This is a genomic window from Sphaerisporangium corydalis (genome assembly GCF_025506355.1).
Classification (GTDB): Bacteria; Actinomycetota; Actinomycetes; order Streptosporangiales; family Streptosporangiaceae; genus Sphaerisporangium; species Sphaerisporangium corydalis.
Genome location: NZ_JANZYP010000036.1, coordinates 1 through 57,671 on the forward strand (window position 1 = coordinate 1; position 57,671 = coordinate 57,671).

General features: G+C 73.7%; 43 protein-coding genes (1 of these 43 running past the window's edge). 35 read left to right on the plus strand and 8 right to left on the minus strand.

Annotation, left to right across the window (positions count from 1 at the left end; all coding sequences use genetic code 11):
- Nucleotides 1-9: 9 nt before the first annotated feature.
- A complete protein-coding gene (locus NYZ98_RS23355) occupies nucleotides 10-1,416 on the minus strand; it encodes a tannase/feruloyl esterase family alpha/beta hydrolase (protein ID WP_262845029.1) in 1,407 nt (468 codons plus the stop codon).
- 414 nt (nucleotides 1,417-1,830) lie between these two features.
- On the opposite strand from NYZ98_RS23355, the gene NYZ98_RS23360 reads away from it, so the two are divergent.
- The 8 genes from NYZ98_RS23360 to NYZ98_RS23395 all read left to right on the plus strand — a co-directional run bounded on the left by NYZ98_RS23360 (nucleotide 1,831) and on the right by NYZ98_RS23395 (nucleotide 10,851).
- The gene (locus NYZ98_RS23360; protein WP_262845031.1) at nucleotides 1,831-2,589 is read left to right on the plus strand and encodes an ABC transporter ATP-binding protein; all 759 of its coding nucleotides are present in this window, start codon (nucleotides 1,831-1,833) and stop codon (nucleotides 2,587-2,589) included.
- Nucleotides 2,576-3,292, plus strand: a complete 717-nt coding sequence (locus NYZ98_RS23365; protein ID WP_262845032.1) for an ABC transporter ATP-binding protein — start codon at nucleotides 2,576-2,578, stop codon at nucleotides 3,290-3,292. The genes NYZ98_RS23360 and NYZ98_RS23365 overlap by 14 nt, the downstream gene beginning before the upstream one ends.
- A gap of 69 nt (nucleotides 3,293-3,361) precedes the next feature.
- A complete protein-coding gene (locus NYZ98_RS23370) occupies nucleotides 3,362-4,606 on the plus strand; it encodes an ABC transporter substrate-binding protein (protein ID WP_262845034.1) in 1,245 nt (414 codons plus the stop codon).
- Between the two features lie 242 nt (nucleotides 4,607-4,848).
- Complete coding sequence (locus NYZ98_RS23375; protein ID WP_262845035.1) at nucleotides 4,849-5,712, plus strand: branched-chain amino acid ABC transporter permease; 864 nt, start codon at nucleotides 4,849-4,851, stop codon at nucleotides 5,710-5,712.
- Entirely contained in the window at nucleotides 5,709-6,728 is a 1,020-nt protein-coding gene (locus NYZ98_RS23380) for a branched-chain amino acid ABC transporter permease (protein WP_262845036.1), read from the plus strand. Before NYZ98_RS23375 ends, NYZ98_RS23380 begins: the two co-directional genes overlap by 4 nt.
- An 80-nt stretch (nucleotides 6,729-6,808) precedes the next feature.
- Nucleotides 6,809-7,600: a 3-hydroxybutyrate dehydrogenase gene (locus tag NYZ98_RS23385; protein WP_262845037.1), complete on the plus strand. Its 792-nt coding sequence runs from the start codon at nucleotides 6,809-6,811 to the stop codon at nucleotides 7,598-7,600.
- A 46-nt stretch (nucleotides 7,601-7,646) separates the two neighbouring features.
- Nucleotides 7,647-9,536 carry a helix-turn-helix domain-containing protein gene (locus tag NYZ98_RS23390; protein WP_262845039.1) on the plus strand — a complete coding sequence of 630 codons (1,890 nt, stop codon included), beginning with the start codon at nucleotides 7,647-7,649 and terminating at the stop codon, nucleotides 9,534-9,536.
- Between the two features lie 292 nt (nucleotides 9,537-9,828).
- The gene (locus NYZ98_RS23395; protein ID WP_262845041.1) at nucleotides 9,829-10,851 is read left to right on the plus strand and encodes a LacI family DNA-binding transcriptional regulator; all 1,023 of its coding nucleotides are present in this window, start codon (nucleotides 9,829-9,831) and stop codon (nucleotides 10,849-10,851) included.
- 85 nt (nucleotides 10,852-10,936) lie between these two features.
- Here the strand turns inward: NYZ98_RS23395 and NYZ98_RS23400 are convergent, their stop codons facing one another.
- Nucleotides 10,937-14,020 carry an AfsR/SARP family transcriptional regulator gene (locus NYZ98_RS23400; protein WP_262845043.1) on the minus strand — a complete coding sequence of 1,028 codons (3,084 nt, stop codon included), beginning with the start codon at nucleotides 14,018-14,020 and terminating at the stop codon, nucleotides 10,937-10,939.
- 1,062 nt (nucleotides 14,021-15,082) lie between these two features.
- Between NYZ98_RS23400 and NYZ98_RS23405 the strand changes: the two genes are divergently transcribed.
- From NYZ98_RS23405 to NYZ98_RS23415, 3 genes are all read left to right on the plus strand, one after another.
- Entirely contained in the window at nucleotides 15,083-15,418 is a 336-nt protein-coding gene (locus NYZ98_RS23405) for a hydroxyisourate hydrolase (protein ID WP_262845045.1), read from the plus strand.
- Between the two features lie 88 nt (nucleotides 15,419-15,506).
- Nucleotides 15,507-17,336 carry a 2-isopropylmalate synthase gene (gene leuA, locus NYZ98_RS23410; RefSeq protein ID WP_262845047.1) on the plus strand — a complete coding sequence of 610 codons (1,830 nt, stop codon included), beginning with the start codon at nucleotides 15,507-15,509 and terminating at the stop codon, nucleotides 17,334-17,336.
- Nucleotides 17,337-17,569: 233 nt separating this feature from the next.
- Nucleotides 17,570-20,362 (plus strand): helix-turn-helix transcriptional regulator, encoded by a 2,793-nt coding sequence (locus NYZ98_RS23415; protein WP_262845049.1) that lies wholly within the window; start codon nucleotides 17,570-17,572, stop codon nucleotides 20,360-20,362.
- Nucleotides 20,363-20,543: 181 nt separating this feature from the next.
- Here NYZ98_RS23415 and NYZ98_RS23420 read toward each other — a convergent pair whose 3' ends face one another.
- Nucleotides 20,544-24,035, minus strand: a complete 3,492-nt coding sequence (locus tag NYZ98_RS23420) for an AAA family ATPase (protein ID WP_262845050.1) — start codon at nucleotides 24,033-24,035, stop codon at nucleotides 20,544-20,546.
- A gap of 105 nt (nucleotides 24,036-24,140) precedes the next feature.
- Here NYZ98_RS23420 and NYZ98_RS23425 point away from each other — a divergent pair, with 105 nt between their 5' ends.
- From NYZ98_RS23425 to NYZ98_RS23485, 13 genes are all read left to right on the plus strand, one after another.
- Nucleotides 24,141-25,163, plus strand: a complete 1,023-nt coding sequence (locus NYZ98_RS23425) for a GTPase family protein (RefSeq protein ID WP_262845052.1) — start codon at nucleotides 24,141-24,143, stop codon at nucleotides 25,161-25,163.
- Between the two features lie 61 nt (nucleotides 25,164-25,224).
- On the plus strand, nucleotides 25,225-25,437 hold the full coding sequence (locus NYZ98_RS23430) for a hypothetical protein (RefSeq protein WP_262845054.1): 213 nt from the start codon (nucleotides 25,225-25,227) through the stop codon (nucleotides 25,435-25,437).
- A 241-nt stretch (nucleotides 25,438-25,678) separates the two neighbouring features.
- Nucleotides 25,679-26,845, plus strand: a complete 1,167-nt coding sequence (locus tag NYZ98_RS23435) for a hypothetical protein (protein ID WP_262845056.1) — start codon at nucleotides 25,679-25,681, stop codon at nucleotides 26,843-26,845.
- The gene (locus tag NYZ98_RS23440) at nucleotides 26,842-29,220 is read left to right on the plus strand and encodes a serine/threonine-protein kinase (RefSeq protein WP_262845058.1); all 2,379 of its coding nucleotides are present in this window, start codon (nucleotides 26,842-26,844) and stop codon (nucleotides 29,218-29,220) included. The genes NYZ98_RS23435 and NYZ98_RS23440 overlap by 4 nt, the downstream gene beginning before the upstream one ends.
- Entirely contained in the window at nucleotides 29,217-30,128 is a 912-nt protein-coding gene (locus tag NYZ98_RS23445; RefSeq protein ID WP_262845060.1) for a PP2C family serine/threonine-protein phosphatase, read from the plus strand. Before NYZ98_RS23440 ends, NYZ98_RS23445 begins: the two co-directional genes overlap by 4 nt.
- Nucleotides 30,121-31,410 carry a VWA domain-containing protein gene (locus tag NYZ98_RS23450; protein WP_262845062.1) on the plus strand — a complete coding sequence of 430 codons (1,290 nt, stop codon included), beginning with the start codon at nucleotides 30,121-30,123 and terminating at the stop codon, nucleotides 31,408-31,410. Before NYZ98_RS23445 ends, NYZ98_RS23450 begins: the two co-directional genes overlap by 8 nt.
- Nucleotides 31,411-31,412: 2 nt before the next feature.
- A complete protein-coding gene (locus tag NYZ98_RS23455; RefSeq protein WP_262845064.1) occupies nucleotides 31,413-32,291 on the plus strand; it encodes an FHA domain-containing protein in 879 nt (292 codons plus the stop codon).
- A 1-nt stretch (nucleotide 32,292) separates the two neighbouring features.
- The gene (locus NYZ98_RS23460; protein ID WP_262845066.1) at nucleotides 32,293-33,765 is read left to right on the plus strand and encodes a hypothetical protein; all 1,473 of its coding nucleotides are present in this window, start codon (nucleotides 32,293-32,295) and stop codon (nucleotides 33,763-33,765) included.
- A gap of 13 nt (nucleotides 33,766-33,778) precedes the next feature.
- Nucleotides 33,779-34,624: a glutamate ABC transporter substrate-binding protein gene (locus NYZ98_RS23465; protein WP_262845067.1), complete on the plus strand. Its 846-nt coding sequence runs from the start codon at nucleotides 33,779-33,781 to the stop codon at nucleotides 34,622-34,624.
- Between the two features lie 208 nt (nucleotides 34,625-34,832).
- The gene (locus tag NYZ98_RS23470) at nucleotides 34,833-36,065 is read left to right on the plus strand and encodes an amidohydrolase family protein (protein ID WP_262845069.1); all 1,233 of its coding nucleotides are present in this window, start codon (nucleotides 34,833-34,835) and stop codon (nucleotides 36,063-36,065) included.
- Nucleotides 36,062-36,457 (plus strand): TIGR04076 family protein, encoded by a 396-nt coding sequence (locus NYZ98_RS23475; protein ID WP_262845071.1) that lies wholly within the window; start codon nucleotides 36,062-36,064, stop codon nucleotides 36,455-36,457. The genes NYZ98_RS23470 and NYZ98_RS23475 overlap by 4 nt, the downstream gene beginning before the upstream one ends.
- A gap of 10 nt (nucleotides 36,458-36,467) precedes the next feature.
- On the plus strand, nucleotides 36,468-37,469 hold the full coding sequence (locus NYZ98_RS23480; RefSeq protein WP_262845072.1) for an LLM class flavin-dependent oxidoreductase: 1,002 nt from the start codon (nucleotides 36,468-36,470) through the stop codon (nucleotides 37,467-37,469).
- Between the two features lie 48 nt (nucleotides 37,470-37,517).
- Nucleotides 37,518-38,798 (plus strand): alpha/beta hydrolase, encoded by a 1,281-nt coding sequence (locus NYZ98_RS23485; RefSeq protein ID WP_262845074.1) that lies wholly within the window; start codon nucleotides 37,518-37,520, stop codon nucleotides 38,796-38,798.
- A 9-nt stretch (nucleotides 38,799-38,807) separates the two neighbouring features.
- On the opposite strand, the gene NYZ98_RS23490 is transcribed toward NYZ98_RS23485, so the two are convergent.
- The gene (locus tag NYZ98_RS23490) at nucleotides 38,808-39,239 is read right to left on the minus strand and encodes an Lrp/AsnC family transcriptional regulator (RefSeq protein ID WP_262845132.1); all 432 of its coding nucleotides are present in this window, start codon (nucleotides 39,237-39,239) and stop codon (nucleotides 38,808-38,810) included.
- A gap of 145 nt (nucleotides 39,240-39,384) precedes the next feature.
- Between NYZ98_RS23490 and NYZ98_RS23495 the strand changes: the two genes are divergently transcribed.
- Nucleotides 39,385-40,272 (plus strand): tryptophan 2,3-dioxygenase, encoded by an 888-nt coding sequence (locus NYZ98_RS23495; RefSeq protein ID WP_262845076.1) that lies wholly within the window; start codon nucleotides 39,385-39,387, stop codon nucleotides 40,270-40,272.
- A 90-nt stretch (nucleotides 40,273-40,362) separates the two neighbouring features.
- Here the strand turns inward: NYZ98_RS23495 and NYZ98_RS23500 are convergent, their stop codons facing one another.
- Nucleotides 40,363-40,989, minus strand: a complete 627-nt coding sequence (locus NYZ98_RS23500) for a helix-turn-helix domain-containing protein (protein WP_262845078.1) — start codon at nucleotides 40,987-40,989, stop codon at nucleotides 40,363-40,365.
- A 194-nt stretch (nucleotides 40,990-41,183) separates the two neighbouring features.
- On the opposite strand from NYZ98_RS23500, the gene NYZ98_RS23505 reads away from it, so the two are divergent.
- The 8 genes from NYZ98_RS23505 to NYZ98_RS23540 all read left to right on the plus strand — a co-directional run bounded on the left by NYZ98_RS23505 (nucleotide 41,184) and on the right by NYZ98_RS23540 (nucleotide 50,626).
- On the plus strand, nucleotides 41,184-41,744 hold the full coding sequence (locus tag NYZ98_RS23505) for a (2Fe-2S)-binding protein (RefSeq protein ID WP_262845079.1): 561 nt from the start codon (nucleotides 41,184-41,186) through the stop codon (nucleotides 41,742-41,744).
- Nucleotides 41,741-42,724 (plus strand): FAD binding domain-containing protein, encoded by a 984-nt coding sequence (locus tag NYZ98_RS23510; protein ID WP_262845081.1) that lies wholly within the window; start codon nucleotides 41,741-41,743, stop codon nucleotides 42,722-42,724. Before NYZ98_RS23505 ends, NYZ98_RS23510 begins: the two co-directional genes overlap by 4 nt.
- Nucleotides 42,721-44,811: a xanthine dehydrogenase family protein molybdopterin-binding subunit gene (locus NYZ98_RS23515; RefSeq protein WP_262845082.1), complete on the plus strand. Its 2,091-nt coding sequence runs from the start codon at nucleotides 42,721-42,723 to the stop codon at nucleotides 44,809-44,811. The genes NYZ98_RS23510 and NYZ98_RS23515 overlap by 4 nt, the downstream gene beginning before the upstream one ends.
- A gap of 15 nt (nucleotides 44,812-44,826) precedes the next feature.
- Nucleotides 44,827-46,758 (plus strand): FUSC family protein, encoded by a 1,932-nt coding sequence (locus tag NYZ98_RS23520; RefSeq protein WP_262845083.1) that lies wholly within the window; start codon nucleotides 44,827-44,829, stop codon nucleotides 46,756-46,758.
- A gap of 44 nt (nucleotides 46,759-46,802) precedes the next feature.
- Nucleotides 46,803-47,618 (plus strand): ABC transporter permease, encoded by an 816-nt coding sequence (locus NYZ98_RS23525; RefSeq protein WP_262845085.1) that lies wholly within the window; start codon nucleotides 46,803-46,805, stop codon nucleotides 47,616-47,618.
- A 128-nt stretch (nucleotides 47,619-47,746) separates the two neighbouring features.
- The gene (locus tag NYZ98_RS23530; RefSeq protein ID WP_262845086.1) at nucleotides 47,747-48,799 is read left to right on the plus strand and encodes a taurine ABC transporter substrate-binding protein; all 1,053 of its coding nucleotides are present in this window, start codon (nucleotides 47,747-47,749) and stop codon (nucleotides 48,797-48,799) included.
- On the plus strand, nucleotides 48,786-49,616 hold the full coding sequence (locus NYZ98_RS23535) for an ABC transporter ATP-binding protein (protein ID WP_262845087.1): 831 nt from the start codon (nucleotides 48,786-48,788) through the stop codon (nucleotides 49,614-49,616). The genes NYZ98_RS23530 and NYZ98_RS23535 overlap by 14 nt, the downstream gene beginning before the upstream one ends.
- 131 nt (nucleotides 49,617-49,747) lie before the next feature.
- A complete protein-coding gene (locus NYZ98_RS23540; protein WP_262845088.1) occupies nucleotides 49,748-50,626 on the plus strand; it encodes a TauD/TfdA dioxygenase family protein in 879 nt (292 codons plus the stop codon).
- 30 nt (nucleotides 50,627-50,656) lie between these two features.
- On the opposite strand, the gene NYZ98_RS23545 is transcribed toward NYZ98_RS23540, so the two are convergent.
- Both NYZ98_RS23545 and NYZ98_RS23550 read right to left on the minus strand, forming a co-directional pair.
- On the minus strand, nucleotides 50,657-52,810 hold the full coding sequence (locus NYZ98_RS23545; protein WP_262845089.1) for a hypothetical protein: 2,154 nt from the start codon (nucleotides 52,808-52,810) through the stop codon (nucleotides 50,657-50,659).
- A 229-nt stretch (nucleotides 52,811-53,039) separates the two neighbouring features.
- A complete protein-coding gene (locus tag NYZ98_RS23550; RefSeq protein ID WP_262845090.1) occupies nucleotides 53,040-54,167 on the minus strand; it encodes a hypothetical protein in 1,128 nt (375 codons plus the stop codon).
- Between the two features lie 499 nt (nucleotides 54,168-54,666).
- Between NYZ98_RS23550 and NYZ98_RS23555 the strand changes: the two genes are divergently transcribed.
- A complete protein-coding gene (locus NYZ98_RS23555; protein WP_262845091.1) occupies nucleotides 54,667-55,380 on the plus strand; it encodes a TauD/TfdA family dioxygenase in 714 nt (237 codons plus the stop codon).
- A 229-nt stretch (nucleotides 55,381-55,609) separates the two neighbouring features.
- Complete coding sequence (locus NYZ98_RS23560) at nucleotides 55,610-57,049, plus strand: hypothetical protein (protein WP_262845092.1); 1,440 nt, start codon at nucleotides 55,610-55,612, stop codon at nucleotides 57,047-57,049.
- Nucleotides 57,050-57,316: 267 nt separating this feature from the next.
- Here NYZ98_RS23560 and NYZ98_RS23565 read toward each other — a convergent pair whose 3' ends face one another.
- Nucleotides 57,317-57,671: the 3' portion of a YciI family protein gene (locus NYZ98_RS23565; protein ID WP_262845093.1), read on the minus strand. The gene runs 41 nt beyond the window's last position; 355 of the gene's 396 nt are visible here — the last part of the coding sequence; the start codon falls outside the window, past its right edge; its stop codon occupies nucleotides 57,317-57,319.

A 57,671-nucleotide genomic window follows, 5' to 3' on the forward strand; every position in this document is an offset into this window, starting at 1 on the left:
TGGAAGTTGTCAGTGGGAGGGGAGGGGGCAGGTGGTGGCGGGGTCGCCGGTGGTGGGGCGGGGGAGGGTGGCGTCGGCGGGTGGGGTGGTGCCGCGGGTGGTCCAGCCTTCGAGGGCGGTGAAGGCGCTGCGGAAGCACGGCAGGATCGGGCGCAGCAGGGCCGGGTAGGTGTCGTACAGGCCGTCGACGTGGTTGCCGCCCTCGATCCGGTAGTACCGGTGCAGCCGGTCGCGCCCGCGTGCCCGGATCAGCCGGTCGTAGACGTCGGAGTCCTGCCCGATGGGCAGCAGCGTGTCGAGCGTCCCGTGCAGGGTGATCAGCGGCCGTCCGATGCGGCCGGTGAGGGCGATCCGCCCGACGGCCTCGCGGACGGCGCGGGGACGGGCGGCGTAGTCGTAGTCGGCGTCGCACGCGGGCGTGCCCGGGGCGCAGAACGGGGTGCCCGCCTCGGTGGCGCCGTCGTACCCCGAGTCGAGCTCCTCGCGGTAGATGCGCTGGGTGAGGTCCCAGTAGACCTTGTAGTGGTAGTCCCACAGCGGTTCGGAGCCGGGCGCGAAGCCCGCCGCGATGATCGCGTCATGCGCGGCGGCGTCCCCGGTGGCGGCGTACTTGGGGTACTCGCGCAGCGTGGCCGGCAGTGAGGTCAGCAGGTTGGGGCCGTTCTCCCGCCACAGGGTGCCCTCCCAGTCGACGCCGCCGCTGTACAGCTCGGGGTGGTTCTCCAGCTGCCACCTGACCAGGTACCCGCCGTTGGAGATCCCCGCCGCGTACGTCCGGCGCGGCGCCCGCCCGTAGCGCTGCGCCGCCACGGCCTTGGCGGCGCGGGTGAGCTGGGTGACCCGCTGGTTCCACTCCACGATGGCGTCGCCGGGACGCGTGCCGTCCTTGTAGAAGTCCGCGCCGGTGTTGCCCTTGTCGGTCGCCGCGTAGGCGTACCCCTGGGCGAGCACCCAGTCGGAGATGGCGAAGTCGTTGGCGTACTGCCGGCGCACCCCCGGCGTCCCGGCGACCACCAGGCCGCCGTTCCAGTGTTCGGGCAGCCGGATGACGAACTGGCTGTCGTGGTTCCACCCGTGGTCGGTGTTGGAGGTGGAGGTGTCGGGGAAGTAGCCGTCGATCTGGGCGCCGGGGACGCCGGTCGGGTTGGTGGCGCCGGCGGAGGTCAGGCCCGCGTACTCGGCCGCGATCGAGTGCCCTGAGGCGACGGTGCCCGCCGTGGTCAGGTCGTCCAGGCACGCGGAGATCTGCTTCTCGGCCCCGGGCACCTTGACGCGCTCGATGCCCGCGCAGCCGCCGGAGACGACGGACGCGGCGGAGGCGGAGGCGGGGGACACCGGGACGAGCAGGGACGTGCCGGCCAGCAGGGCCGCCGCGAGGCCCGGCAGGCGGCCCGGGCGGGGACGGATGGATCGCATGGGGGGACTCCTCAGGTGGCGCCGCGGCGTCGCCGCCGGGCGGGTGACCGCAATGGTCCTCAGTCGCTGTGACCCGGGCCACGTCCGCGGCCTCCACATTTGCCCGCCCCGCTATGTCCGGAGAACCCATGCCCGCCCCGCCCGCCGTCCCGCCGGACCCCACTCCCGTCCGGCGCCCCGCGCCCCGGCACGCCCGGCGGGACGTGGCCGGGCCACATAACCCCGCCGGAAAGGTCCCGCAGCCCGCTGACCTGCGGCGAATGTGCGCGGCATCCGTGCGGCCACGAAGGAATGTGTGCCCTGGCCACATGGAACGCCTCCGCCCGCTCACCTAGTGTCCGCGTCACAGCGACTTCGTCCGTTAACGCCAAGGTGACCTGGACGAAACCACCCACGAGACGACGAGGAGGCCGAATGGACGGACCTGTCCTGCGAGCGCAGGGCCTGGCCAAGGAGTTCCGGGGCTTCCGCGCCGTCGACGGCGTGGACCTGGACGTCGCGGACGGCAGCGTGCACGCACTGGTCGGGCCGAACGGCGCCGGGAAGACCACGTTGTTCAACCTGCTGACCGGTTTCCTGAAGCCGAGCGCGGGCCGGATCCTGCTCGGCGGGCGTGACCTGACGGGCAGCCGCCCCGAGCAGGTGGCCCGCCTCGGGGTGGCCAGGTCGTTCCAGATCACCAGCCTGTTCCCGCAGATGACCCCGCGCGAGCACCTGGAGCTGGCGCTGGCGGGCGGCACCGGCCTGACCTGGCGTTTCTGGCGGTCGCACCGCCTGCTCGACCGGTTCGGGGACCGGGCCATGGAGCTGCTGGACCAGGTCGGCCTGGCCGGGCACGCCGGCACCCCGGCCGGGACCCTCGCCTACGGCCACAAGCGGGCCCTGGAGCTGGCCCTGGCGCTCGCGCTGGACCCCCGGGTGCTGCTGCTGGACGAGCCGACCGCCGGCATGGGCGCCGAGGACGTGGAGCGCACCGTGGAGCTGGTCAGGAAGGTCCGCGCGGGCCGCACGGTCGTGATGGTCGAGCACAACATGAGCGTCGTCTCCAGCCTGGCCGACCGGGTGACGGTCCTGCAGAGCGGCCGGGTGCTCGTCGAGGGGCCGTACGCCGAGATCCGCCACGACCCCCGGGTCATCAGCGCCTACCTGGGAGATGCCGATGCCGGCCACTGACAGCGGGCCCATCCTCAGCGTGACCGGCCTGTCCGCCTGGTACGGCGAGGCGCAGGTCCTGCGCGAGGTGTCCATCGAGGTCGGGCAGGGGGAGATCGTCACCCTGGTCGGCCGCAACGGCGCCGGGAAGACGACGCTGCTGCGCTGCCTGATGGGGCTGCAGGGCCGCTACAGCGGCGGCATCGCCTTCCTCGGCTCGGACATCGTCCGGCTGCCCGCGCACCGCCGGGCGCGCATGGGCCTCGGGTACGTCCCCGACGACCGCGGGGTGTACTCGACGCTCACCGTGGAGGAGAACCTGACGCTGCCGCCGGCCGCCGGCCCCGACCCCTGGCCGCTGGCCCGGGTGTACGAGACCTTCCCCCGGCTGAAGGAGCGGCGCTCGTTCCCCGGCACCAAGCTGTCGGGCGGCGAGCAGCAGATGCTCGCGCTGGCCCGGGTGCTGCGGATGGGGGCGCGGCTGCTGCTGTGCGACGAGCCCACCGAGGGGCTGTCCCCGCTGATCGTGGGGCAGATCGGCGACATCCTGCGTGAGGTCAAGCGGCAGGGCACGACGGTGCTGCTGATCGAGCAGAACGTGCACTTCGCCGCGACGGTCGCCGACCGGCACTACCTGCTGGCGGAGGGCCGCGTCGTGGAGTCCCTGCGCAACGACGAGATGCGGGAGCGGGAGCACGAGCTCCTGGACTACCTCGGCATCTGACCCGCCATCAAGCTCCCGGGCCGCCACGGCGACCCGACACTTTTGCACGAACCGACAGGAGATACGCACATGAAAGCTCTGGGCCGAGTGGCCGCCGTGGTGGCGGCGGGAGCCACGGTCGCCGGTTGCGCGGGTGGACCCGGCGCCGGGGGCGGCGACGACAAGATCAGCGACGGCAAGGTCGTGCTCGCCGTGCTGAACGACCAGTCGGCGGTCTACGCCGACCTGTCGGGCAAGAGCAGCGTCGAGGCCGTGAACATGGCGGTCGCGGACTACAAGGCCAAGTACGGCGACAAGGCGGTCGCCAAGGACGTCGAGGTGCTCTCGGCCGACCACCAGAACAAGCCGGAGGTCGCCAACTCCAAGGCGCAGGAGCTCTACGACCGCCAGCACGCCGACATCGTGCTGGACGTCCCCTCCTCGGCGGCGGCGCTGGCGGTGGCCGGGGTCGCCAAGGCCAAGAAGAAGCTGTTCATGGACATCGGCGCCGCCACCACCGAGCTGGAGGGCGCCCAGTGCAACAAGTACACCTTCCACTACGGCTACAACACCTACATGCTGGCGCACGGCACCGGTGACACCGTCACCAAGGACGGGTCGAAGAACTGGTACATCGTCTACCCCGACTACGCGTTCGGGCAGGACATGCAGAAGAACTTCACCGCCGCGGTGCAGGGCGCCGGCGGCAAGGTCATCCAGAGCGACCCCGCGCCGTTCCCGAACGACAACTTCTCCACGTTCCTGCTGAAGGCCCCCGGGCTCGACCCCAAGCCGCAGGTCCTCGGGACGATGCAGGCCGGCGGTGACCTGGTCAACCTGGTGAAGCAGTACAACGAGTACAAGCTTCGCGACAAGGGCATCGGCCTGGCGGTCGGGCTGATGTTCATCACCGACATCCACTCGCTCGGCCCGGACGCGCTGGCCGGCACCAAGTTCACCGACGCCTGGTACTGGAACGGCAGCCCGGGCAACCGCGCGTGGGCCGACAAGTTCCAGGCCAAGGCCGGCAAGCGGCCGAGCTTCCCCAACGCCGCCAACTACTCGGCCGCCACCCAGTACCTGGAGGCGGTGCAGCGCGCCGGCACCGACGGCGCCGACGCGGTGATCAAGCAGCTCGAGGGCCACAAGTTCGAGGACGCCTTCGCGCAGAACGCCACCATCCGGGCCGAGGACCACCTGCTGCTGCACGACGTCTCGCTGGCCCAGGTGAAGCCGGCGAGCGAGGTCAAGGAGCCCTGGGACTACGAGAAGATCCTCAGCACCATCCCCGCCGACCAGGCGTTCCAGCCGGCGGACCCCGCCTGCAAGCTCTGAGCCCGGCCGGGGGCGGGGGGGCCCCCCCCCCCCCCCCCCCCCCCCCCCCCCCCCCCCCCCCCCCCCCCCGCCCGCCCCCGCGTCCCCCCCGGCGGACCCCCCCGGCACGCGCGGCGCCCGCCCGGGCGCGGGCGGCCCGCCCGCCCGCGCCCGTCCGCCCAAGGCCGCCCGGACCCCGTCCAGGGCCGCCCTCCGCACGCCCCTGGCGGGGTCGCCCCCCGCCCGTCCCCTTGGAGGTCACCGTGCTGCAACAGGCGTTCAACGGCCTGGTGGGCGGCGCCTTCTACGCCCTGCTCGCCCTCGGCCTCGCCGTCATCTTCGGCATGCTGGGCGTGGTCAACTTCGCCCACGGTGCCTTCTACATGCTCGGCGCGTTCGGGTCCTACGTGTTGCTGGACTCCTTCGGCGTGAACTTCTGGGCCGCCCTGGTCCTGGTCCCGCTGCTGCTCGGCCTGGCGGGGACCGTGCTGGAGCGATTGTTCATCCGCAGGCTGGCGCCGCTGGACCCGCTGTACAACTTCCTGTTCACCTTCGGCCTGGCGCTGATCCTGCAGGACCTGGTCAAACGGGAGTACGGCGTGCAGTCCCAGCCCTACCCCCGGCCCGGCCTGCTGTCGGGCACGGTCGACCTCGGCCTGTTCGGCTACCCGGCCTACCAGGTGTTCGTGCTGGCCGTCTCGGTCGTGGTGTGCGCGGCGGTCTGGGTGGTGCTGACCCGCACCCGGGTCGGCATGATCGTGCGGGCCGCCACCGAGCGGCCCGACCTGACCCGCGCCCTCGGCATCGACGTGGGCCGCTGGGTCACCCCGGTCTTCGGCTTCGGCATCGCGCTGGCCGGGCTCGCGGGGGTGCTCGCCGCCCCCATGCGCGCGGTCAACCCGCTGATGGGCGCCGACCTGATCATCACGGTGTTCGCGGTCGTGGTCATCGGCGGGCTCGGCTCGATCTTCGGTTCCGTGGCGGCGGGCTTCGCGATCGGGCTGGTCTCGGCCCTCGGCAACCTGTACGTGCCCGCGCTGTCCCAGACGCTGGTGTTCATCCTGATGGCCGCCGTGCTGCTCTGGCGGCCCGCGGGGCTGTTCGGGCGCGAGGAGGCGCTGTCGTGATCCTTTCCCGGCTGGCCAGAAGGCCGCTGCTGCTCGCCGCCGGGCTGGTCCTGGCCCTGGCGCTCCCGTGGATGATCTACCCGCCGGTCGCCCTGGACATGGCCTGCTGGGCGCTGTTCGCCGCCGCGCTGGACCTGCTGCTCGGCTTCACCGGCCTGCTGTCGTTCGGGCACGCCGCGTTCTGGGGCGGCTCGGCCTACGCCGCCGCCCTCATCGCGGTGCACTCCGGCCTGCCCTTCCCGGTGGCGGCGCTCGGCGGCGCGGTGTTCGCGGCCGTGCTGGCCCTGCCCATCGGCTACCTGTCGGTGCGGCTGCGCGGCATCTACTTCGCGATGGTCACCCTGGCGTTCGCGCAGATGGTGTACTTCGTCGTCAACCAGTGGCGGGACCTGACGGGCGGCGAGAACGGCCTGCAGGGCGTCCCGCGCGAGCTGTTCGGGCTGGACCTTTCGGACTCGTTCGTCTTCTACTACGCGGCCCTGCCCCTGCTGCTCGCCGGGTTCGTGGCCGTGTGGCGCGTCGTCCGCTCGCCGTTCGGCCGGGTCCTGGTGTCGATCAGGGACAACCCGGCGCGGGCGCAGGCGCTCGGGTACCCGGTCGAGCGCTACAAGCTCCTGGCCTTCGTGCTGTCGGCCGCCCTGTCGGGCCTGGCGGGCGGGCTGTTCGCGCTCGGCCACGGGTTCGCCTCCCTGGAGAGCGTCTACTGGACCACCTCAGGGCAGGCGGTGATGATGGTCGTCCTCGGCGGCATCGGCACGCTGTGGGGCGGCGTCATCGGCGCGGGCCTGGTCGTCGAGCTGAACGACTACCTGGTGACGGTCGGCTTCGACGGCATCGGCATCGTCACCGGCACCATCTTCGTGATCATCGTGCTGGTGTTCCGCCGGGGCATCTGGGGGACGGCCCGCGACCTGCTCGCGGCCCGTACCGGCCGCCGCCGCCCGGGGGAGCCGGGCTCCGGAGACACGCAGGACGGCGCCCCCGCCCGCACCCCCGGCGTCGGCACGCCCGTATAGCACCCTCCGTAAGGCCCTCCCGTACGAACCGCCCGTCAGCGCCTTCGCGGCGGATCACCGATTCCCGGATCCTAGGAGCAGTGGCTGTGGTTTCAACGAGCGTGACCGCCGGGAAGCCGGTGTCGGTCGACCTGACCGGCCGGCGTGCCCTGGTGACGGGCGGGGCGAGCGGCATCGGCCGGGCGTGCGCCCGCCGGCTGGCCGCCGCGGGCGCCGGGGTCGTCATCCTCGACGTCCGTGAGGACGTGGCGCGCCAGGCCGCGGGGGAGATCGGCGGGACGGCCGTGGCCGCCGACCTGACCGACCTGGCCGCCGTCGAGGCGCTCGACCTCGGCGGGGTGGACATCCTGGTCAACAACGCCGGCTTCCAGCACGTCGCCCCGATCGTCGACTTCCCCCCGGCCGTGTTCTCCTCGATCCTGAAGATCATGGTGGAGGCGCCGTTCCGCCTGGCCCGCCAGGCGCTGCCGGGGATGTACGAGCGCGGCTGGGGGCGGGTGGTCAACATCTCGTCGGTGCACGGGCTGCGCGCCTCGCCGTACAAGGTGGCCTACGTCACCGCCAAGCACGCCCTGGAGGGCCTGTCGAAGGTCATCGCCCTGGAGGGGGCCGAGCACGGCGTCACCTCCAACTGCGTGAACCCCGCCTACGTCCGCACGCCGCTGGTGGAGGAGCAGATCGCCGACCAGGCCCGCGTCCACGACCTGCGCCCGGAGGAGGTCGTCGAGCAGGTCATGCTGGCCCCGGCCGCGATCCGGCGGCTGATCGAACCCGAGGAGGTCGCCGAGGCGGTCGCCTACCTGTGCGCGCCGCAGGCCTCGATGATCACCGGCGCCTCGCTCACCATCGACGGCGGCTGGACCGCGCGCTGAGGCGGCATCGGGGGAACCAGACATGATCAAGGGGACAATGGACCCCATGAGCTGCACCGTCTTCCTCGAACTGCTCGCCAGGGAGGCACCGCCGGTCGAGTTCGAGGGCCCCCTGGTCGAGGCCCGCGCCGCAGGCGCCGCCCCGGAGGTCCTCGCCGAGCTGGACCACGCCAAGCTCGCCGCCCTGCGCGTGCGGGCCCTGCTGGAGCACCGCGCCCGGCGGGAGGCCGAACTGTCGGCGCTGTTCGAGACGGCCGGCGACCTGGCGGGGCTCCGCGACGTCGACGCCGTCCTCGCGGCGATCGTGCGCCGGGCCCGCAGGCTACTGCACGCCGACATCTCCTACATGACGCTGCACGACGCCGAGCGCGGCGACACCTTCATGCGGGTCACCGACGGCTCGGTGTCGGCGGCCTTCCGCGCGCTGCGGCTGCCGATGGGCGCCGGGCTCGGCGGCCTGGTCGCCCAGACCGGCACGCCGTACGCCAGCGCCGACTACTTCGCCGACGAACGGTTCCGCCACCGCACCCACATCGACGTCGCGGTCAAGGAGGAGGCGCTGGTCGCCATCCTCGGGGTGCCGATGCGGCTCGGCGCCCAGATCATCGGGGTGCTGTTCGCGGCCAACCGCAGCGCGCGGCCGTTCGCCCAGGAGGAGGTGGCGCTGCTGGCCTCGCTCGCCGCGCACGCCGCCGTCGCCCTGGACAACGCCCGGCTGCTGGAGGAGACCCGCACCGCGCTGGCCGAGCTCAGCACCGCCAACCGGCTCGTCCAGGCCCGCAGCGCGGCCGTGGAGCGTGCCGCCCAGGCCCACGACCGCATGACCGGCCTGGTCGTCCGGGGCGGCGGCGTCGAGGACGTCGCGGCCGTGGTCACCGACATCCTCGGTGGCGGGCTCACCGTCCTGGACGCCGACGGGCGCAGGCTGGCCGCCGTGGGCTCGGCGGGCGAGCTGGACGAGGCCGAGGTGGCCGGGGCCGCGGCCGCCTCCCGGGGCCTGGCCAGGACCGTCCAGCGCGGCGACCTGTGGGTGACCTCGGTGGCCTCGGGCGCGGAGATCCTCGGCACGCTGGTCCTGCGCGCCACCGAGGAGGTCTCCGCCACCGACCAGCGGATCCTGGAACGCGCCGCCCTGGTCACCGCCCTGCTGCTGCTGTTCCGCAACACCGCCGCCGCGGCCGAGGGCAGGGTGCGGGGCGAGCTGCTGGACGACCTGCTCACCGGCAGGGACGTCCACTCCGACGCCCTGTACGGCCGGGCGCGGCTGCTCGGCGTCGACCTGGACGCCCCGCACACCCTGGTGGTCGCCCGGCACCGCGCCGGTGAGCCGGCCCCCCGGCTGCGCACCGCGTTCTGGGCCTCCTCCGACGCCGCCTCCCGGCACGGGCTGGTCGCCGCCCGGGGCGAGGAGACCATCCTGCTGCTGCCCGGCGTCGACCCGGGGGCGGCGGCGCAGCGGGTCGCCAGGGAGCTCGGCGCCTCGCTTGGCACGCCGGTCACCGCGGGCGCCGCCGGGCCGGTCCAGGGCCCCGAGGCGGTCGCCGAGGCCTACCGCGAGGCCCGCCGCTGCGCCGAGGCCCTGATCTCGCTCGGGCGCGAGGGGGAGGGGGCGGGCTGCGACGAGCTGGGCTTCGTCGGCCTGCTCATCGGCAGGGACCGGGACGTCTCGGGGTTCCTCACGTCGGCGCTCGGGCCGGTGCTCGCCTACGACCGGCGGCGGGGCACCGCGCTGGTCCAGACCCTGGACGCCTACTTCGGCGCCGGGTCGAGCCTGTCGCGGACCGCCGAGCGGCTGCACATCCACGTCAACACCGTGACCCAGCGCCTGGACCGCGTGGGACGGCTGCTCGGCGACGGCTGGCAGGCCCCCGAGCGCGCCCTGGAGATCCAGCTCGCGCTCCGGCTCCACCGCCTGCGCCCGGCGGCGGGCGACTGAGACGTTGGTCACCTCCCCGTCGCCGCAATAAGTCGACTGGATTGCGCAACATTGCCGAAATGTTAACGACTCCCTGTGAAGCGGGCCTGACAACCGGGGCCGGTCGGGCGCGATCCCCTGTGCCGCCGGGGTTTCCGGGACGCCGCCGGGCCGCCCGCGCTGGAGCTGTGGTGATGCGCGATGGACCGATGCAGGTTCGCGGCGGCTCCGCGCGCGGGCTGACAGCGGCCGTTCCCGGGCGAATGACAGGGATGTCAACGGCTTGCGTAGTTTTTTACAGTATGCTTGCGCCGTGACACGTCGACTTGCGGAAGTTGCTAAGAAGGTCGGGGTCAGCGAGGCCACGGTCAGCCGGGTGCTGAACGGCAAGCCCGGGGTGTCCGACTCCACGCGCGCGGCCGTGCTGACGGCCCTGGACGTGCTCGGATACGAGCGCCCGACCCAGCTTCGGGGCGAGCGGGCCCGCCTGGTCGGCCTGGTCCTGCCCGACCTGGGCAACCCGATCTTCCCGGCCCTGGCCGAGGTCGTCGGCGGCGCCCTGGCGCAGCGCGGCTTCACGCCCGTGCTGTGCACGCGCACGGCCGGCGGGCTGTCGGAGGCCGACTACGTGGAGATGCTGCTGGAGCAGCAGGTCTCCGGGGTGGTGTTCGCCGGAGGGCACTACGCCGAGGCCGACGCCCCCCACGAGCACTACCACCGCCTGCTCGGGCTGCGGCTGCCGGTCGTCCTGGTCAACGCCGCGACCGAGAGCCTCGGCTTCCCGCGCGTCTCCACCGACGACGCCGTCGCGGTGGAACAGGCCTTCGGCCACCTGATGTCGCTCGGCCACCAGCGCATCGGCCTGGTGCTCGGCCCCGAGGACCACGTCCCCTCCCGGCGCAAGCTCGCGGCGTTCACCGCCATGGCGCGCGCCGCGGGCGTCAAGATCGGCCCCGGCGCGGTGGAGCGCAGCCTGTTCTCCCTGGAGGGCGGCCAGGCGGTGGCCACCCGGCTGGTCCGCGAGGGCATCACCGGCATCATCTGCGCCAGCGACCCGCTGGCCCTCGGCGCCATCCGCGCCGTGCGGCGCCTCGGCCTGTCGGTGCCGCAGGACGTGTCGGTCGTCGGCTTCGACGACTCCGCCTTCATGAACTGCACCAACCCCCCGCTGACCACCGTACGGCAGCCCATCGAGGCGATCGGGCGCGCGGCGGTGACGCTGCTTGCCGGTCAAATCGAGGGCGCCTCGGTCACCGCCGAGGAGCTGCTGTTCGAGCCCGAGCTCGTCGTGCGCGGCTCGACCGCCCCGGTGAAGGCACGGGCACTGGCCGCCTGACCCGCTCAAGGCGCGGGCACCAACGGCCTGACCCGCTCAAGGCGCGCGCGGGGCCGCGCCCGCGGAAGGCCCGGCCGCCGGGCCCTCAGTCGGCGTAGCGCTGCTCGTCGAGCAGCTTGTTGAGCGTCCCGCGCATCTGCTGGGCCACCGGCGCGTCCATCTTGTCGGTCAGCGCCAGCGCCTGGACCAGCGAGTCCTGCCCGGCCTCCTCGTCGCCCGCCGCCCCCTGGGCGTCGCTCAGCCGGATCAGCGTCCTGGCCTCCTGCAACGGCATGTGCATCTGCCGGAACAAGGTGAGCGCCTGCTCCAGGTGGATCACCGCCTGGGGGGAGTCCTCGCGGGCCTTGGCCAGCTCGCCGAGCCCGAGCTGGACCCGCGCCTCCACGAGCTGCTCGCTGGAGGTGCTGGCCAGCATCAGCGAGCGGCGCAGCGCGTTCTCGGCCTCGGGCAGCTCGTGGCGGCGCAGCCGGGCGATGCCCAGCCCGTGCAGCGCGTACGCCTCGCCGGTGGGGTCGCCGATGTTGCGCACGACGGTGAGCGCCTCGTCGAACACCTCGACCGCCAGCGCGGGCTGGTCGGACTGCAGGTAGGTGTGGCCGATGCGGTGCAGGACCTGCGCCTCGACCCGCCTGCTGCCGCTCCTGCGGCTCAGCTCCAGCGCCTCCGACAGCAGCCCCTGCGCGCCCGGCAGGTCGTTGAACTCCAGCCGGAGCTGGGCCAGGTTGTGCAGCACGTACGCCGAGGCCACCTGGTCCTCGGTGCTGCGGAAGATGTCCAGGGCGCGCCGGTAGTGCGCCTCGGCGTCGGCGAACCGCCCGCTCAGCCGGTCGAGGAACCCGATGTTGCGGATGACCAGGGCCGTCCCCTGCCGGTCGCCGACCTCCTCGAAGAGCTGGAGCGCCGCCTCGAAGTCGCACCGCGCGTCGCCGAACCGCTGCTCGGTGATGTACAGCGACCCCCGGGAGTACAGCATCGCGGCCTGGCCGCGCCTCTCCTGCGCCTGCCGGGCGGCGGTCAGCGCGATCTGGTGCGTCTCGCGCCAGTCGTCGAGGTACACCCGCGACTCGAAGAGCGTCACCGAGCTGATCGCCAGGTCCCAGCAGAGCTGCACGAAACCCGCCTGCGCGGCCTGCCGGATGCCCGACACCAGCATGGACCGCTCCCGCTCGTACCACTGCAGCGGCGAGGACACGAGCTGGTCGACCAGCCTGACCGGGAGCGGCCACCGGGGGGCCTCGCTGTGGATCTGGACGTAGTCGCCGCCGTACTCGCGGCGGTGCGCCGCCTCGGCCAGGAACAGCAGCCCGCCGAGCACGCGCGCCAGCGCCGCGTTGCGGTCGGCCGGGGTCTCCTCGGCGGCCAGCCGCTCCCGCGCGAACACGCGGATCAGGTCGTGGAAGCGGTACTGGCTGTGCACGCCGTAGCCGACGCCGGTGGTCTCGATGAGCTGCGCGTCGGCCAGGTCGTCCAGCAGGTCCTGGGCGGTGGACAGCGGCTGGTCCAGCAGGGGGGCGCTCACCCAGGCGGAGAAGATCTGGGAGTCCAGGATCGTCAGGCGGCGGAACAGGCGGCGGGCGTCCTCGCCGACGCTGTCGTAGGTCAGGGAGATGCTCGCCCGGATGCCCATGTCGCCGTGCTTGAGCTCGTCGAGCCGCCGGGTCTCGTCCTCCAGGCGGCTGACGAGCTGTTCGATGCTCCAGTGCGGGCGGGCCGACAGGCGGGCGCCGGCGATGCGCAGCGCGAGGGGTAACTGCCCGCACAGCTCGGCCAGCGCCTCGGCGGCCTCGACCTCCGACTGCACGCGCTCGATCCCGGCGATGCGGGAGAGCAGGTTCACCGACTGGTCGGACTCGAAGGTCTCCACGTCGACGTGGACGGCGCCGGCCAGCCCGCCCAGGCGGCTGCGGCTCGTGATGATGACGGCCGAGGAGGGGTTGCCGGGGAGCAGGGGGAGCACCTGGCTCTCGCTGCCGGCGTCGTCGAGCACGATGAGCATGCTGCGGTCGGCGAGCATCGCGCGGTACATCTCGGCGCGCTCCTCCAGGCCGTCGGGGATCGCGGTGCCCGACACGCCGAGGACGCGCAAAAAGCGTTCCAGCACCTGCATGGGGCTGGCGGGCCGGGGCGCGGCGCCGTGCAGGTCGGCGAAGAGCTGGCCGTAGGGGAAGCGGTCGCCGACGCTGTGGGAGGCGTGGACGGCGATGGTGGTCTTGCCCACCCCGGGCTTGCCGACGATCACGATGATGGGCACGGCGAACCGGGAACGGTCCTCGGTGGCGAGCATCAGGCGCTGGCGGATGTCCTCGATCTGCTTGGTGCGGCCGGTGAAGTCGGCGATGTCGGTGGGCAGCATGCCGGGGATGGCCGGGACCGTCGCGGGCGGCTGGATCTCCACCTTCTCCGGCGGCGGCGGCGCCGGCGGGTCCAGGCTCTCGTCTGAGGTGAGGATGGCGTGCTCGAGCTGCTGTAGTCGCTCGTTGGGCTCGATGCCCAGTTCCTCGATCATCGTGCGGCGCGCGTTGCGGTACACCTGCAGCGCCTCGGCCTGGCGGCCCGAGCGGTACAGCGCCGTCATGAGCAGGCCGCGCAGCCGCTCGCGCAGGGGGTACTCCTCGGTGAGCTCGGTGAGCTCGCCGACCAGCTCGTGGTGGCGGCCGAGGTCCAGTTCGAGCTGGATGCAGTCCTCGTTGGCGGTGACGCGGTTCTCGGTGAGCCTGCTGGCGGCCGACTGCACGAGGCGGCTCTCGATCCCGTCGAGGGCGGGCCCGCGCCACAGCGCCAGCGAGTCGCGATAGTGCTTTATCGCCCCGGTGACGTCACGGGTCTCGCGGGCGCGCCTGGCCCTTTGCACGAGGCTTTCGAACCGCTGGGCGTCGATCTGGTCGGCCGCGACGCGGATGGTGTAGCCGAGCGCCTGGGTGGAGATGAGGTCGGGGCTGCCGTTGGCGGAGAACAGGCGGCGTAAGGAGGAGATGCAGATCTGGACCTGGGCCCGGGCGGTGGTGGGCGGGTCGTCGCCGTAGATGGCCTCCATGAGGCGGCCGATGGTGACGACCCGGTTGACGTCCAGCAGGAGGACGGCGAGCACGATCTGCTGCCGGATGCCTCCGAGATCCAGGCGCCGATCATTCTCCGTCGCTTCGAGGGCTCCCAGAATCCCGAATTCCACCTGCATCTCCTCGCAACAAAGCTCGCGGCCCATCCGGAAGTTTTGCTCACCCTCCGATGCGAGAGGTACCAGGTGCGTGGTTCCAGGAGATCCGCCCCGTTGTGAACATCCGCCCTGGCCGGTCGTGACACGTGCGCAGGGACACTGTCGGGCGCGAGCCGGTCACATATGGCGATGTCACTTATGTCTGGATCGTACTACTATACGAGGTTCGGATCTATAGAGAGTCTACGAATAATTTCCGAATCCGCATACTTACGTGCACGTGCAACTAATTGCGACTTACCGTGCAAGGATCCAGTTGGCGATATGTACCATTATCGGCTGATTTGACATGTGCAGTCAGTAAATGTAGTGACCCACGGGGCCGGAGACGGGAGTGTCTCCGGCGAGGCCGGATGCGGACAGAAGATCCGCCACACCGCTCCGCGCGGTTCAGCCCCAAGGAGTGTTGCCGCCGGCCGCCATGGAGTTGCGGCGCGGGACGCTCGTGCCGGATGAGGACACTGTGCACAACGGGGACAAGGTGCCGGTGGAGATCGCGTTCCGGGCGCCGGCGGTGAATCGGAAGGCCTGGGTGGTGTTGTGAGCGCTCATTTTCGGTGACCTCTTCATTCTCTTACCGCGTTGTGTTCGTCAGCCGATCGGCTGGAACGACTTCAACGTAGAAAGCGCCACCATTCGGTTCTTATCGGATCTCTTCTCGCCTGCCATCTGGCCAGCTCACCGTCCTATTCAGGGGTTGTCCACTCATCGCCCCGGGTTTTCCCCTGAGGGCTCTGGGGGGTCACGAAAAGCGGGTTGACCTGCGGCGACACCCCTCGGCACCCCACCCGGCGATGGCGGCGAATAGCCGACCGAAAGTGAACCGATAGCGATGTTCGGCACTCTTGCGCGCAGGTCCGGAAGAGAAGGCGCAATCGGCGCCCATCCGATCCGGACGCGTCACCGAGGACAGGGTCGTCGTCCTCCGGCTCACCAGGGCCGTGACGGCGGCCGGTGCGATCGCGACGACGTTCGAGCTGTCCGTCTCGGCGGGCCCGGCAGATAGGTGTTCTCGACATGAGTATTACTGCGCAAGCGCTGGACGGTGTTTACGGCCGATCGGCCGCCGGCGTTCGGGCGCGACTCGAGCGGGACGACAACGGAGGCTGGCGCGACCTGGCCGACGCGGAGACCGACAGCGAGGGCCGGATCAGCGAATGGCGCGACAAGAAACTCGAGCGCGGCCTTTACCGGATCAGGTTCGACAGCGACTACTACTTCGTCGGCCTCGGCCTCAGCGCGGCCTATCCGGAGATAATCGTCACCTTCAGAATGCAGGACGAGACCGACGCCTACCAGATCCAGGTGATGCTCTCGCCCTATTCGTATTCCACGCATTTCAGGATCGCGTGACCGACGGAAATCGTGCCGAGGCTCGTCCCTCCGTCGTCCCGTCAGGCGCGGCGCCCCGGGCGGCCACGGCGGAGGAGGGAAACCGACCGTGACAACAGCCGAATCCGAGACGACCGCGCACCCGGAGGCGGCCGGCGGCCGCTCGGCGGCCGCGCGCTACCGCCCGTTCGCCCCCGTGGCCCTGGCCGGCCGCCGGTGGCCGGACAACGCCATCACCACCGCGCCCCGCTGGCTGTCGACCGACCTGCGCGACGGCAACCAGTCCCTGGCCGAACCGATGACCCCCGACCGCAAGATGGCGATGTTCGACCTGCTCACCGGCATGGGGTATAAGGAGATCGAGGTCGGGTTCCCGGTCGCCAGCCAGGACGACTTCACGTTCGTCAGGCGGCTCATCGAACGCGACCTCATTCCGGACGACGTGCGGATCTCGGTCCTGGTGCCGGCCCGTGACGAGCTGATCAGGCGCACGGTGGAGAGCCTCGAGGGCGCGCGGCGCGCGACCGTCCACCTGTACAACGCGACCTCGCCGCTGTTCCGGCGGGTGGTGTTCGGGATGAACCGCGACGAGTGCAAGGACCTCGCGGTCCAGGGCACCCGCCTGGTCATGAAGTACGCCGACAAGATGCTCGGCGGCTGCGACCTCGGGTTCGAGTACTCGCCCGAGCTGTTCAACGACACCGAGCTCGAGTTCTCCCTCGAGGTGTGCGAGGCCGTGATGGACGTCTGGCGGCCCGGACCCGGGCGCGAGATCGTCCTCAACTTCCCGACCACCGTCGAGCGGTCGCTGCCGAACGTGTTCGCCGACCAGATCGAGTGGCTGGACCGCAACCTGTCGCGCCGCCGGGACGTGTGCCTGTCGGTCCACCCCCACAACGACCGGGGCACGGGGGTCGCCTCCGCCGAGATGGCGCTGCTCGCGGGGGCGCAGCGCGTCGAGGGCTGCCTGTTCGGCAACGGTGAGCGCGCCGGCAACGTGTGCCTGGTCACCCTCGGGCTCAACATGCTCACCCACGGCGTGGACCCGGGCGTCGACTTCTCCGACCTGGACGGGGTCCGCCGCACGGTGGAGTACTGCAACGAGCTGGCGGTCCACCCCCGCCACCCCTACGGCGGCGACCTGGTCTACACGGCATTCTCCGGATCCCACCAGGACGCGATCAAGAAGGGCTTCGACTCCCTGGAGGAGGCCGCCGCGCGTGCGGGGGCGCCGGCCGGGGACCTGCCGTGGGAGGTGCCGTACCTGCCGCTGGACCCGCAGGACGTCGGCCGCACCTACGAGGCGGTCGTGCGGATCAACAGCCAGTCGGGCAAGGGCGGCGTGGCGTACGTCATGAGCGCCTGGCACGGCATGAACCTGCCGCGCCCGCTGCAGCTCGACTTCGTGCGCGTGGTCCAGGAGACGGCCGACGCCGAGGGCGGGGAGATCACCCCCGACCGGGTCAGGGGCCTGTTCGACCGCTGCTACCTGGAGTACCCGCTGCTGCCCATCCCGCTGGTGTTCACCGGGGAGCCGGTGACGGTCGAGCTGCACATCGACCGGGAGCGGTTCGACGTCGGCGGCGGCCGGAGCGACTGCGTCCGCGTCGTGCGGGAGGCGCTGGCGCGGTGGGGGGTGGAGGTGCGCGCCGTGCACCGCGCGGCGTCCGGATCCGCGCCGCCCCGGGAGGCCGGCGCCGTCGTCTACGCGGAGTGCCGGGTGGGGGGCAGGACCTTCTGGGGTGCCGGGGCCGACCGTGACGTGCCGGCGGCCGCGCTGTCGGCCGTGCGCGCCGGGGTCACCCGCGCCCGCCTCGACCGCCCGGCGGCGGTGCCCGGCGCCGCGTCCGAGGCGGTCCCGCCGCAGGTGGGCGAGGGGGAGGGCGCCGGGATCCCGGCGCCGCGCGCCGCGCGCCCGAAGCTGGTGTCGCGGCGATGAGCATGATCGATAGTCGGGTGATAAGGGCCCGAAGGCGCCGGAGCCTAGCGTGGCCATAGTCCCCAGAAACGGACAAGTGCGGACAATCGGAAGGCGTCACGATCATGTGGCGCGGTCGGGCCCGGAGAAACCGGGCGGCGGGCGGCTCAGGTGAGCCGGACCGGCCGCCCATCCGGGTCCCGCGGTTCCGACCCGCGGTTACAGGTGAATCGTCGGGAAAAGGGAGGCTCGTCATGAGCCTGATCGAACGACAGGAGGCGTTGGCCTCCCTGGAGGGGCTACTCGCCAGCGCCATCATGGGAAAGGGCCGGGTCGCCCTGGTGAGCGGTACCGTCGCGACCGGCAAGAGCGAACTGCTGCACTCCTTCGCCGAGCAGGCCGCCGAGCTGGGCGCGCTGCCCATCACCGCGACCGGGTCGCTGGCCGAGCGGGACCTGCCGCTCGGCGTCATCGGCCAGCTCATCCAGGACGCGCCCCTGGTGATGGAAGAGCGCGACCGGGCCATGGCCCTGCTGCAGGAGGGCGCGCGCACCGTCCTGTCGGCCGACCCGCTCACCGAGGCCATGAAGCAGGTGGACGCCCAGATCGTGCACGCCCTGTGCACCGTGCTGCTGGAGCTGTCCGAGCGCTACCCGCTGATGATCGTCGTGGACGACGTCCACCACGCCGACCGGGCGTCGCTGCTGTGCCTGGCCTACCTGTCGCGGCGGGTCAGGTTCGCCTCGATCGTGGCGGTCTTCAGCCACTCCGCCCACGGCCGGTACGCCGAGACCTCCTTCCCGACCGAACTGCTCAGGCAGCCCCACTGCCGCCGCGTCCAGATCGGCCCGCTGTCCCAGGCCGGCGTTATGAGCCTGGTCGCCGAGCACCTCGGCACCCAGGCCGCCGAGCGGTTCGCCGGCGAGTGGTACACCCTCAGCGGGGGCAACCCGCTGCTGGTCCAGGGCCTGGTGGAGGACCACCAGATGGCCACCCGCACCGCCGGGCACCCCCCGGCCGAGCTGGTCCCCGGCGACGGTTACGGGCAGGCCGTGCTGTCCTGCCTGCACCGCGCCGACCCCAAGATGCTCCAGGTGGCCTGGGGCCTCGGCATCCTCGGCGAGCCCGGTTCGCTGCCCCAGCTCCTGGACGTCAGCCCCGAGTACGTCGCCCGCGAGATCCAGGCGCTCAGCGCCGCGGGACTGCTCAGCATGGGGCGCTTCCGGCACGAGGCGGCCCGCGCGGCCGTCCTGGCCGAGCTGGACGCCGACGAGCGGGGCGCGCTGCACCGGCGCGCCGCCGAGCTGGCCTACGACGGCGGCGGCTCCACCACGGTGATCGCCGAGCACCTGCTGCACGCCGGCCTCATCGACGAGCACTGGGCCGTCGGCGTCCTGGAGGACGCCGCCAGGCACGCGCTGCGCGAGGGCAGGGTCGAGCCCGCCGTGGAGTACCTGCGGCTGGCGTGCCGCACCTCCACCGACGAGCAGCAGCGGGTGAGGATCACCACCGCGCTCATGCGGGCCGAGTGGCGGATCAACCCGAGCACCCCGACCGGGCACTTCTCCGAGCTGACCGACGCGATGCACAAGGGCAACCTGCGCGGCAGCGACGCCGTCGTGCTGGCCAAGGCCCTGCTGTGGCACGGCCGCTTCGACGACGCCCAGGACGTGCTGAAGCGGCTCAGCGACTCGGGCGAGAAGCTGGACGCCGACACGGTGACCGAGCTGGTGGTCACCCGGCCGTGGCTGCGCTGCTCGCACACCCCGTTCCTGTCGCACCTGCCGCAGGTGACCGGCGAGCAGTCGCGCGCCGCCATCCTGTCGGTGTCGGCCTACCGCCGCCTGGAGTCGGCGATCACGCTCGCCGCCGTCCTCACCCGGGGCCCGCGCGAGGAGATCGTGGCCGTGGTCGAGCGGATCCTGCGCAGCTCCCGCCTCGACGAGATGTCCATGGACACCGTCGAGAGCGCCCTGCTCGCGCTCACCTACGGCGGGCGGCCCGACAAGGCGGCGCCGTGGTGCGACCTGTTCATCGACGAGGCCTCCTCACGGCACGCCCCGAGCCGGCAGGCCCGGCTGTCGGCCATCCGCGCCGAGATCGCGCTCCGCCAGGGCGACATGCTCGGCGCCGAGTTCCACGGCCGCCTGGCGCTGGACACCATCCCGATGAGCAGCTGGGGCGTCGCCGTCGGCGGGCCGCTGTCCAGCCTGGTCATCGCCTCCACCGCCATGGGCAACCACGACGCCGTCAACGAGCTGCTCGACCAGCCCGTGCCGGACGCCATGTTCCAGACCCGCTGGGGCCTGCACTACCTGCACGCCAGGGGCCGGTACAGCATGGCGACCGACCACGCCCAGCTCGCGCTGCGGGACTTCCAGCGGTGCGGCGAGCTGATGGGCCGCTGGGACCTGGACGTGCCGTGGCTGGTGCCGTGGCGCGCCGAGGCGGCCGAGGCGTGCCTGCGGCTCGGCCGGCCCGACCAGGCCAGGCGCCTGGTGGAGGAGCAGATCAGGCGGTGCGGCACCGGCGCCCCCCGGGTGCACGGCATCGCGATGCGCCTGCTCGCCGCCACCAGCGAGCCCCGCCACCGCCCCATGCTGCTGCGCCAGGCCGGCGACCTGCTGCAGAACGGCGGGGACCGGTACGAACTGGCGCGCGTGCTGGTGGACCTGACCGAGGCCTTCCACGCGCTCGGCGAGTACCGCAGGGCCGGGATGATCGGCGGGCGGGCCCGCGCGGTCGCGCAGGAGTGCCACGCCGAGCCGCTGAGCAGGTCGCTCAGCCGCGACGGCGACGGGAGTGCCGTCGCGGTGTCGGGGTCGGCCGCCGAGGCCGCCGACGTGACGGCCATCCTGAGCGACGCCGAACGGCGGGTCGCGGTCCTGGCCGCCGCCGGCTACACCAACCGCGAGATCGCCGACAAGCTGTACGTCACGGTCAGCACCGTCGAGCAGCACCTGACCAGGACCTACCGCAAGCTCGACATCACCAGCCGCGCCGAGCTGCCCTCCACGCTCGAACTCGGCACATCCCTGCCCGCCTGACCCCCTCCAAGGCCCGGCCAGGAGCGCTCCCCGCCCGCACGCCCGCACCACGGCGGCGGAACGGGGCCTCGCTCCCGGCCGGGCCGTCCGTCGTCCAGGCGACAGGCGGCGGGGTCGTCCCGCGAGGCCGGGCGCGTGGTCCCGCCGGGCGGGTCAGGCGCGGCGTCCCGCCGGGCGGTGGTCAGGTGGTGAGCAGGGAACGGGCCTCGGCGGCGACGCGGGGCATGCCCAGGCGCTCGGCCAGGCGCAGCGAGCGGTGCAGCAGCCGGGTCGCCTCGCCCGTCGCGTCGGAGGGGTCGCGCAGCCGCAGGGCCTTGGCGCGGTCGAGCTGGATCCTCGCCATGTGCGGGGGCGCGGCCGACACCATGCGCGTCGCCTCGTCGAAGCAGCGCAGCGCCTCCTCCACGTCACCCGCGATCATGGCGAGCAGCCCGCGGAACCGGGCCGTCGGCCCGAGCAGTGTGGTCGGCCACCCGGCGAGCACGAGCTCCTCGGGGTAGGCGGCCAGCCGCTCGCGCAGCACCGGCACGTGGACCTCCAGCTCGGCGCCCTCGACCCCCGCCTCGGCGATCATGGCGCACGACTCGGCCAGGATCGCCAGCGTCGGCACCGTCCAGCCGTGCGGCGGCAGCGCGGCGAGCCCCGAGGTCTCGCGCATGATGGCCGCGAGCCGGTCGGCGGCCTCGTCGTGCTGGTCGGTCTCGCACAGCGCGAGCACGTGCGCCGCCCGCCAGATCGGGAAGTACCCGTGCTGCTCGATCTGCCGGGCCAGCCCGGAGCCGAACAGCACGGCCATCTCCCCGCGTTCGTGCAGCAACCAGAAGTACTGCCCCATCCAGGTCTGCTGGAGGGTCTCGGCGGGGACCGACCCGCCGGCCGCCAGCTCCTCGACCATGGTGCGTGACTCGCCCATGAGGCGCTCGCCGGCCCGCTGGAAGTCGCCGTTCCACAGGTCCATCACTGTGTCCAGGGTGTTCTGCAGCCAGGGGCCGAGCGCGCGGGGGCTGCGGGTGACGTGCCTGCGGTGGTTGTCGATGGTGGCGAGCGCGTCGCTGAGCAGGCCGAGCCTGAGCTGGTCGACCGCCAGCGCGACCATGCCCTCGCTCTGGAAGTACGCCGACCCTCCCTGGATGCCCGCCTCGTGGAGCTGGGCGGCGATGTCGACCAGCTCGCCCGGGTGGGCGTGGTCGAACAGCGCCCACCGGCACTCGTTGAGCACCTCGCAGCGGAACAGGGGGTTGCCCTCGGCGGGGAGCTCCCGCAGCGTGGCGCGGGCGAGCGCGACGCCCGCGGGCGGCCCGTCAAGGAGCGGGCCGGCGCTGACCGACATCGTCTCCTTCTTGGCGAGGTGGGCCTGGAGCTGCAGGCGCAGCACCACGGCCTCCTGGTCGCCGTCGCCCGCGACCCCGGTCAGGGAGGCCCGCAGCAGACCGATGAGCTGCCGGTCGATCTGGCCGGGGTTGGACCACCGGCGGGCCAGCCGGATCGCCGCCGCCGCGGCCAGGCGGGGCAGCCCCTCGGCGGTCTGGTAGGCGGACAGGTAGCGCCGCCCGGCCTCGTCCATGTCGCCGCCGTCGCTGAGCGCGTCGCCGAGCGTGATCAGCAGGCCGACGCGGGTGGCGGTGCCGCACCGCAGCGCCAGGCCGGCGCCGGCCCATTTCATCGCGCTCTCGACGCCGAACCCGCGCTGCTCGGCGCGCGCCGCGTCAAGGCACGCGGCGGCGGCGTCCTCCTGCGGGATGCCGGCCCCGGCGGCCAGGGCGTGCCGCGCGACGCGCACCGGAAGCGCGGGGTCGGCCCAGCCGGTGGCGGTCATGCGCTCGGCCAGCGCCTCGAAGGCCCGGCGGTGCAGGTCCCTGACCAGCGCCGGGTCCTGGTTGAGGTCGGCCAGCACGTCCTCGCGGGCGCGGTCGTGCGGGAACTGGACGCGGTCGTGGCCGGAGATGGCGTCGCTCGCGGCGGCCTGGGCCTGGTGGCGGTCGGCCTCCTCGGGCGGCAGGTCCAGCATCCGGGCCACCAGGGCGGTGTCGACGTCCAGGGCCAGGGCGGTGATCGCGGCGGCGGCCAGCCACCGGAACGCGGAGCCGCCCTTGTCGCCGGGCCGCGCGGCGGCCGGGCGCGGCCCGCCGTCCACGGCCAGGTCGCACAGCTCCAGCGGCACGCCGTCGGTGGCGAGCGCGGCCTCCTTGGCCTCGTCGGAGGTCGGCTCGCGCCCCCAGGTGCGGCCGAGCCACTCGCCCACCTCGTCGACGGTCAGCGGCGACACCGTGAGGGCGTCCATGGCCTTCTCCCAGCCGGAGGCGGCGTCCCGGGTGGCGAGCAGGAAACCCACAGGGACCGGGCCGAGGCCCCTGCGCACGTGCTTGAGCAGCTCCTTGGCGTAGTCGCTGAGCAGGTGGGCGTTGTCGAAGGCCACCAGCAGCCCGTTCCCGGCGGCGCGGCGGAGCAGGCTCGTCAGCAGGAAGGTCAGCTCGCGCGGGTCGCGCTCGTGGCCCGGGCCCGAGGGGGAGTCCAGCGCGCCGGCCGACATCAGCTTGCCGAGCGTGTCGCGCTCCTGGGCGCTGATCGGGTCGGGCGGGCCGGACAGGTCGCGCCGGAGGTGGCCCCACACCGCTCCGGCCAGCTCGTGCCACGGCTGCAGGCCGTCCAGGTCCTGGCACATCACGCTCACCACGCGCACCCGCGCGGCGGCGGCCATGTGGGCGGCCTCGCGCAGCAGCCGGGTCTTGCCGATGCCGCCGGGACCGCACAGGGCCAGGGCGGCGGCGTCACCGTCCCTGAGCCGCTCGACCACGCGGCCGAGCCGCACGACCTCCTGGCGGCGGCCCACCAGGACCGGCGGTCCGCCGTGCCCGCCCGGGTCCGCGCCGAGCGGGGCCCGGACGTCGAAGCCGTGGTCGTGCAGGTCCAGCAGGTCCTCGGCGCGGCGCACCGCCTCGTCGTTCGGGGCCAGCGGCCGGCGCCGGTCGACGAGCCGCCGCGCGGCGGCCGGGCCGTCCTCGCGCAGGGTGGTGAGCAGGCGGAGCAGCCAGACGGCGGTGGTGTCCTCCTGGCCCTCGCCCACGACGCCCTCCGACAGGAAGGCCGCGTCCTCGTACCTGCCCTGCAGGGCGATCCTGGCGGCGAGGCGCACCAGGTCCTTGCGCTGCTCCTCCAGCTTGGCGCGATAGGTCTCGCAGACCCACGGCAGGCTCCAGCCGGCCGCCAGGGAGGCGAAGGGCGCGCCGCGCCACTCGGCCGCCGCCGACCGCAGCCGGGCCAGGGCGCCGGCGGGGTCGCCGCCGTCGTACAGCTCCCTGCCCTCGCGCAGCAGGGTCTCGAAGCGGGCCGCGTCCAGCGTCACCGCCAGGTAGCCCTCCTGCCGCTCCACCAGCTCGTAGGCGTGGGACCACTTGGCGGGCGGGATGTCCAGGGCGCTGCCGGAAAGGGCCTGCCGCAGCCGTGAGAGCGGGGGGGCCACGTCGGGCACCGGCCAGTCGGGGTTCTGCGCGAGCGCCGCCGCCAGGCTGTTCTGCGGGATCGGGTTCCTGGCCGAGACGAGCATGGCCAGGGCCTTGGCCGTCTGGGGGAGGAGCTTCCTCGGCGCCCCGTCCACCAGGATCGAGACGTCGCCGAGCAGTCTGACATCGAATCTCGCCACGTTCACCGCCGGGATCGGTTTGCGATTCTCCATCGACGGCCTTCCCCGCAAGGTCATCGCAAGGATCAGTGGCCACGATGGGGCCGGTGGCAAAAACTAGCCGTAAACATTGTTAACGCTATGACGTGAGGTGAGCCCGTGGCAAGGATCGGCCGAATTTCGGTTGACGCGCTTGACGAGCGTCAGCTTGATGAGGTCAGGCACAGCGTGCGCCAGGAACGTGACGCAGAGGCTAATAAGCCGTTAAGCGTAGCGATAATGGGTCAAACGGGTGTCGGAAAGTCATCCTTGCTCAATGTTCTGTTCGGTACGGAGCTTCCGGTGGGGGACGCGCGGCAGGTCACCGGCAAACCGCACGCCATCACCGTGCCCGGAAATTCAGGTCACAAGTTGACATTCTGGGATATGCCTGGAATGGGGGAGCCGTCCGGTGCGGACGTCGACTCCATGGCGATGTACCTGGAGCGCATCTCCGAATCCGACGTCGTCATCTGGGCCATCCACGCCGACAGCTGGTCGGGCGCCGCCGAGACCCGCTGCCTGGACGCCCTGCTCGCCCGCGTCGACCTCGACCTGCGCCGGCAGGTCGCCAGCAAGCTCACCTTCGTGCTCACCAAGGCCGACACGCTGACCCCGCCGCCGTGGATCTTCGACATGCGCGGGACGCGCGGCTCGTTCATCCCGAGCCCCCCGCTCGCCGCCCGGCTGGAGCGCAAGGCCGCCCACTTCGAGAAGGCCGTCGTCGAACCGTGGGCCGAGCTGCTCCGCGCGAGCACGTACAACACCGGGGAGTTCGCGGTGTCGGACGATCGGCTGAGCTACGACAAGAACGCCGTCCACTACCGGGGGCACTTCTCCGAGGCGGTCCGCGAGGCCTACGCCGCCGCCCATCCCCGGCACGCCCCGGTGTTCGCCCGCCTGCGCGACAACCACCGCGTCCTGCCGTGCTCGGCGCTGTTCCGCTTCAACCTCGTGCAGCTCATGGTGAGCGTGGTGAACAAACTGGGGCCGACCGCCATCTTCCGATTCCAGCGGCTGCTGGACGACGCCGCCGGCCTCGCGGGCGTGCCGGTCGCGTCGATGCGCGAGTACGGCAACTTCCTGGTCTGGGACGGCGTGCGCGGCGTCAAGGCCTTCGACCTCGAACGGTTCCCGCTGTGAACCGCCCCGCGCCCCGGCCGGGCGGCGGAGCGCCGTGCGCGCCCGCCACGGGGAGCCGGCCGTGATCGACGACGACGACATCATGCGGGCGGTGGAGGCGCGGCGGCGGGAGGACGCCGAGTACGTCACCCGTCTCGACTACGCCGTCCAGTACCGCGACGAGACCGCCATCGAGCACCTCGTCAAGAACGCCGTCACCCGGGTCCTCGGCATCGTGACCGACGTCGGCTTCGACGTCGTGCGGAGCATCTGGAACTGGCTCGTCGGCCGCTGATCCCCGCGGTCGCCCGGCACGGAGGCCCGGGCGACGTGCGGAGACGCCGCCGGAGCGGGCCCCTCGCCGCTTCCGTGACGCCTACGTGACCGGTATGTGATGGAATACCCGCCTTGACGGCACCGCTCAACGCACGCGCGACCCCGAATTGTGGAAAGAATGTGTAAGTAGACGGGCGCGGTCCGTCCCACCCGGGGGGAGGCACGAAGCGTTGGGCATGCGTGGGGCCTCCGGCCCGCCGATGAGCCTTGAGGGAATCGACCACGCCCTGCGCCGCCGCACCGAGGAACGCGACCGCATCTCCGGCGACATGCTCGACCTCGACGGCCACCCGAGCCACGAACTGCTGAAGGGCCTGGCCGCCACCGGCGAGACCGCCCGCCGCTGGGAACAGGCCCAGGTCCGGCTCGTCACCCTGTGGTGGCTGTTCGACGCCTACCGGCGGGTGCTCGACCACGCCGAGGAACTGCGGGCCGCCCACCGGCCCGACATCGCCGCACTCACCGGCCTGCTCGCCGGCCCCTCGGTGGAGCTCAAGCCCGACGCCGTCCCCGTGGAGAAACGCTCCCTGCTCCGCGCCGTCGGCGAGTGGATCACCCTGGACGTCGTCCTGGCCCGCATGGACGAGGCCTACCGCGAGGTCGCCGAGACCATCGCCGCCGTGGACGCCGCGTGGACCGACCTGCTGCCGCGCCTGGACCGGGCCGACGCCGCCCGCCGCGCGGCCAGGGACCTGGCCACCGGCCACGGCATCGCCGACCCGCTGCTGGACCGCGTCGACGCCGACGCCGCCCGCCTGCGCGCCTCGGCCGGCACCGACCCGCTGGGCTCGGCCTCGCTGCGCGGCGAGATGGACGCCACCGCCGCGGCCGCCGTCGCCCGCCGCGGCGCCATGGAGCAGGCCGCGCGGGTGCGTGAGGAGTACGCCGAGCGGGCCCGCCTGCTGGCCGAGCGGATCACGCGGGTGGCCGAGGCCGAGGACGAGGCGCGCCGGATCCGGGACGTGGTCACCGCCAAGATCCTCGCCCCGGCCCTGCCCGACCTCCCCGACCAGGCCCCCGCGCTGCGCGACCGGCTCGGCGCGCTCGCCACCGTCGGCGGGCGCTGGCTGGAGCTGGCCGAGCGGCTGACCGGGCTCGAACGCGGCGCCGAGGAGGCGCTGGCGCAGGCCGTCCGGGCGGCCGAGTCGATCGGCGGCCTCATCGGCCGCCGCGACGAGCTTCGCGGACGGCTGTCCGCGTACCAGGCCAAGGCGGTGCGTCTCGGCCACGCCGAGGACGTGGCGCTCGCCAGGCTGTACGGTGCGGCGCGCGACCTTCTGTGGACCGCGCCGTGCGACCTGCGGCGGGCCACCGTCGCGGTCGCCGAATACCAAAGGGCCATCACTCGGATCGGAGCGGCCGGATGACCAAGTGCACGCAGCCCGGATGCCCCGGGACGGTGGTGGACGGGTACTGCGACACCTGCGGCATGGCCCCCGTGCCGCAGGCCGCGCCCGCGCCGGCGCCGTCCCCGGCGGTGACCGCGTGGCCCTCGGCGCACCAGGGCTCGGCGCCGCCCGGGCCACCGCCGTCCTACGGGCCCGGCCAGGGCCGCCCCGGGCCCGCGTGGCCGTCGGCGCCCGTCCCCGCGAGCGGCGCCGCCCCGCCCTCGGGGTCGATGACCCGGCCGTCCATCGGCCTGCCCGGCACCGGCGTCACCGCCTCCTCCGGCACGGCCGCGACCGGGTTCAGCGGCGGGTCGCGCCGCACCAGCAGCCGCTCGCGCCGGGGCATGCTCGGCATGGGGCTCGTCGAGGTGCCCCCCGTCCCCTACCGCGACCCCTCCGCCGTCGTCCTGGCCGACCCGGTGGTGCCCGAGGACCGGCGCTTCTGCGGCAACCCCGACTGCGGCAAGCCGGTCGGCCGCCGCAGGGACGGCCAGCCCGGCCGGCCCGAGGGCTTCTGCCCGCACTGCGGCCAGCGCTACTCCTTCACCCCCAAGCTCCGCGACGGCGACTTCGTGGCCGGGCAGTACGAGGTCAAGGGCGCCCTGGCCCACGGCGGCCTCGGCTGGATCTACCTGGCCGCCGACCGCAACCTCGACGGCCGCTGGGTCGTCATGAAGGGCCTGCTGGACACCGGCGACCTGGAGGCGCTGGCCGCCGCCGAGGCCGAGCGGCGCTACCTCACGGCGATGGACCACCCCAACATCGTCAAGATCTTCAACTTCGTGAACCACCCCGACCCCGGCACCGGGACGATGGTCGGCTACATCGTCATGGAGTACGTCGGCGGCGAGCCCCTGCAGGACCTGCTGCGCAAGCGGCTCAGGGAGAGCGAGAACCGCCAGGCGCTCCCGCTGTCCCAGGTCATCGCCTACGGCCTGGAGATCCTGCGCGCCTTCGGCTACCTGCACGACCGCGGCATGATCTACTGCGACCTCAAGCCCGCCAACGTCATCCAGGTCGAGGAGCAGCTCAAGCTGATCGACCTCGGCGCGGTGCGGCGGGTCGACGACCCCGACAGCGCGATCTACGGCACCATCGGCTACCAGGCGCCCGAGATCGCCACCCGCGGCCCCTCGGTCGCCTCCGACCTGTACACCGTCGGCCGCACCCTCGCCGTGCTGAGCATCCCGTTCAGCCCGGCCAGCGGCGGCAACGCCACCCCGATCCCCGACATGGGCCCGCAGTACGAGTCCTACCAGCGGTTCCTGCAGCGCTCCACCGACGCCGACCCCGGCAGGCGCTTCCAGAGCGCGGCCGAGATGTCCGACCAGCTCGTCGGCGTCCTGCGCGAGCTCAGGGCCGCCGAGGAGGGCGTCCCGCACGGCGCGCAGTCCGGCGTGTTCGGCCCCGAGCGGGTGGCGTTGGGCACCGACCTGGCCGCCGCCACCACCGGGCGGGTCTTCGACGGCCTGGCCCGCCTGGAGGCCGCGTCCGCGCTGCCCGTCCCGCTCGTCGACCCGCTCGACCCCGCCGCCGGGTTCCTGGCCGGGCTCACCTCCGGCAACCCCGACGAGCTGATCGCCGTCCTGCAGTCCGCGCCGACGACCCCGGAGACCTCGCTCGCCCTGATCCGGGTGCTCAGCGAGCTCGGCCGCCCCGTCTCCGAGGCCCTGTACGCCGCCGCGGCCAAGGAGCTGCCCGGCGACTGGCGCCTGTGGTGGTACCGAGGGGTCGCCGAGCTGGCCTCGGGCGACCCGGACATGGCCGTGCGCTACTTCGACGGCCTCTACTCCTGGTTCCCCGGCGAGACGGCGCCCCGGCTGGCCCTGGCCTTCGCCCTGGAGGCCGTCGGGGCCGGCGCCGAGGCCGCCCGCCACTACGCCGCCATCTGGCAGACCGACCGGTCCTTCGTCAGCGCCTGCTTCGGCCTGGCCCGGATCCGGCTCGCCGAGGGCGACCGCGCCGGGGCGACCCGGTCCATGGACGAGGTGCCGCCGACCTCCATCCACCGCACCGCCGCCCAGGTGGCCGCCGTCGCGGTCGCCGTGCGCGGCCAGGCGCCGGCCGAGCCCGAGCTGGTCGCGGCGGGGGAGCGGCTGCGCACGCTCAAACTCGACTCGCGCGACCGCGACGGGCTGGCCTCGGAGGTGCTGGAGAGCGCGCTCGCCCGCTTCGTCACCGGCCAGGCCGGCTCCGGCGGCGGGACGCTGCTCGGCACCCCGCTGAACGAGCGGGGCGTGCGCGGCGAGCTGGAGCGCGTCTACCGGGCGCTCGCCCGCTCGGCCGGCTCCACCGAGGACCGGCACGCCCTCATCGGCCGGGCCAACGCCGTGCGCCCGAGGACGCTGTGGTGACCGGCGCCTGTCCCGTGTGCGGGACCCGCGTGCTGGCCGGGGAGGCGTTCTGCGAGCGCTGCGGCCACGACCTGTCCCTGCGGCCCGTCTCCTGCACGGCCTGCGGGTCGGCGAGCGTGGGCGCCGACGGCTACTGCGAGAACTGCGGCATGCTCCAGCCGACCGGCCGCGACCACGTCGAGATCGAGCTGGAGGCCCTGGCCGGGGTCAGCGACCGCGGCCTGCGGCACAGCCGCAACGAGGACGCCATCGCCCTGCTGGCCCCCGGGCAGGGCGTCCTGGTGGCCGTGGTGTGCGACGGGGTGTCCACCTCGCCGCGCCCCGACGAGGCCTCCCAGGCGGCGGTCGACATCGCCGCCGCCGCGATCGCCAAGAGGCTCGCCGACGGGGACGACGCCGAACAGGCCACCCGCGAGGCCGTACGGCTCGCCGCCGACGCGGTCGCGGGCTCGGCCAGGATCGGCGAGGACTCGCCCGCCTGCACCTACGTCTCCGCGGTCGTCGCGGGACGGCAGGTCACGATCGGCTGGGTGGGCGACAGCCGCGCGTACTGGCTCGGGCCGCAGTCGGCGCTGCTCACCACCGACGACGCCACCCCCGGCACCCACATGCTGACCGCGTGGCTGGGCGCCGACGCCGGAGAGGTGGTGCCGCACATCAGGACGTTCACCACCGACGGCCCCGGGGTGGTGCTGCTGTGCAGCGACGGGCTGTGGAACTACTACCCCGAGCCGGAGGCGCTGGCCGCCAACGCGTTGAACGACACCCCCCTGACGGCGGCGCGGCGGCTCGTGCGGCTGGCCAACGACGCCGGGGGACACGACAACATCACCGTCGCGGTCATCCCGTTCGGACAGGGGGAGCGGGCCGAGACCACGGTGGCATTCCCGAAGGAGAGAAGTGACTGACTTCACCATTCGCGTGGACCAGAACAAGTACCTGCCCGCGGGGAGCCAGGAGGTCCACGGGATCATCACGGTCGAGGCGAGCGGCCCGGTGGAGCGGGCCGCGGTGGCCGAGGCGGCCGAGGTGATCATCATCGACACGTCGGGCTCCATGTCCTACGGCAAGATCGCCGACGCCCGCAAGGCGGCCCAGGCGGCCGTCGACACCCTGCGCGACGGGGTGTACTTCGCGGTGATCTCCGGCAACCACCAGGCCGAGGTCATCTACCCCGGCGACGGGCGGCTCGGCCCGGTGAACGCCCAGAGCCGGCACGCCGCCAAGGAGGCCATCTCCCGCCTGCGCGCCGAGGGCGGCACCGCCATGGGCCGGTGGCTGCGCCGCGCCTCCGACCTGTTCAGCGCCCACCAGGTGACCCACCCCGGCGCGATCAGGCACGCCATCCTGCTGACCGACGGCAAGAACGAGCACGAGCCCGCGCCCGAGTTCGACGCCAACCTCACCTACTGCTCGGGCAAGTTCACCTGCGACTGCCGGGGCGTCGGCACCGACTGGGTGGTGGCCGAGGTGCGCAGGATCGGCTCCACCCTGCTCGGCAGCGTGATGGACGTGCGCAGGCCCGAGGAGCTGGAGGCCGACTTCCGGGCGATGACCGAGGCGGCGATGGGCAAGACCGTCGCCGACGTCGCGCTGCGCGTGTGGATCCCCCGGGCGGCGTCGCTGAACTTCGTCAAGCAGGTGTCCCCCGCGCTGGAGGACCTCACCGGCCGCCGCACCGACGTGGACGCCCTCACCGGCGACTACCCCACCGGCGCCTGGGGCGGAGAGTCGCGCGAGTACCACGTCAGCGTGCGGGTGCCCGGCGGCAACATCGGCCAGGAGATGCGCGCCGGCCTGGTCAAGCTGGTGGTGCCCGCCACCGGCGAGGTGCTGGCCAGCGGCAACATCCTGGCCCAGTGGAGCGACGACCCCGTCCAGTCCACCCGGATCAACCCCAGGGTCGCCCACTACACCGGCCAGCAGGAGCTCGCCTCGCTCATCCAGGAGGGCCTGCAGGCGCGCAACGACGGCGACGTGGAGACCGCGACCGCCCGGCTCGGCAAGGCGCGCGGCATCGCCGAGAAGGCCGGCAACGAGGAGACCGCCAAGCTGCTCGACAAGGTCATCGACGTCGACCCCGAGTCCGGGACCGCACGTCTCAAGCGCGTCGTCGACAAGGCGGACGAGATCGCGCTCGACACCCGCTCCGTCCGCACCGTCCGCATGCGCAAGGACCCGGAGAACTAAGGATGGCCATCTGCCCCGAAGGGCACGAATCCTCCGACGAGGAGTACTGCGACACCTGCGGCGCGCTCATGTCGGGCAGCCCCGCCCAGGGCGCTCCCGCCCAGGGCGGCTCCCCGGCCCCCGGCCCTTCGGCGGGCGGCGAGCACCCCGGCCCGTGCCCCGACTGCGGCGCGCCGCGCACCGGGCGGTTCTGCGAGAGCTGCGGCTACGACTTCGTGCTCGGCGGCGGCGCGCGCACGGCCCCGCCGTCCGCCGCGCAGCCGGCGCCCCCCACCGGGCAGTCGGCACGCACCGGCCCGCCCGCCCCCTCCTGGCAGCCCGCGCAGCCGGTGCGGCCCGGCCAGTCCTGGCAGCCCGCCCAGCCTGTCGGGTCCCCCCGGTCCTGGCAGGCCGCCCCGCCGCCGTCGGCGGCCCAGCCCGGGCCCTCGACCTCCGGGGGGCCGGTGCCGTCCGGGGGAGCGGGGCAGACCCCCGTGCGGCCCGGCGGGTGGGTCGCGGTGATCGCCGCCGACCGCGCCTACTACGACTCGATGATCGCCCTGGGCGGTCCCGACGCGGCCAGGGTCGCGTTCCCGCCGTACTGCCCGGAGCGCAGCGTCGGCCTCGGCGGCGCCGAGATGCGCATCGGGCGGCGCAGGCAGTCGCGGCCGATGGTGCCCGAGATCGACCTGTCAGAACCGCCGGAGGACCCCGGCGTCTCCCACCTGCACGCCGTGCTGCTCGCCCAGCCCGACGGGTCCTGGCACCTCGTGGACCCCGGCTCGGCCAACGGCACCCTCGTCAACGGAAAGACCGTCGAGATCAACGTCCCGGTTCCCCTGTCCGACGGCGACCGCGTCCACGTCGGCGCGTGGACCGTCATCACGGTGCGGAAGGGCTGAGATGACACTTCCCGCTCCCGCTCCCCCCACCGCGCCGTCCCCCGTCATGGGGTCAGGCCCCGTCGCGCCGCTCGCGCCCCCGCCCGCGGTCCCCGAGCCGGTCCGCCGCGTCAGGAAGGCGCGGACGGTGCCCGGCAGGATCAGGGTGTTCACCGCCCTGTCGGTGGCCGCGGTCCTGCTGCTGTTCGGCACGGTCGCCCTGTCCATCGGGCACGCCAAGGACGGCCTCAACGTCATCGGCCACACCGCCGGACCGCAGGTCGTGGCCACCGCCGACCTGTACTTCGCGCTGAGCGACATGGACGCCCAGGTCGCCAACGTGCTGCTGTCGGGCCGCGACGGCACGCTCGGCCCCGGCCGGACGGCCATGCTCGCCCGCTACGACGACCGCCGGTCGCAGGCCGACCGCGCCGTGCTGCAGGCCGCCGACCTGGCCAGCGGCGACGTCACCGAACAGGTGACCGTCCGCGCGCTCCTGGACGGGCTCGGCCGCTACGAGCGGCTGGCCGCCCGCGCGCTGCTGTTGGACGAGCAGTCCGCCCACGAGGCCGGGCCGCCCCCGCAGGCGGTGCTGGACGTCTACCGCCAGGCCACCGACCTGATGCGCCTGGACCTGCTGCCCAAGGCCTACAACCTGACGCTCGACAGCGGCACCATCGTCAGGCACGCCTACCTGGCCGAGCTGTCGGCCGTGCAGACCGCGCGGCTGTGGGTGGGGCTCGCCGGGGTGCTCACCCTGGTGGTGCTCATCGCGCTGCAGGTCTACATCAGCCGCAGGTTCCGGCGCACCCTCAACCTGCCGCTGCTGGTGGCCGCGATCGTCGCCGGCGCGCTGACCGTCGCGGCGGTGCTGGTCCTGCAGCACGAGGCCGGGGTGCTCAGGGACGCCAAGGAGAACGGCTTCAACTCCGTACTCGCGCTGTCCCGCGCACGGGCCATCGGCAACACCATGCACGGCGACGAGACCCGCTACCTGCTCGACCCGCAGCGGGCCGACACCTACGAGCAGGTGTACCTCGACAAGTCGCAGGCCGTGCTCTACGTCCCCGGCGGCAACCTCGACAAGTACTACGCCGCGGTGGACACCGCGGTCGCCGCCTACCCAGGGAAGGCCGGCTTCCTCGGGTTCTACGGCACCGAGGCCGCCAGCATCACCCTGCCCGGCCAGCGCGAGGCCGTCTCGGAGGTGCTCAAGCTGTACCAGTCGTTCCAGCGGAACGACCGGCAGATCCGGCGGTCCGCCGTGGCGGGCGACCGGCTGCCGGCCATCCAGGCCGCCATGGGCTCCGCGTTCGGCTCCTATGACGAGGCGCTGGTGAAGCTGACCGCCCTGCACCGCGAGGCGTTCGACACCGCCGTGCGCGAGGGCGACGACGCGCTCGGCGGGTGGACCCTGGTGCCGCCGGTGGCCGTGCTGGCCGCCGTCCTGCTGATCCTCATCGGTGTCCGGCCCCGGCTCGCCGAGTACCGCTGAAGGGAACGTCTTGATGGTCACGCTCATTCGCAAGCTCCGCCCGGGGCGCGGGGAAGGCCGTCTCCGCGGGGCCGCCGCCGTGGCGCTGGCCATGGCGGCGCTGCTCCCGCTGGCCGCGTCCTGCGGCGCCGGCACCTCCATCATCGACAAGGACTCCCTGGTCATCGGGGTGAAGCCGGACCAGCCCGGCCTGGGGGTGAAGGCGGCGGACGGCGGCTTCACCGGGTTCGACGTCGACGTCGCCTCCTACGTCGGCCGCAAGCTGGGCAAGCCCGTCAGGTTCGTCGCCGCGCCGTCCTCCCAGCGCGAGAAGATGATCATGGCGGGTTCGGTCGACCTCGTCGTGGCCACGTACTCGATCACCGCCGAGCGCAAGACGAAGGTCTCCTTCGGCGGGCCGTACTACGTGGCGCACCAGGACACCCTGGTGCGTTCCGGCGAGGGCGGGGTGAACAACGTGCGCGACCTGCGGGGGCGCAAGCTCTGCCAGGTGACCGGGTCCAACTCCTGGCGCCGGGTGAAGGAGGAGCGCAAGATCCCCGTCGTGCTGGTGCCGTCCGCCTCCTACAGCGAGTGCGTCCGCGACCTGCAGGACAGCAAGGTGGACGCCGTCTCCACCGACGACCTGATCCTCGCGGGGTTCGCCACCTCCGGGACCAAGATCGTCAACGCCCCGTTCAGCGACGAGCGGTACGGGGTCGGCATCCGCACCGGCGACATCGACGGATGTGAGGCCGTCAACAAGGCGATCACCGAGATGTACCAGGACGGCACGGCCAAGCGCCTGCTGGACAAGTGGTTCGCCAAGTCCGGCCTGGCCCTGAGCCAGAACGTCCCCCAGTTCGAGGGCTGCGGCTGACCCTCCCGCCCCGCCCGGAGACCCGCCGATCCGGCCTCCGGGCGGGCCGGGCGGTCGTCCAGGACGCCCATGTCGTGAAATCTGGTGAACATCCGGACGGCCGGCGGCCGGGCGGTTCCGGTCACGCCTGGGTGGGGCTATATTACCGGTGAACAAGCCGGGTTCTTGTTCATGAACATTCTGGTTTCTCCTGGATCGAGGCCGGCCTATGGGGGACATGGTCATCGTCAACTGCACGGTGGTCGACGGGCGGGCCTGCGAGGGCACCGGCCCGGTCCCCGACGCGGCGGTGCTCGTCCAGGGCGAGCGCGTGGCCGCCGTCGGCCCCCGGGAGCAGGTGCTGCGCCGGGCCGGTGACCTGCGGCGCGTCGACCTCGGCGGCGCCTATCTCACCCCCGGCCTGGTCAACATGCACACCCACCTGTCGCTGTCGCTGCCCGGCCGGGGCGGCGACGGCGTCAAGGACATGGGGCCGCACGACCTCGCGCTGTACATGGCCGACGGCGCCCGCCGCACCCTGGCCTGCGGGGTCACCACGGTCAGGTGCGTGGCCGAGAAGGACCACGCCGACTTCGCCCTGCGCCGCGCGATCGAGGCGGGCCGCGCCGCCGGGCCGCGGATCTTCACCGCCGGGCGCGCCCTGGTCAGCACCGGCGGGCACGGCCACGAAGGCACCGACACGCTGGAGTGCGACGGCCCCGACGGGTTCCGGCGCGGCGCGCGGAGCCAGATCAAGGCCGGCGCCGACCTGATCAAGGTCATGATCTCCGGCGGCATCGCCGGCGAGCACGAGCGCATGGACACCCCGCAGCTGTTCCCCGACGAGATGGCCGCCGTGCTGGACACCGCGCACGCCTGGGGCCGCAAGGTCACCGCGCACGCCGGGCCCGCCCCGGCGATCGCCCAGGCCGTGGAGCTGGGCCTCGACTGCGTCGAGCACGGCTACGAGCTGACCCCCGAGGTCGCCGCGGCGATGGCCGCGCGCGGCACCGCCCTGGTGCCCACGCTGCTGGTCACGCGGTGCGCGTCGTTCTTCGACGAGCTCGGGGTGCCCGAGTGGATGCGGGCCCGCTCCCTCGCCGCCGGCCCCCGGCACCTGGCCGGATACGCCATGGCGCTGGCCGCCGGGGTCACCGTCCTGCTGGGCAGCGACATGCCGCCGTTCTGGCCGTTCGAGGGCACCAACGCCACCGTGCGCGAGCTGGAGCACATGTCCGAGGCCGGTCTCGGACCGGCGGCCGCGCTGCGCGCCGGGACGCTGGGCCCGGCCCGCTGGCTCGGCGCCGACGCCGACATCGGCACCGTCGAACCCGGCCGGTACGCCGACCTGATCGCCATGGACGCCGACCCCCTGGCGAGCGCCTCGGCGTTCCGTTCGGTCCGCTGGGTGATGAAGGGCGGCGAGATCGTCCGCGACGACCCGCCAGGAGCCCCGCGATGACGGCCCCCACCCCGGGAGGACACCAGGAGCCAGCGGACCAGGGGGAACGCACGGAGCCGGGTCCCGGGGGCGGGGCGGGCGGCGACATGGAGCTGTACGACCTGCGGGTGGTGGTCGACCGCATCGAGGGCAGGTCGGTCTGCGGCATGGCCGTCGGCGACCACTTCGACCTGGTGAACAGCGCCCACCTGCGGCTGCCCGACGGCCGGCACTTCTGCGTGTACGCGCTGGCCGCCGTCCTGCCGTTCCTCGCCGCCAAGCAGCGCGACCTCGCCCCGGGCGACTGGCTCGCCAGGGACGCGCACTTCGCCTGCCCCGACCCGGAGGAACGGCTGGTGATGCGGGTCGAACGCACCCGCCGCCGCCGGATGGACTCCGCCGACCTCACCTGAGGAGACTTCGTTGACCGTCGCCGAGATCGGGCTGGGGCTGCAGGGGGACAAGCGGGCCGGCGACTACGCCAGGCTCGCCCGGCGGGCCGAGCGGCACGGATTCGACGTGATCAGCGTGTTCGGCGACCTGATGTACCAGCCGCCGCTGTTCCCGCTGCTGGAGATGGCCGCCGCCACCCGGCGGGTGCGGCTCGGCGCGGCCTGCCTCAACCCCTTCTCGCTCGCGCCGTACGAGATCGCCGGCCAGGTCGCGGCGCTGGACCTGGCCTCGGGCGGACGCGCCTACCTCGGCCTGGCCCGGGGGACCTGGCTCGGCGCGGTCGGCATCGCCCAGCCCCGCCCGGCGACGGCGCTCGCCGAGGCGGCCGAGGTCGTCTACCGGCTGCTCGGCGGCGACGCCGGCGGGTACCACGGGCAGGTGTTCCGCCTCGAACCCGGCACCCGGCTCCGGTACGAGGTCCACCGGCCGCACCCGCCCCTGCTCCTCGGCACCTGGGGTCCCACGGGCGCGGCGCTGGCCGGGCGGATCGCCGACGAGATCAAGGTGGGCGGCAGCGCCAACCCCGCCATGGTCCCGGTGATCCGCGAACGGGTCCGCGCCGGCGCCGAGGAGACCGGGCGCGACCTCGCCGACATCGGCATCGTGCTCGGCGCCGTCACGGTCGTGGACACCGACGGCGCCGCCGCGCGGGCCAGGGCGCGCACCGAGGTCGCCATGTACCTCGCGGTCGTCGCGGAGCTCGACCCGACCGCGGGCGTCCCCGCCGACCTGCTCGCCCGGGTCAGGAAGCTGGTGGACGCCGGCGACGACCGTGCGGCCGGGGCGCTGATCCCCGGCGACCTGCTCGACCTGTTCGCCTTCTCCGGCACCCCCGAGCAGGTGGCCGCGCAGGCGCAGGCGCTGATCGACGCGGGCGTACGGCGGGTCGAGTTCGGCACCCCGCACGGCCTCGGCGACGACCGGGGCGTCGAACTGCTGGGTACCGCCGTCCTGCCCCTGCTGAAACGTTGAGTGGTAGATCTTCCGATCAGGACACGGACTCGGAGAACAGGGGAAGCCATGGTGGACGGGCGGGAGGCCGGCGCGCGCGTGCTGGTCGTGACGGGGCCGGGACTGGTGGCCGACGGGGGACTGCTGGAGAGCGTGGCCGCCGCCGAGTGCGCGGCGCTCGGCGTGACCGGCCGGGTGGTGGCCGCCGCCGGGCCCGATGCCTTCGCGGGCGCGCTCGCCGGAGCCGGGGACGACGAGGCGGTCGTGGCGCTGCCCGGGCCCGATCCGGACGTGCGGCGGCTCATGGAGGCCCCCTCCGGGCACGCGCCGCGCACGGTGTGGCTCGACCTGGCCAGGGTCGGCCCGGTCCCGGTGGCGAGCGGCGCCGCCCGGATGCAGGGGCGTGGGGTGCTCGGGCTGGTGTGGGCGATCCGCCACGCGGTCCACCGGCTGCGCCGCCCCGCGCGCCGGATCGCCTACGGCGGGCACGCCGACCAGTGGGGCGACCTGCGGCTGCCCTCCCCGGCCGCCGCCTCGCCGCCGGAGGCCGGCGCGTCCCCCACCGCCGGAGCGCCGCCAGCGGCCGGTGCGGCGGTGCCGGTCGCGGTCCTGGTCCACGGGGGGTACTGGCGGTCGATCTGGGAGGCCGACCTGATGGACGCGCTCGCGATCGACCTCGCCGATCGCGGGTACGCCGCCTGGAACATCGAGTACCGCCGCCCGGACCCGCACGGCTGGGCCGCGACCACCGAGGACGTGGCGTCCGCGATCGAGGCGCTGGGCGGGCTCGGCGTCCCGCTGGACCTTAACCGGATCGCGGTCATCGGCCACTCCGCGGGCGGCCAGCTCGCCCTGCGGGCGGCGGCGGACACGCACGGCAAGGACATGCACGGCAAGGACATGCACGGCAAGGACATGCACGGCAAGGACGCGGGCGGCACGCGGGCCGCCGGGGACCCGCGCGGGGGACACCCGGGCGTGCGGATCGCGCTCGCGGTGTCGCTGGCCGGGGTCGTGGACCTGGTGGAGGGGGACCGGCGGCGGGTCGGGAACGGCGCCGTCGCGGACGCCCTCGGCGGCGGCGCCGACGGGATCCCCGAGGTGTACGCCGCAGCGAGCCCGCTGGCGCGGCTCCCGCTCGGCGTGCCCCAGCTCGTCGTCCAGGGCGCCTCGGACGACCTGGACCTGCTCGACGCGGGCCGCCGGTACGCGCGGGCGGCGGGGGAGGAGGCCGTCTACCTGGAGCTGCCCGGCGACCACTTCGACGTCATCGACCCGGCCACCCCCATCTGGAAGGCCACCGCCGACCACCTGGCCGCCTGCCTGCGCCCCGCCGCGGACATCCCCTGAGCGGGGGCGTCAGTCGTCGATGGGGGTGAGGGCGCGCCAGGACAGGGGGCTGGAGAGCATCATCATGCTGGACGGCTGCCCGTAGGGGGCCAGGCGGTCGATCAGCTCCTCGAACGCGGTCATCGAGTTCGCGGCCACGCGCAGCAGGCAGCAGGTGTCGCCGGTGACGCGGTGCACCTCGATGATCTCCGGCCAGGCCAGCGCCCGCTCGTCCCGCAGCACGCAGCGCACCCCGTAGCAGGACATGCGGATGAGCGCGCTGACCCTGCGGCCGGCCCGGGCGAGGTCGACGCGCGCGTGGTAGCCGGTGATCACCCCGGTCTCCTCCAGCCGCCGCACCCGCTCGGCGACGGCCGGCGCCGACAGGTGCACCCGCCGCGACAGCTCGCTGAACGACAGCCTCGCGTCGGCCTGCAGTTCGGCCAGCAGGGCCCAGTCCATCGCGTCCACGGTCACGCTCCGTCATCCCCGAACCGAAACCGCCCCACGCCTTCCGTTCTGAAAGCGAAACGGTCGATCCACCTGCGTTTCGTCATTTCACTGGAATTCTATCTAAGTGAACATGGAGGTGAACTGAGGAGACGACATGACGAGCAGGCGCCGGGCCGGCGGAGCCCGGGTGCGGACGGCGGGGGCGCGGCAGCGCGCCACCAGGGCGGCGGAGGGGCACGGCTCACCGCCCACCCTGGAGTTCGCGACCGGCACCCCCTACGACTCCTATGTGGCCGCCGAGGTGCTGCACGGGCTGCAGCGGACGGTCACCGACGTGCCCGAGGAACGCGCGTTCCTGGTGACCACCCAGATCATGGAGCTCTACTTCGGGCTGATCCGCTCGGAGTGGCGGCTGGCGCAGCGGATGCTCGACGACGGCGAGGTGACCGCGGCGACCGCGGTGCTGGCCCGCAGCGTGCGGTACTTCGAGGGGCTGAACGCGTCCTGGGGGGCGCTGAGCTGGCTCACGCCCGCGCAGTTCAACTCCTTCCGCGACGCGCTCGGCGAGGCGTCGGGATTCCAGTCCGCCATGTACCGGCACCTGGAGTTCCTGCTGGGCAACAAGTCCGAGCCGCTCACCCGGCCGCACCGGCGCAGCCCGGTGGTCTACCAGGAGCTGATCGAGGCCCTCGGCCGGCCCAGCCTGTACGACAGCGTGCTCGCGCTGCTGGCCCGCCGGGGGTTCGCGATGCCCGAGAGGCCCGATCCGGCGGCCGAGTACGCGCCGAGCCCGCTGGTGGAGGCGGCCTGGGTCGAGATTTACGCCCGCTACGGCCCGGGGGACGAGCTGTGGGCGCTGGCCGAGACGCTCACCGACGTGTCCGAGCGGTTCTCCGACTGGCGGTACCGGCATCTCATGGCGGTGCGCCGGTCGATGGGCGCCAAGACCGGCTCAGGCGGGTCCAGCGGCCTGAGCTGGCTCCAGCGCAGCCTGAGCCGGGACGTGTTCCCCGAGCTGTGGTCGGCCCGCACGGTGATGTGACCCGCTGTTCATGATGTTCGGTCCCACCTAACAGAACGGCGTCCCGGCACCCGGTCCAGGACCGCCGGATTCGGAACCCGGGGGCCGGGGTCAGAACAGCCGGGGCGTCACGACCGACACCACTGTGGTGACCCGGTCGGTGTCGTTGTACATGGTGTGCGGCACCGTGGACCGCAGGTGGACGCTGTCCCCCGGGTACAGCCGGTGCTCGACGCCGTCGACCCCGTAGAGCAACTCGCCCTCCAGCACGAAGGCGAACTCCTCGCCGGCGTGCCCGTAGGCGTCCTCGCGCCGCCCGCCGGGGGCGATGTGCACCAGCAGCGGTTCGAGCAGCAGGCCCGCCCCCCGCGCCGACAGCATGCGGTAGGTCTGCCGGCCCGACACGTATTCGGTGGCCGCCGTCTCGGCCCGGGTGAGCGTGAAATGCGACGGCAGCCGGGCGACCGAGGGCGGGTGGTCGTCGGAGGTCCCCTCGTCGTCGAAGAACTCGGCCACGCCTCGGTCGAGCGCCGCCGCGACCCCGTTCAGCGCGGTCAGGCCGATGGAGGAGATGCCGCGCTCCACCTGGGACAGGAACCCGATGGACAGCCCGGACCGGGTGGACAGGCCGCGCAGGGTGAGCCCCCGCTCCTTGCGGAACCGGCGCATGCGGGCGCCCACGGCGTCCTGGCGCTCCCGGTCGGCGTGATCGTCACGGTCCTGGCGCTCCGTGCCCACCGGACGACCTCCTCGATCAGCGGGGCGGCCGTGCTTTTGCCCCGGCCAGACATATTTGACATCAGACGCGGCCCGCGTGCCAACCCGATGGCGCCCGGGTCCCGGCACGGCCGCCGCGTGCCGGGCGCACCCCTGCCACAGGCATGACCATCTCGTGGGATAACCCGGGGACGGGCGGGGGTAGGGAAGCGCGGGTGAAGGGCGAAGCGAACACGAACGGGGACGGCGCCGCCCCGGGTCCGGTCACCGTCGATCTCCGGCTGTCGGTCAACGGGCGAAGACATCCGATCACCGTGGACACCCGGGAGACGCTGCTGGACACCCTGCGTGAGCGCATGGACCTCACCGGCACCAAGAAGGGGTGCGACCACGGGCAGTGCGGCGCGTGCACGGTCCTGGTCGGCGGCCGGCGAGTGAAGTCCTGCCTGACGCTCACGGTCACCGTGGACGACCGGGACATCACCACCGTCGAAGGGCTCTCGGCCGACGGCGTCCCGCACCCGCTGCAGGCGGCGTTCATCGAGAACGACGCGCTCCAGTGCGGCTACTGCACCCCAGGGCAGCTCTGCTCGGCGGTCGGCATGCTGGCCGAGGTCGCCGACGGGTGGCCGAGCGCGGTCACCCCGGGCCTCGACGGTGAGGTGGACCTGTCGAAGCTGGCCGACGAGGAGATCCGCGAGCGGATGAGCGGGAACCTGTGCCGCTGCGGCGCTTATCCCGGCATCGTCGCGGCGATCGGCCAGGTGGCCCGGTGAGGCCGTTCGCCTACGAGCGGGTCTCCACCGCCCGGTCCGCCGTGGCGGCGGCCGGCGAGGGCACCGACGCCATGTACCTGGGCGGCGGCACCAACCTGGTCGACCTCATGCGTCTCGGCGTCGTCGCGCCGGGGACGCTGGTCGACGTCACCCGCATCGCCGGCGGGGTCGAGGAGACCCCCGGCGGCGGCCTGCTCATCGGCGCCGAGGTCCGCAACGGCGACCTCGCCGCCCACCCGCTGGTGCGTAGCCGCTACCCGATGCTCGCCGAGGCGGTCCTGTCGGGGGCCTCGGGTCAGATCCGCAACATGGCGACGGTCGGCGGCAACCTGCTCCAGCGCACCCGCTGCTCCTACTTCCAGGACGTCACCAAGCCCTGCAACAAGCGCGACCCCGGCTCGGGGTGCCCCGCGCGGGCCGGCGACCACCGCAACCTGGCGATCTTCGGCCACTCCGAGAGCTGCGTGGCCACCCACCCCTCCGACATGGCCGTGGCGCTGGCGGCGCTGGACGCCGTCGTCCACGTCGAGGGCGCGGACGGCCCGAGGAGCGTGCCGATGCCCGGACTGCACCGGCTGCCCGGCGACCGGCCCGACCGCGACACCGTGCTCGGGCCCGGCGACCTGGTGACGGCGGTGGAGGTGCCGCCGCTGCCGTTCGCCGCGCGCTCCCGGTACCGCAAGGTGCGCGACCGGGCGTCGTTCTCCTTCGCCGTGGTGTCGGTGGCGGCGGCCCTGGAGGTCTCCGGCGGGGTGGTGCGCGACTGCCGCATCGCCCTCGGCGCCGTCGCCCACGTGCCCTGGCGGGCCGAGGCGGCGGAGGCCGCGCTGCGCGGCGCCCCCGCGACCGAGGAACGGTTCGGCCTGGCCGCGGACGCCGAGCTGGCCCGGGCACGGCCGCTGCCGCTCAACCGGTTCAAGGTGCCGCTCGTCCGCAACGTCATGATCCGTGTACTCGCCGACCTCGTGGAGGTGCGATGACCACCACCGGAATCAGATCCGTCGGCGGGGCGCTCGACCGGGTGGACGCCCTGGAGAAGGTCACCGGCCGGGCCAGGTACGCCTACGAGAACAGCCCGCGCGAGCTGGTCTACGCCTTCCCCGTGCAGGCCACCGTGGCCAAGGGCGAGATCGTGCACGTGGGCGTCGACGCGGTGCTCAAACAGCCGGGGGTGATCGCGGCCATCTGGCACGGCAACGCCCCCCGGCTCGCGCCCTCCGACGACGACGAGCTGGCCGTCCTGCAGTCGCGGCGGGTCGCCTACCGGGGGCAGTACATCGCGGTCGTCGTGGCCGAGACCCCCGAGGACGCCCGGGAGGCCGCCGGGATGCTGCGCGTCGAGTACGCGGCCGAGGACCACGACGTCGACATGCGCCCCGACCACCCCCGCATGTACCGCCCCGACCACGTCAACCCGAACTTCCAGAGCGACACGCAGCGCGGCGACCCCGACGCCGCCCTCACCACGGCGCCCGTCGTGGTGGACCACACCTACAGCACCCCGGCCGAGCACAACAACCCGATGGAGCCGCACGCCACGGTCGCCCTGTGGGACGGCGACGGCCTGACGCTGTTCGACTCCACCCAGGGCGCCTCCGCGCTCCGCTCGGTGATCGCGCCGCTGTTCGGCATGCCGCCGGCCCAGGTGCGGGTGATCGCCCCCTACATCGGGGGCGGTTTCGGGTCCAAGATCGAGGTCCACCCCCACGTGGTGCTGGCCGCGCTCGCCGCCAAGCAGGTGGGCCGGCCGGTCAAGCTCGCCGTGACGCGTCAGCAGATGTTCGCGATCACCGGCTACCGCACCCCGACCGTGCAGCGGGTCAGGCTCGGCGCGGAGACCGACGGGCGGCTGATCGCCGTGACGCACGACGCCTTCGAGCAGACCTCCATCCTGGTGGAGTTCGCCGAGCCGACCGCCATCGTCACGCGCATGATGTACGCGGCGCCGCACCGGCGCACCACCCACCGGCTGGTCCGGCTCAACGTCCCGACCCCGACGTGGATGCGCGCGCCCGGCGAGGCGCCGGGGATGTTCGCGCTGGAGTCGGCCATGGACGAGCTGGCCATCGCGTGCGGTGTCGACCCGGTGGAGCTGCGGGTGCGCAACGAGCCCGCCAAGGACCCCGACACCGGCCTGCCGTTCAGCTCGCGCAACCTGGTCGCCTGCCTGCGTGAGGGCGCCCGCCGCTTCGGCTGGGCCGGCCGCGACCCCGAGCCGGGGGCGCGCCGCGTGGGCAGGACGCTCCTCGGGACCGGGGTGGCGGCGTCCACCTACCCGACCTACCGTGCGCCGTCGTCGGCCCGCGTCCGCGCCGAGCCCGACGGCAGGTTCACCGTGAGCATCGCCGCCGCCGACATCGGCACCGGCGCCAGGACGGTGCTGACCCAGATAGCCGCCGACGCGCTCGACGCCCCGGCCGGCCTGGTCCACGTGGAGGTCGGCGACAGCGCGCTGCCCTGGGCCGTCCTGGCGGGCGGTTCGATGGGCACCGGTTCGTGGGGCACGGCCGTCGTCCGTGCCTGCGAGGCGCTGGTCGCGGAGCTGGGGCGCCGCGGCGGCGACGTGCCGCCCGGGGGAGTGGAGGCGGCCGCCGACACCTCGCAGGAGGTGCGCGGGCAGGCCGAGTTCGCCCGGCACGCCTTCGGCGCCCAGTTCGCCGAGGTGGGGGTGGACGCCGACACCGGGGAGACCCGGGTGCACCGGCTGCTCGGGGTGTTCGCCGCCGGCCGGATCATCAACCCCAAGACCGCCCGCTCGCAGTTCGTCGGGGGCATGACCATGGGACTGTCCATGGCCCTGATGGAGGAGAGCGTCATGGACCGCGAGTTCGGCGACTACCTCAACCACGACTTCGCCCAGTACCACGTGGCGGCCCACGCAGACGTGCGCGACATCGAGGCGTTCTGGCTGGAGGAGGAGGACCCGCATCTCAACCCCATGGGCTCCAAGGGCATCGGGGAGATCGGCACCGTCGGCACCGCCGCCGCGGTCGCCAACGCCGTCCACCACGCCACCGGGGTGCGGATCCGCGACCTGCCGATCCGCCTGGACAAGCTGGTGCGCTGAGCGCGGCGGGAGCCCGTGACCGGCCTGTTCCGGCGCCCCGCCGACCGGCTGGCCGGCGCGGCCCCCGGATGGCTGCGGGAGACGGTCCGCCCGGCGAGGGCGCGCCCCCAGTGGGGGGCGATGTCGCGGGTCTTCCTCGCCGTCACCACCCCGCTGGTCGCCGGCTGGGCGTTCGGGCACATCACCCTCGGCCTGCTGCCCGCGATGGGGGCCATGGCGGCCTCGCTGTCGGACCGGGGGGTGTCGTCGTACCGGGCGCGGACCTTCCGCGTGGTCTCGGCCGGGGCCGGCGGGGCGTGCGGGTACATGGCCGGCCACGCGGCCCGGGGGCTCGGCTGGTGGACGGTCCTGGTCCTGGCCGCCGTCTCGGTGGTGTCGGCGCTGGTCAGCACGGGCGGGGCCTCGGGCTCGCTGAGCGGGCTCCAGTTCATGGTCATGACGGTGCTCGGCATCGGCGTGCCGTACCCGCAGTCGGCGGGCGCCGGCGCCCTGGCGTACCTGTCGGGCGCCCTGTGGGCGCTTTTGCTGGTCCTGGCCGGCTGGCCGCTACGGCCCCGCGCCGCGGAGGAGGCCGCCGCCGCCCAGGCCTACCGGGCGCTCGGCGGGCTGTTCGGGGTGGACCCCGCTGAGCGCCCGCGCGCGCTCGGCGCGTTCGACACCGCGCTCAAGGCCGCCTACGACACGGTGTTCGGCGCGCGGTCGGCGGCGGCGGGTCCCGACGCCGAGCGCACCCGGCTGATCGCCCTGCTCAACCAGGCCTCGCAGATCCGCGGCGCGCTGAGCTCGCTCACCCTGGAGGACCGTGAACCGCCTCCCGAGGTCGCGGCGGCCGTCCGGTCGCTGGCGGACGCGCTGGCCGGCGGCGGGCGGCCCGGGCCCCCGCCGTCGTTCCCCGGCGGCTCGCCCGCCCTGCGCGCGCTGTGCTCGGCGGTGGAGGGCGCCGCCGAGCTGGTGTCCGGCGGGGAGGTCGCCGAGGAGCAGCTCCCCTACGAGCGGGTCGGGTACGCCGACCGGCTCAGGACGACCTGGGAGGGGGTGCGGTACGGGCACCTCGCCCGTGTCTACACCCTGCGGCTGACCCTGTGCATGGCCGCGGCGGCGGCGTTCAGCGAGCTGCACTGGATCGAGCGCTCCTACTGGGTGATGCTGACCGTCGCCCTGGTGCTCAAGCCCGACTTCGGGTCGGTCTTCGCGCGGGCGGTCCAGCGCGGGCTCGGTACCGTCGCCGGCGCGGTGATCGGCACCCTGGTGCTGCTCGTGGTGCCGTACGGGCCGGCGATCCTGGTCCCGATCGCGGTCTTCGCCGCGCTCCTGCCGTATGGGCAGCAGCGCAACTGGGGGCTGATGTCGACGTTCCAGGTGCCGCTGGTGGTGCTGCTGGTCGACCTGCTGACCGGGGCGGGGCCGAGGCTCGCGGAGGTCCGGCTGGTGGACAGCCTGATCGGCTGCGCGATCGTGCTGCTGCTCGGCTACCTGCCGTGGCCGGGGAGCTGGCAGGCGCCGGTGGGGCCGGGGTTCGCCGACGCGGTGTCGGCGACGGCCCGGTACCTGCGGTACGGGTTCGACCGGGACGACCCGGGGCGTGCGCTGGCCCGCCGCAAGGCGTTCGACGCCCTGGCGGACCTGCGCCTGGTGTTCCAGCGGGCGGTTACCGAGCCCGCCGTCATCAGCGGGCGCGTCACGACGTGGCTGCCCGCGATGACCGCGCTGGAGCGGGTGGCCGACGCGACCGCCGCCACGGTCGCGCGCGCCGACCACGGCGCCCCGCCGCCGACGGACGCGGCGGTGCGGTCGGTCGTGGAGTCGCTGGACGACATCGCCGCCGGCGTCCGCGAGGGACGCCCGCTGCGGGCCAGGCCCGGGGCCGATGGCGAGGAGTCGCTGGACCGGGTCGCCTGCGCGGTGCGCGGCCTGCGCGACACGCTCTCGGAACGTGCTTCCCCGTAATCATTGGGGTTGTCTAATTCCTGTATTTACGGTAGGAAATAGGGGTGAATCCCACCCTGACGGCGCCGCGCCCGGCCACGCGGCGGAACCGCCGGGCCGGCGTGCGCCTGCTGTCCATCGCGGTCCTGCTCGCCCTGTGGCAGCTCGCGGCGAGCGCCACGCGCAACCCGTCCTTCATCCCCTCGCCCCGGGCCGTCTGGGACCAGCTCGTGCTGACCTCGACCGTCCACGACGGCATCCGGGGCTACAGCGGCCACCTGCTGGTGGAGCACCTCGGGACCAGCCTGCGGCGCATCCTCATCGGCTCGGCGCTCGGCGTCGTGGCCGGGCTCGCGCTCGGCGTGGTCATGGGCACCGTCCCGTGGATCCGCCTGGTGGTGGAACCGCTGGTCACCTTCGTCCGCGCGCTGCCGCCCCTGGCGTACTTCAGCCTGCTGATCATCTGGTTCGGCATCGACGAGACGCCGAAGCTGTGGCTGCTCACCATCGCCGCGCTCCCGCCCGTGGCCGTCGCCACCGCCTCGGCCGTGTACGCGGCCCCCACCGGGCTGGTGGAGGCCGCGCGGGCGCTCGGGGCGACGCGGTGGAGCGTCACCAGGGACGTCGTGCTGCCCAGCGCCCTGCCGGAGATCTTCACCGGCGTGCGGCTGGCGGTGGGCATCGCCTACTCCTCCGTCGTCGCGGCGGAGACCATCAACGGCGTCCCGGGCATCGGGGGCATGGTCCGCGACGCCCAGCGCTACCTGCAGACCGACGTCGTCGTGCTCGGGCTCTTCGCCATCGGCTTCTCCGGGCTCCTCATCGACGCGCTCCTGCGCGCCGCCGAGAACCGGCTCATCCCCTGGCGCGGACGCGCCTGAACGCGACCCCCCTCCGAACGCGACCCGACCTCTTCCGGAACGCGACCCCGTACGAGACGCGACCCGCCCGGACGCGACCCCCGCCCGAACGTGACCCCCGCCCGAACGAGAGACCAAGGAACCCCCACATGCTCCGACCAGGCCCAAGACGCCTGCTATCCCTCCTCGTCGCGGCCACGGCGGCGCTCGCCCTCACCGCGTGCGGGAACGGCACCGCCTCGGGCCCGGCCTCCGGCGGCGCGGCGGCCAAGACGATCCGCGTCGCCTACCAGGCGTTCCCCAGCGGCGACCTCGTCGTCAAGAACAAGGGCTGGCTGGAGGCGGCGCTGCCCGGCTACCGCGTCACCTGGACCAAGTTCGACTCCGGGGCGAGCATCAACACCGCGTTCGTCGCCGGGAGCGTCGACATCGCCGCCATCGGCTCCAGCCCGGTCGCGCGCGGGCTGTCGGCGCCGCTGAACATCCCCTACCAGGTGGCGTTCGTCCTGGACGTGGCCGGCGACAACGAGGCGCTGGTCGCCAGGGACGGCACGGGCGTCTCCTCGGTCGGGGACCTGCGCGGCAAGAAGGTGGCCACCCCCTTCGCCTCCACCGCCCACTACAGCCTGCTGGCGGCGCTGGACCGGGCCAAGGTCCCCGAATCGGCCCTCAACGTCATCGACCTGGAACCGCAGGACATCCTGGCCGCCTGGACGCGCGGCGACATCGACGCGGCGTACGTGTGGCTCCCCGCGCTCGACACCCTCAAGAAGAACGGCAAGGTCCTGCTGTCCAGCCGACAGCTCGCCACCGCCGGCAAGCCCACGCTGGACCTCGGCGTGGTCTCCACCGCCTTCGTCACCGCCCACCCCGACGCGGTCGACGCCTGGCGCCGGGCCGAGGCCAAGGCGCTCACGCTGATCGCCGACGACCGGGACGCGGCCGCGGCGGCCGTGGGCGCCGAGCTCAACATCAGCCCGGCCGACGCCAAGAACCAGCTCGCGCAGGGCGTGTTCCTGTCGCCGTCCGACCTTTCGAGCGAGGAATGGCTGGGTACGCCCGGCAAGGTCGGCGGCCTGGCGCGCAACCTGGTCAGCGCGGCCGAGTTCCTCAAGGCCCAGCAGAAGATCGATTCGGTCCCCGGCCTGCCGGCCGTCGAGAAGGCCATCTACAACAAGGGACTCCCCGATGCCCTCTCCTGACACCCGCTCCCCGGACCGCCTCCCCTCTCCGGACCACGTCCTCTCCCCGGACGGCGCCGCCGCCGTGGAGGTGCGCGACGTCGAGCACGTCTACGGGCGGGGCGCCGGGGCGGTGGCCGCGCTCGGCCCGCTGTCCCTGACGGTGCCCGAGGGCGCGTTCCTCGTGCTGGTCGGGGCATCGGGCTGCGGCAAGAGCACCCTGCTCCGCCTCGTCGCCGGGTTCGAGCCGCCCACCTCGGGGACCGTGCGCATCGGCGGGGTGGAGCCGGTGCCGGGCCGGGGGGCCGGGGTCGTGTTCCAGCAGCCTCGGCTGTTCCCCTGGAAGACCGCGGGCGGCAACGTCGAGCTGGCCCTGCGGTACGCCGGGGTGCCCCGCCGCGAACGCCTGGACAGGGTCCGGGAACTGCTCGGGCGCGTCGGCCTCCACGACGTCGCCGACCGGAGGATCTGGCAGCTGTCCGGCGGCCAGCAGCAGCGCGTCGCCATCGCCAGGGCGCTCGCGGCCGGCGACCCGCTGCTGCTGCTCGACGAGCCGTTCGCCGCCCTGGACGCCCTCACCCGCGAGCGGCTGCAGGAGGACCTGCGGAAGGTGAGCGCCGAGACCGGCCGCACGTCGGTGTTCGTCACCCACAGCGTCGACGAGGCGGTGTTCCTCGGCAGCCGCGTCGTCGTGCTGACCGCGCGGCCGGGGCGGATCGCCCTGGACGTCGAGGTCGGCCTCCCGAGGACCGGGCTCGAACCCGACGAGCTGCGCGGCCTGCCCGAGTACGCCGCCCTGCGCGCCGAGATCGGCCACGCCGTCCGCTCCGCCGCCTGACCACGCACCGCCGTTTCGTCCACCCGCCGAGAGCCACGACCCCGCGCCACCGCCGTAGCGTCCCGCCGTCATCGGCCCGCCACTTCGTCCAGACCCGACCCGACCGACACCATCGCGACCGGAGGACTGAAATGACGTACACATCCGACCAGGCCATCGCCGGGCTGACCCTCGACCCGCTGGGCCCGGCCTTCGGGGCCGAGGTCGTCGGCCTGGACCTGGCGACCGCGACCGACGCCGAGCTGGCCGCCGTCCGGGCCGCGCTCGTGGACCGCAAGGTGCTGTTCTTCCGCGGCCAGGGCCTGGACGACGACGGCCAGGTGGCGCTCGGGCGGCGGCTCGGCGAGCTCACCGTGTCCCACCCCGTCGTCGGGGGCGTGGACGAGGCGCACCCGGAGATCTACGCGATCGACAGCGCCGACAACGGGTTCGCCGACGTGTGGCACACCGACGTCACGTTCATGCCGCGCCCGCCCATGGGCTCGATCCTGCGGGCGGTGAACCTGCCGGCGTCGGGCGGCGACACGAACTGGGCCGACAGCCAGCTCGCCTATGACTCCCTGTCGGAGCCGGTGCGCGACCTGGTGGACCGGCTGACCGCCATGCACGACGGCACCCGTGAGTTCGGCTACTACCTGGCCCAGCGCCGGGGCGGGAAGGGCAACGTGTGGGAGGGCGAGACCGTCACCCGGCTCGACCCGGTGGAGCATCCGGTGATCCGCGTCCACCCCGAGACCGGCCGCAAGGGCATCTTCGTCAACCCGGGCTTCACCTCGCACATCGTCGGGGTCTCCGACGCCGAGAGCCGCGCCATCCTGGACCTGCTGTACGCGCACCTGACCAAGCCCGAGCACATCATCCGCCACCGGTGGCGGGCCGGCGACGTCGCGATGTGGGACAACCGCAGCACCGCCCACTACGCCAACCGCGACTACGGCTCCACCCACCGGGTGATGCACCGCATCACGCTGCGCGGCGACGTGCCCGCGGGTCCCGCGCGCGGGCGGTGACCAGCGGATCTACAATGTAAAGGGCCCGGGTCAGGCGTCTTCCCACAGCACCTGGCGGGGGGCCCGGGGAAGGTCGACGGCGCCGCTGCGGTCGGCAAGCGTGACCGCCTTGAGCAGCAGGGGGTGGCCGTCGCCGAGCGCCGGGCGGCCGTGGGAGACGGGCTCGCGGTCGAGCAGCGGGGCCAGCAGGCCGTCCAGCCCGTCGAACCGCCCGGACTCGAACCGGCGGGCGGCCTGGTCGTAGCGCGACTCCAGGAGCAGCGGGTGCAGGGGGTCCAGCCCGAGCGCCGTCAGCTCGGCCAGCGCGGCGCGGTGGCGCTCGGCGGCCTTGGCGTCGCCGCGCGCGTCCTCGCAGCGGGCCGCCAGCAGCAGCGTGCGCGCCCGTCCCGGCGGGTCGCCCGGGTCGGTCTCGTCGGCGCGGACCCTCTTCAGGGTGGCGGCGGCAGCGGCCGGATCGTCGTTCCAGAGCTGGACCTCCGCCAGGGCGCGCCGCACCGACAGGACGAGCCCGTCCTCCGGCGCCGCCGCCAGGAGGTCGGCCAGCTCCTCCAGCGCGCCGAGCGCCGTGCCGGTGTCGTCGCCGAGGGCCATCGCCGTGGCGTGCGCCGTCCTGGCCTCGGCCCACAGCCGGAACGACACGTGCGCGGCGAACCAGTCGTCCAGGACCGGTGCCCGCTCCAGCAGCCGAAGGACGGCGCTCGGGTCGCGCAGCGCCAGCTCCGCGCGCGCCAGCAGCACCGTGTCGTGGTTGGGCCAGTACGCGGTGGGCTGGAGCAGGTCGGCGCGCTGCCGCCCGGCCTCCTGGATCAGGTGGCGCGCCTCGATCGGCTGCCCGGCCTCCAGCAGCGCCTCGCCGAGGGACACCCGCGCGGCGACCACGTTGATGTCGCCGGGGTCGCCCAGGCGGGCCTGCCGGTCGGCGGCCACGGCCGAGGCCCGCACCAGGCCGTCGGCGACGCGGCCGGCGCGGGAGGCCGCGCGGGCGGCGGCCTGGGCGGTCAGGGTGTAGCGCCGCCACTCGGGCGGCACCCCGCTCGCGCCCGCTGCGGCCTCCTCGCGCGCCGAGCGGGCCCGTTCGATCAGCCGCGAGCCCTCGACCGGGCGGCCGGCCTCGACCAGCACCTCGCCGAGGTTGTGCCGCGCGCGGGCCTCGTAGGAGGCGGCGACCTCGGCGTCCCGCACGCCGCCGGCGATCTCCAGTGAGGCCTCGAAGCCGGCCCTGGCGGCGTCCAGGTCGCCGTACCTCAGCAGGGCCAGGCCCCGCCGGCTCTCCACGTCGCACCGGGAGCGCAGGCCGGCCTCGGAGGAGGGGGCGCCGTCCAGGGAGAGCAGGCGCGACAGCTCCGCCGCCTCCCTGGCCGCCCGTTCCAGCAGGACACCGGTGTCGAGGAGGGACCTCAGCACGTTGGCCTGGGCGTCGGCCTCGGCCCGCGCGTCAGGGCCGCCGCGCCGCGCCACGTCACGGGCCCGCTCGGCCACGTCCAGGTCGTTGATCCACGTGCCGGCCAGCGGGATGAGGTGCCGTTCGTACCAGTGTGCGCCCAGGGCCGCCGCCTGGCGGTCCACCGGCCCGTCCAGGTCGTCGGTCAGCGCGTCGAACGCCAGGTCGGACAGCTTCTCCGCGCAGGCCCGCGCCCAGCCGGGCGGCGGGAGGCAGACGGCGCCCGCGGCGGCCGCGATCACCGGCGTGAGGTGGTCGGCGTAGGCGACCACGCGGCCCGCCCAGCCCGCCGAGGCGACCCGTCCCATGGCGGTGTCCGGCCAGCTCGGCGGTCCCTGGGGGGTGGACGGGCGTTTCTCCGACGTCGCGATGTCCCCGATGCCGAGCTGGACCTGCTGGGTGAGGAACGCCTCGGCCCGGTGGAAGCGGGCCACGACGAGCAGCGCCTGGGTGAGCAGGTCACGCGCCTCCACGAGGCTTCCCGGGGTCCGCGGCCGGGGCGGCGGGCCGTTCCGCTCGGCGAATCGGAGGAAGGCGTGGTGGAGCGCGAGGGCGACGAGCACCCTGCGGCTCTTGACCTCGTTGTAGAGCCAGACCGCGCTGCGCCGGCCGCTCTGCCCCTCCCGGGAGAGCCGTACGGCGGCGGCGACGGTCTCGGCCCTGACGAGGTGGTAGTCGGTGTGGCGGAGGACCTCTGCCGCGGCCTCTCCGATCGCCGAGAGCCGTCTATCCTGCGCCGACACCCGTGAGACCTCCTCCATCAGTGCTGCGTTTCACGCATGCGGGGGGATATCAACGGCAAAGCCACATTGATCTCCAAAGCATATATCTCGGGCAGGTGGCGGCCTTCGTCGGCCCGTTACGCGATGGCGGCCGTTCACGTGGGGGAGAACAGGGCGTCACCTTTCACAGTGCCCGGAAAGCGACCGGAGCGCGACCGGGAATCGCCCGGACGAATAGGTAAAAATACCGTTAACCGGATATTCCACCACTGGATTGTCGCCCATCGGGCGGCGGCGCGCCCAGGCCGCCGAGGGCCGCGACGGCGGCCGTCGCCCCCCGCTCACCGCGCGTGATCAGATGCACCTCCCACCCGTCCGGCTCGCCCATCTCCAGCTCCAGGGCCGGCCACAGGTAGGCGAAACTGGTCTCCGGCGCCAGGCCGCCGCGCCCTGCCCCGAACAGCGGCAGGCACAGCGAACCCAGCCTCGGCTCGTACAGGTCCCGCTCCGCGCGGGCCAGCGCGAACACCCCGTGCACCGCCCGCAGGACCCCCGCCGGCTCCACCGCGTACCCGTCGGTGTGCGGCCGGGGGATCGCGGTCGCCGCGTGGTACACCCGCCGGACGCCCTGCCGGGCCAGCTCACCCGGCGAGGTGGGCACGACCGTCCCCGGGGCCACCGCCATCCCCTCGCGGCCGTGGGCGCGCAGCCACTCGCGCAGCTCCCGCTGCAGGACGTCGTCCACCACCTCGCCCAGGTCGTTGCGCCGCGCGGCGACGTTGCGCAGGGTCGCCGACAGCGACGACTTGAAGGTCTTGGCCATCTCCAGGTAGACGTTCTCCGACGAGACCACGATGTCGATGTCCCGCAGGGTCTCCACGGGCGCCCGGTGCAGCGTGATCACCAGTTCCCCGCGCCGGGTGGGCACCGCGACCCGGCGGGCCGTGCCCACGGCGGGGACGTCGCGGACGGCGGGCACCCCGCCGGCCTCCTGGCACAGTTGCAGCACCTTCTCGGCGACATGGTTCAGCAGCACCCGCTCGTGCTGCTTGCGGAAACGCTCAACGCTCACGCCGTACACCTCGGCCGCGCGCCTGCGGCGGTCCTGCGCGGGCCAGTCGCGGGTGCCGGGCGCGATGCCCAGCGTGTAGGCGGTGGCGTCGGCGAGCGTCCCCTCGCCGAGCCCGGCGAGCACCCGTTCCAGTAGCGTCGTGATCGACGACGGGAGCAGCCCCTCGCCGGCGGGAAGACCCACGGCCAGCGTCGCGGCGGTCAGCGCCGGAAGCGGCGCCTGCCCCACACGCAACAACCCCCGCTCCCGCACCAGCCGCAACTCGGCCACCAACTCGGCATGACGCGGTCCCGAGGGTTCCGGCATGCGGCCATCGTCGCACCCCCCTCGGCCCCCCGGACAGCGCTACCCCGGTCAGACCACCTTCCCGATCCCCACCACGACCCCCGACCTCCCAAAAACGGCCACCACCGGACGCCGCTCCTCGATTTCTGGTCGCCTTCCTTGACGGCGCGGGGGACGCGGCCGAGTTTTCGCGCGTACATGCGGGGGGGGGAGTCGGTGTTGTCTCCACGTATGGGGCGGGTCGGCCCGGAGGCGGTCGCGCTCCGGACGGCGGTCACAGAGTCCGGCGGCCGTCCTGGACGGCGGTCCGGCTTGGCGGTGACTGGAGGCGGTCGCGGTCCGGATGGCGGTCCTCGGAGTCCGGCCGCCGTCCTTGGCAGCGGTCCGGAACATCGGTCGACGGGAGGTGGTCGGGCTCCGGATGGCGACCTGTGGGCGCCCTGGTGGCGACCGGGTCGCGGAGTTGGCTGGTGGACGGGCCGGACCGCCACACGGCCCCACCCGGACACAGGGAGCAGCCATGCCGCGAGCCGATGTCGAAAGGGCCAAGGACGAACTGGGCCGGCAGGGATGGACGGTACTGAGAAAGGCCGCGTTCCTCGCACACGGGCGCCCCGACCCGGCAGCGGTCCTACGGACCGTCGCATGCTTCGGCAGGCCGTCCGACCGTGACGGCGGCTGCCAGATCTGGCCGGTCGCCCCGCGCACCACCCGTGCCGAGGCGACCTTCTCGGTGCGGACCGGCGACGCGGGCTTCCACACCGACGCCCAGTACCACCGCCGCCCCGAGGACGTGGTCTGCCTGTTCGTCGTGCGGCCGGCCGCCGAGGGGGGCGACACCCTGCTGCTCACCGCCAGGGACGCAGTCGCCGCGCTCGCCCGCGAGCCGATGGCCCGGCCCGTGCTGGACAGCCTCTCCCGGCCGATCTGGTCGTGGACCCCGCCCGAGGTGTTCTCCGGCCCCGGCGAGGCCGCCCGGCAGGCGCCGGTTCCCGTCCTGCCCGGGGACGGCACGATGCGCTGGCGCCGGGACAACCTCGCACGCCTGTGCCCGCCCCAGGCGCGCGCCGCCGCCGTCCTGGAATCCAGCCTGCGGCGCGCCCCCGCGGTCCGGATCCGGCAGCGGCCCGGCGACGTCATCGTCATCGACAACCACCGCACCCTGCACGCCCGCTCCACCTTCACCGACCTGCGACGCCACCTCCTCCGCGTCCGCCTATGGACGGACTCATGAGCCTCCGCGTACGCGGGCGGGGGACGCTGCCGATCCTTCGCGCGTGCGTGTGGAGGGAGCCGGTGTGCCACCGCGTGTGGAGGGAGCCGGTGTGTCTCCGCGTGTGGGGGGAGTGGGTGTGTCTCCGCGTGTGGGGGGAGCGGGTGTGCCACCGCATGTGGGGGACGCCGGTGTGTCTCCACGTGTGCGGGACGCCGGTGGTGCTCCGCGTGGGCGTGCGGAGGGAGTCGTGAGCCGGCGGTGGGCGGTGGACGCGGCCGAGGCGGCCTCGGTGGTCCCCGCGACGGGGGACGAGGCCGCTTGGTGGCGGGTTCGCGGGTGGGCCGAGGTCGCACTCGGCTGCGTCCACCTCGGCTCGGCCGAGGCGTTCGATGGCCTGGACGAGGTCGTACTGGCGGCGAGGGTGCGCTACGCCGGCCCCCACGCCGCCCGCCTCCGTGCCCTGCGTGCACTGTGCGGCCCCGTGCCACCCGACTACCCGCACACCGGTCCCGTGCTGCCCGGCTACCCGCATGCTAGCTCGGTACCGCCCGGCTACCCGCACACCGCCTCGATGCCGCCCGGCTACCCGCATGCCGGTCCCGTGCCGTCCGGCTACCCGGACGCTGGGCCCGCCGGCCGGGTGCCGGTGCCGTCTCCGGTGACATGGGACCTGTGCCGGGCGCTCGGCGCGTTCTGCGACGCGGTGGCCGAGGCGTGCCCCGGCGAGCCCTCCCGCGAGGGCTCGCCCGCCCCGGCGGAGGAGGACCTCCACTGGGGCGAACGCCACCGCCCCTCACCCCGGGGGTCCTACACGGTCGCCCGTCTGGACCGCTGCACGGGCCTGGCAGGACGAACCTGGATGCGTCTCCCACCCCTCCCACCCGCTCACCCACCTGCGGTCCGGCCTCGCCCACCCGCTAACGCGCCCACGGTTTTGCCCTGCGCATCCGTTCACCCGCCCGCTCACCCGCTCGCGGTCCCGTCCCGCCCACCCGCTCACCCACTCGCGGTGCCGTCGATTCCGGTCGTGGACTCCGAGAGCCCGCATGTACACACGCTCGTGAGCCGAACCGTGGACCCGCCGGCGGGCGTGCATTCGGTGCCGCTGAGGGGGTTGTCGGCGGACGTGCTGCTGGAGGTGCCGCGTGTGGCGGCGCCGTCGCAGGAGCGTGTGTGGCGGGGGATCCACGAGGGCGCCCACCTCGACCACCTGGCGGTCACGACGGCGCCCATCGAGTTCGGCGAGGGGCTGCTGGCGGCCGAGTCGTACGCGATGGCGGTGGAGATCCTCGCGACGGTGACGTGCTTGCTGGAGGGAGACCTGGCCGAGGCGCGGTGGCTGCGCGCGGGGCTGGTCGAGCGCATCGGGCGCATCCCGGGGTACGCCGGGTGGCTGCGCGGCGCGGGGGAGGTCCCGGCGGCGCTCCGGGAGGCCGGGACGTGGCGGCGGACCGACTTCGCCGCCCTGCCGCGCCTCGCCGAGACCTACGTGCGGGGTCCGCTGGCCCTGCTGGCGGGGTACGACCCCGGGCCGCTGGTCCCCGCGTCCCTGACCGGGCCGCTCCTGGCCCGGTGGTCCGACGCCTGCGCCGCCTTCCCGCCCGCCCAGCGCCTGACCGCCGAGGCCGCCTCCCGGCAACCGGCGCACGACGGAGGGCTGGCCTACGCGGGGGAGGGCCACGGATAGTCGAGCCCCTTCCGCACCCCTCCACTGACGGCCCGCGCACGAGGGAGGGCCGGCTGATCAGCCTGGGCGGGCCCAAGGAGACGAACCCCGACGGTGTGCGCTCTTCTGAGCAGTGAGGAACCCCTGGGGGTGTGCGCCCTTCTGAGCAGTGACGAACCCGGGGGTGTTCGCTCTTCTGGGCGAGGAACCCCTCGGTGGTCGCTCTTCTGAGTAGTGACGAACCCGGGGGGTCTTCACTTTTCTGGGCGGTGACGAACCCCGGTGGTGTCATATCTTCTGGTTGGGGAGGTTCATGATCGGGCGGACTTCCACTGTGGCGAAGTGTGCGTCGGGGATGCGGGACGCGATTTCGTTCGCTCGTTCGGGGGTTTCGCAGTCGACCACGAGGTAGCCCGCCATCTGCTCCTTGGACTCGACGAAGGGGCCGTCGGTGGTGGCCGGGACGCCGTCGTGTACTTGCACGCTCCGGGTGTTCACCGGGTCGGCCAGTGCCTCGACGGTGATCAGCTCACCGGATTCGGTGATCTCCCGGTGCAGCGCCTCGGAGCGCCTGGCCAGTTCGGCGCGCTCCTCCTCCGGCATCGCCAGGAACCGCGGATCGCGCAGGAACAGCGGATGCTCC

Coding starts and splice junctions, on each gene's coding strand:
- NYZ98_RS23355 (WP_262845029.1), bottom strand. CDS start 1,416: ATGCGATCCATCCGTCCCCGCCCGGGCCGCCTGCCGGGCCTCGCGGCG.
- NYZ98_RS23360 (WP_262845031.1), top strand. CDS start 1,831: ATGGACGGACCTGTCCTGCGAGCGCAGGGCCTGGCCAAGGAGTTCCGG.
- NYZ98_RS23365 (WP_262845032.1), top strand. CDS start 2,576: ATGCCGGCCACTGACAGCGGGCCCATCCTCAGCGTGACCGGCCTGTCC.
- NYZ98_RS23370 (WP_262845034.1), top strand. CDS start 3,362: ATGAAAGCTCTGGGCCGAGTGGCCGCCGTGGTGGCGGCGGGAGCCACG.
- NYZ98_RS23390 (WP_262845039.1), top strand. CDS start 7,647: ATGAGCTGCACCGTCTTCCTCGAACTGCTCGCCAGGGAGGCACCGCCG.
- NYZ98_RS23405 (WP_262845045.1), top strand. CDS start 15,083: ATGAGTATTACTGCGCAAGCGCTGGACGGTGTTTACGGCCGATCGGCC.
- NYZ98_RS23415 (WP_262845049.1), top strand. CDS start 17,570: ATGAGCCTGATCGAACGACAGGAGGCGTTGGCCTCCCTGGAGGGGCTA.
- NYZ98_RS23420 (WP_262845050.1), bottom strand. CDS start 24,035: ATGGAGAATCGCAAACCGATCCCGGCGGTGAACGTGGCGAGATTCGAT.
- NYZ98_RS23435 (WP_262845056.1), top strand. CDS start 25,679: ATGAGCCTTGAGGGAATCGACCACGCCCTGCGCCGCCGCACCGAGGAA.
- NYZ98_RS23440 (WP_262845058.1), top strand. CDS start 26,842: ATGACCAAGTGCACGCAGCCCGGATGCCCCGGGACGGTGGTGGACGGG.
- NYZ98_RS23455 (WP_262845064.1), top strand. CDS start 31,413: ATGGCCATCTGCCCCGAAGGGCACGAATCCTCCGACGAGGAGTACTGC.
- NYZ98_RS23460 (WP_262845066.1), top strand. CDS start 32,293: ATGACACTTCCCGCTCCCGCTCCCCCCACCGCGCCGTCCCCCGTCATG.
- NYZ98_RS23465 (WP_262845067.1), top strand. CDS start 33,779: ATGGTCACGCTCATTCGCAAGCTCCGCCCGGGGCGCGGGGAAGGCCGT.
- NYZ98_RS23470 (WP_262845069.1), top strand. CDS start 34,833: ATGGGGGACATGGTCATCGTCAACTGCACGGTGGTCGACGGGCGGGCC.
- NYZ98_RS23475 (WP_262845071.1), top strand. CDS start 36,062: ATGACGGCCCCCACCCCGGGAGGACACCAGGAGCCAGCGGACCAGGGG.
- NYZ98_RS23485 (WP_262845074.1), top strand. CDS start 37,518: ATGGTGGACGGGCGGGAGGCCGGCGCGCGCGTGCTGGTCGTGACGGGG.
- NYZ98_RS23490 (WP_262845132.1), bottom strand. CDS start 39,239: ATGGACTGGGCCCTGCTGGCCGAACTGCAGGCCGACGCGAGGCTGTCG.
- NYZ98_RS23495 (WP_262845076.1), top strand. CDS start 39,385: ATGACGAGCAGGCGCCGGGCCGGCGGAGCCCGGGTGCGGACGGCGGGG.
- NYZ98_RS23515 (WP_262845082.1), top strand. CDS start 42,721: ATGACCACCACCGGAATCAGATCCGTCGGCGGGGCGCTCGACCGGGTG.
- NYZ98_RS23530 (WP_262845086.1), top strand. CDS start 47,747: ATGCTCCGACCAGGCCCAAGACGCCTGCTATCCCTCCTCGTCGCGGCC.
- NYZ98_RS23535 (WP_262845087.1), top strand. CDS start 48,786: ATGCCCTCTCCTGACACCCGCTCCCCGGACCGCCTCCCCTCTCCGGAC.
- NYZ98_RS23540 (WP_262845088.1), top strand. CDS start 49,748: ATGACGTACACATCCGACCAGGCCATCGCCGGGCTGACCCTCGACCCG.
- NYZ98_RS23550 (WP_262845090.1), bottom strand. CDS start 54,167: ATGCCGGAACCCTCGGGACCGCGTCATGCCGAGTTGGTGGCCGAGTTG.
- NYZ98_RS23555 (WP_262845091.1), top strand. CDS start 54,667: ATGCCGCGAGCCGATGTCGAAAGGGCCAAGGACGAACTGGGCCGGCAG.